The organism is Dyadobacter flavalbus (assembly GCF_006149045.1).
In the GTDB taxonomy this organism is placed as follows: Bacteria; Bacteroidota; Bacteroidia; order Cytophagales; family Spirosomataceae; genus Dyadobacter; species Dyadobacter flavalbus.
In genome coordinates, this window is sequence record NZ_VBSN01000013.1 from 1 (window position 1) to 57,671 (window position 57,671).

Here is a 57,671-nt window from a genome sequence, read left to right on the forward strand (position 1 = left end):
TTGGATAGATATCATTTCAGAGCGCACCAGGGAATAGATCGAAAAAAGCCTGCAGAGCTGTTTGAAATGTGCGCCTAAAACAACTAACAAACCTAAATTAGTGGTCTAACATAATCGAGGTATCATAGTTTGCCATTAGCAGTGCAATAATCCCGTAACACCTGTTCGCTTTCTTGAAGCAGTTCCGCAAGTTCCTGATTTTTCATTTCTACGTAGAATTAAAAGGAAATATTTACCCTCAATAATCGTCCTATTTTGTATGAATTACAATTATACCTCACAGATTTGTCGTCTACCACTATTTCAGAATATCATCCTTATTAAACCCGGCCATTAACAATTCAATTGCATTTAGTTGCTGCTGTACCGAAATAGCATAATTGTAATCATGCTGGATGGACGCGCTTATTCGTCTGAATATTTTACTGTGTGCTTCAAAAATATCCTGCGTGCTCATCCACTTTTTGATTTCCAGCATATCCTTTACCTGGTAAAGCATGGAAAGTGCCAATCGGATTTGAATAGGTATTGGCTTTTTTGGTGCTGCATATACCTGCTTTTTAACTTCTGCCATGATCTTAAATGTTGGATTATATCCATCAAGAAGGAATATATCCATTTATCTACTTTTCTCTTTTCAATAATTATGGCTGAGGCTTCATAATTGGAACAGACATTATTTTATCTTGTACAAATAGGTGCTAATGTATTGTAGTATAAATTGAATTTTCCTATCTTACGAAAGCATTAAAGCAAATCCTTCTCTTTCATATTTAACAAATTAGCAGATGCATACTGTTGACATCATAATTGATCCTATGCGGATCTTTTACCGGCTGCACCATGAAGAAATTTATAACGGCCTTTGCCTCGGAATGACGGTTTTCTTTGCTGTGTTGGCGGCATTGGATAAGCCGGAAGTAGTAGAAAAAGAGGAGCCGTTAAGCTCCCCTCTAAAATCAAGCGATTGGCAGCGGGTTTTCCACACGAGACCATAAACTCGTTTTGCCGTCTTTGCTGACGGTCATGTTTGCGTAATAGATTACAAACGTTTCATTAGCCGGTTGACGGTATGCGCCAAACTTCCAGTAAGGGCCTGTTTCGTCGTTATACCCGATACCTTCGTTTTCAAGGTTAACGACGTTCTGTTTTCCTTTCCAAACTTGTAGCAGCCCTTTTGTCGGGTTGAAACGCACTTTAATCGTGATGTCGATCCATACGCCTCGTTCTACTTCAAATGTGCCGCGGGTAATGGCTTTTGGCTTTACGGTATGGATTCGGTCAGTAGCTGACGCACTGGTAACGGTAACAAAGTATTTGCCGTTTTTGGCAGACAAAAGAAGACCAACTGGAGGTGTGCTGGAAACATCACCTTTATCTTCCGCAGCATGGATTTGACCGATATACATAAATCCGTCCTCGGTCGGTTTCAGCGTGTCGCCGCCTTCAGGAATCATGAATTTATAATTTATCCAGATGTCGGTATCCCGTTTGAAGTTGGAGTTCTTCAAATAAAGCTCTGATCGTTCGCGGTTCTTGTTGTTTAGGTCACCGCTTTTACCATTTGATCCTTTCCAGACTTCACCGGGTCGGATCTCGAAACGCCAGACTTCATCTTTGAAACTGATCACTTGCTGTAAAGAGTGTGGCTTGTCCGGGTTTTGTGGCATGTAGTCGCCGGATTTAAGGCCAACGAGGACATTGTTAATAATTGCCGGGCCGAGTTTAAAAGATGAAACATCCGGCTTTGTCGGCTTGGTGGGTGTCTCCGGCACATCCGGCACGATTTCACAATTGCCATCAGGCAGAGAAACGAGTTTCGTTCCCTTCAGAAAGATTGTTGTCATAAAAAAAATAGTGTGTTAATTGCTGCTTAAAGATATTGAAATTATTGAGCTAAATGGCTGATTAGTATATGTGTATGTAACAAAATGATGCAAATTAATAGAAAGATGAAAACATTTGGCGAAACGGTGTATTAAGCGTTTACTATGTTTATATTTATTTGTTCTCCCATTTGTATTCATCCAATATAACCTCGTTAGTCCAATGAACAATATGCCTTAAAGCCGGAATCATAACTAGACTAAGTAATAATATAAAGTAATTTATATGAAAACTATTAATAAAAAAAGCTCCAATAACTTGAAAAAGAAAAATGCGCCAATTTATATATCTAATTAAAACTAGTGCTTGAAATAATGTTGTTTGAAGTATAAATTTCAATGTTACCTCCTTAACAAATAATCTAAATTCAAGCATACGGGCAACAATATCTATCAAACAAATAAAAAAAATGGATCTAGGGCGAATATTTGCCGAGAAACCATAATAGTATTTATAAATACTTATAGTAAAAATAATTGAATAAGGAATTCGAATCAGATTACCTAATGCATAAATAATAGTATATTGGCTTAATGGGGTAACTTTTTTAAACTTAGTTTGCAGATTATCTAATGCTAATGAAATGAAAAATCCAGATGCGACAGAAGTAACAAATTCATCATATTTAGCATAATTTGAAAGGTATGGTATTTTCCAGTTATAAACTTTTTCTACAGTTAAAAGTATTCCAATTATAGTAATAACTACAAAAACAAAAATCCTGATTTCTTTTGGAAACAACCAAGTTATTAATCTTTCTAATGAGGTTCCAACAAAGCCAAAAAATAAGTTTATGACCCAAGCTTCCATGTACTTAATTTTATTTTGTCAATCATAAAATAGTAATTGAAGTATTTCGGTATAAGACATATTAGTTTTCAAACTAATCATAGAAACAATTTTCTGGTAGTCATAGCTTATAAAGAAACCTTCAAACTATCCAATACGTAATCCAGAATACTGCGGATTATCCCGGATGAAATAAGGAACTGATTTAGCCCGCAATATCCGGGAATTGTTTTCTTTAATCCATTTTAAATAGCCCGGATGAACATTCTTGACTTCGTTGCTGCTCTTGAAATCAGCTGTCGGTTCGTCGTTCAGAAGCTTCAATTCAAGCTCGTTCATTACCTTGTTTGTTGCAAGAATGGAGACGACAAAGCACCGGCAGTTGCTATGCCAGCCAATAAAGCGGAATGTTTTTGGATACTTGCCGGCAAGCGGGCCGCAGACATCGCAGGTTGTTAAATTGTTGCTTCGCTTGACCTCGTACCCGACAACAAAATCAAGCTGCTGAAAGCGTTCGTAATCCGCAGTACGGTAACTCATGTTGATTTCTGTGCGGGTCAGCCTAAGCGCATTCTTGTAAGAACTCCGGTATACGCCCTGACCCGGATTAAAGTTCTTTGCCGCTTTGCTCAGGACCAGATTACCATGCTTGTCACGAACCCGGCGAAACAAGCGGTCAGGATCGATCATGTTTTGTTGTAAGTCCCGGGCGAGCGCAGCAGCTGATTTGCCTTCACCAATACCGATATCCAGACCAAATTCTAATTCGCTCCTGAACTGCTGAGTCTGTTTCCAGATCCGTTCAGATAATCCCATTCCGCCAACCTTCCGGTTTTGAAAAGCGGATAACGCTGAAAGGTTCCGGTTCAAATAACGGCTCAGGACGCTTTCTGATAGTTTTGTAGTGTCCAGTACGGATTTTACAAGATCATCGTTTTTGAGGGCAGAAATCAGCCAAACTTCATTAGTTCCGGCATTGATTGTTTTCAGCATTTCGGTATACATCGCCTGAAACAACAAATCCGCCTGCTGTTTGAGGACCTGATTGGCTTCAAAGGAAAATAGTTGGCCATCTGCAAGCCGGATATTCTGAGAAATCAGAACAGCGTCACGGATCGTTCTAGCATAAATCCGCTTGATCCGTTTGACATACTGCGTGATGGTTTCGAAGTGCTTTCTATCGTATGTAGTGTGGTCGAATGGTCTTTTGGGCATTGTCAGTTACTCTGAAAGAATGCTGAAATAAACATGGTTCTTTGATATTCTAACTTTGCCTCGTAAAGCTCAAGGATGCTCATTTGTACATGCATCGCCACGTCAGTTTTCAATTCAACTGTGATGCAGCCGGGATGATACAGGCTTTCGTATGCATGACTGATTTCACTCAAATCAATGAATGCGTCCTGCAACATCCAATGGTTTCTGGTAAGCGGAAGGCCTGCTTCGTCTCTTTCGATTCCTTCCTCGGTCATTACCCAAATCTTTACAATCTTCATATCCGTTGAGTTTACGTTTTTGGCAAAGTACTAAAAAGCTGTTTCAAAAGTATCATTTGCTGCACGCTCTTTTTCCTCGGCTTGAATCTGTTTCAATTCGGCATCGACATCATCCACCAGGCCAGAAAGTGCAATCGAAGTTTTCTGCGAAACGATCGCTTTATTGCCGTTTGCCATAGTTAAGCGCTCAATCATTGCTTTCTGGTCGTTGATAATAAACGGCTGTATTTCGGGTTCAATCAGCAGTTTGGAAGCAACTGGTTTAAGGGCCAGATTCATCGTTCCCACAAATGCTTTCAGAATGCTAATTCTTCTCTGCAGGTAATCATCAAAGATTTCGCGTTTGTCCTGTACTTTCAAGTGAGCGTCCAGAAAAAGCATTTTCAACGCCTCCCCTGATATTTCACGTAGCCCTTTTACACTATCAAAGGAAATGTCCGGTGTCTGGGTGAATGAGAAGATAAACCGCAGCAATGTTTCAATTTCAAGGCGTACCGATTCCGGGGCCTGATCCCATGAAAGATAATAAGCCTTTGTTCCGGGTTCGCCCTGGATGATTGCGCCTTGCTCACCTTTCTTTGCCCAGCCTGTAATGTTCCCTTCAACAAAAATCTTCGGAGAAGCATGGTAATCGTTTGTTTCGGCAAAGTTTGAAAGCAGCTTTTCCAGACGGTCAATCTTGGACTGAACATCCTCCCATTCAACTTGTTCCTGAGAAGCATATACAATCGGGATTTTCCCTATGGTATTTGGTACCGCAGGCTGTTCGGTCCACACATTACCATCCTGAATCCAAGTGCGCTTTTCCTCTGCGGTGTAGGTTTCAAAATAGGTTTTCTTTTTATCCTCGTCGTCTTCAATGGTGAATTCTCGGCTGAAAGCAATCATGTCCCCGGTTTCATCAAACAAAGGATAAAGCTTGTTTCCGTCAGATGTATTGAAAGAAGTCACCCTGATCTTGAACTGAGTTGGAAAGCCGTAATCTTCATGAGATTCGGACTTGGCAACCGGAAACCAGCATTCAGCAACCTGAGTGGTTTTGAAAAGCTCGCGGGCAATGCGGCGGTCAAATCCGTTTGATTTGTTTTCATGCAGGATGCGCTTCACTGCTTCCAATACTTGTTCTTCCTGGTCTGTTTCAGTTTCACATTGCAAAATTACAGGATTGCCAAAGACAAAGGAAACAGCGCGTTTTACGATCAGCTTTTGAAAAGGCAGAGCAATGCGGTTAACAAGTTCCTTACGATCGTAAACCATATTGCCCTCATCATCTTCTTTCATCACAATGCGGTCCGGCCGCTTAACCGTGTCGTAAATGTCATGCTTTTCAATGTCGTAAAGCGCAGTCAGCTTTTCAGTTTCTTCGCTGATCTTGTTGCGGCCCCGCAGCTTTTTAAGTTTGGTTGTAATATCCTGTTCCTGACCAAGCAACTGTGTTAATTCCTGTAAATTCATAATGTGTGTTATCTGAAATAAGCTGTGAGGTTCTGTGCCTTGTTACTATCCTTACCAAAGTATTCTGTCATTCCGGTTAATGCATCTTCCGCGTCATCATTCGCATTGCCGCCAGCTGCCATATAAGAGCAGACATGCTTTGCAAACTTGGGCCAACGTGCTTTCCAGTCTTCCGGAAAGACGATCAGGTTCTGAACCGATGCGCCGGCCGTAAAGATCCGGGAATACTTGTTCGCTGACTGATGAAACCATTCGATGCGCGTATCCTTGTTTCCGCGTAAACGCGTCTGCTGCTCCACGTTACGGGCGAAGCCGCGGCCACCATTGTTACTTTCAACCCTTGCCAGTTCTGTACCTTGTTCGTGAATCTGTTTTGCCACCATCGGCTCGGTTGTTTCCATGCCGGCCTGTGTGTAAATCACATCGGTAACATACATCGCGGTTTCTGTTTCAATATAAGCAATTGAGCACAGAAAATCAGTTCCAAGGTCAGCGGTATCGGTATATGTTTTCCGCATCCGGAATTTGGTAGCCGGGATGTAATCAATGCCCTGGTATGTTTTCCATGGCCTTCCGTACAGATAACCGCCAGCAGGCTGCGGGTTCTGCATGTACTGACGCTCAAATACCATGCTGTTTTGATCCTGCAAGGCTTTAAGTTCCTGTAAAGAATGCTTGAATGGCCACAGCGCGATTTCATTCCCTTTGTCATCGGTTTGAATACATGGCAGGCTCAGCACTTCCCACTGTCCGGGTTCATTCTGCAACAGATATCCGCATAAATCATTTTCGTGCAGACGCTGCATGATGATTATGATCGGTGTCTTGCGGCTGTTTACCCGGTTCTTGATGGTGGAATCATAACGCTGATTGATACGCTCGCGCCGGGTTTCCGAATCAGCATCTTCGGGCTTGATCGGGTCGTCAATAATCAGCGCGCCGCCGAACTTGGTATGAATGCCGGCATCGACAAGAAAGTCATCCATGGTTCTTTCAAAGTCAGGATCATCTTGTTCTTCGGAATCAACCTGCCCCGCACCAAAACCTGTTACCTGACCGGCTGCCGATGTAGCGTAAACGCCTCCGCCTTTGGTTGTGTACCATTTCTTTTTACTGCGCGAGTCCTTCTTTATCATTACTTCTGGGTAAAGCTCCTGATACGCTTCATGCTCCACAATTGACTTTACACCTTCACTGTTGTCAAGGGCAAGATCATCGGAGTAGCTCAAATGGATATACTTTGATGCCGGGTTTAAAGCAAGGCCATGCGAGATGAAGTTCTTGACGGCAAGTTCGGTTTTACCATACCGCGGAGCGATGTTGATAATGGCCTTGGTAACTTCGCCGGCAAGGATGCGGTTCAGCAGATCACAAATCCTTTCATGATGCTTGTTGATGACAAACTTTCTGCTGTAAAGCTCCCGGAAGAAATAGCATGTGTAATTCATCAGGCTTTTCTGTGTAGCAAGCCTTGATAATGCGATACGCTTATACTCTTGTATTTCCGCCGGTGTCATTTATACTTGTCGTTAAAGAACTTTGAAAACATTTCAATGTCCTGCTCGGTCAGGTCAACACTCACGCGGACATTGCTTTTCTCCTCGGCATTGTATCCCATCACTTTGGAGATACTGTCAAGGGCCCGGATCTTATCGTAAATCTTGACCTTCTTTGTTTCGCCGATCGGAACGCCACCAGTATTCACTTCAAAAGTTTCAACACCGGCCAAAGCAACGGCCTGATCTTCATCCAGAGCACTGATTGACTTTAATAATCCGTCCTCGTCATAGTAACCTCTGATGTCTGAAAATGCAATCTTTGCATACTGTTCAAGGATTCTCTCTTTTGATATAAGATACTTATTTTCCAACTTTTTATCAAGCTTATATTTATGTTCTTTAAGGTATTCCTGCACCTTAACTTCGCTTAACATTTGAGAGGCTTGAACAGCGGCAGTCTTTGCGGAGTACCCGGCCAGAATTGCGGCTTCTTTGCCGTTCTCGCAGACCAGATACTCATCACAAAATCTTTTTTTCTGCGCCGTTAATTTGACCTCCTTTTTCATGGTATTAATTATCAGTTATCATCATGGCCCGCATCACATCAATATTCGCTGATGTTGCGGTTGCTGCGTTGGATGCGGTAATCTGTGGGCTGAGAAGAACGCCTGTTGGTAAGCCGGTCAATGTTCCAGTAGCGATATCACCTGTGTTCAGCCGTTTGATGGTGTAAGACACTGTGGTTCCACCCGGAATGATCGTGAAATTGACATCGTACACGTCAGTCGTAGCTGTATTAACCGGAAAGTTTGCGCCCAGATCAACAGGAGTGCCAAGCGTAGCGCCAGAGCTTACAACCTTCCAAGTCAAGTCTCCGGGGTCAGCGTACATGTGGATTCGGTTAATCAATGTAGAAGGATTGACAGTAGCATCCGAGGTGTTACCCATTCCAATTGTGTAACGGTGCCCGGCATCATAGGTCTGAATTCCGAACACGCCTTTGAAAGAAAACGGAGCTGCTACCTGAAATTGAGGAAGGCCGATAACGCCGGCAACTGCATTGGCGCTGGTCCCGCTTGTATAACCGATCCTGCGTGACCTTCCGTAAAGCGAAGCCGTGTTGACGTTCCGAGTCGTAGCCGTTCCCTGCGCGGTCATTGCAAGACCAAGCGTGTTTATTGTGGTGCTGTTGCCTTGCGGTTCATAGAAAATCTCACGCTTTGCATTAGCAGGAGTTACCGGAGTAACTGCGGCAACTGCGGCATCAACATAAGCCGTTGTTGCCCTAGTTGCCAGTCCAGTGTTAACCGCATTCACGGAAGGGTATTTGGTTGCACTCGCTGTCAGGTCCGTAGAAAGATTGGCAAGTGTCTGGTATGTGGTGCCTGCCGTTGAACCAAGCAGGTAACCGGAATCATTTGTCCACTGGCTGATCGCGCCTGATTTATTGGTGAATGTGCTCGTGCTCGACGGTGTGACATAACCGGCACTTGCGTGGTTGCTCCAGCCAAACGCCGTATTCCAGTTGGTTACATTCGTAGAAGTGATTGCCTTAGCTGCTGCTGAAACAGTCGGGTCTGTCTCGGTATAGCTGCCGAGCTTTGCATCTAACTGCGTTTGAAGCGAGGAGGTAACACCATCCAGATAACCGAGTTCAGTACTTGACACATTGCCAAAACTGGTTGTGGATGGAAATATTTGAGTGCCAGTGAACGTGTTTCCTCCTGCAAGATTGGCCTTCAATCCAAGTCCTGTATTGACAGCGTTAACAGACGGATACTTTGTTGTACTCGCCGTTAAATCGGTTGACAAGTTGGATAATAGCTGATACGTACTTGCAGCAGTAGAGGAAAGCAGGTAAGCAGGAACACCCGTAATATTGGCGAAAGCTAATGAGCTGCCCGACGTCAGATATCCGGCCCCGGCATGATTGCCCCATCCGAAAGCAGTGTTCCAGTTTGAAATGTTGGTTGTTGTAATCGCTTTTACAGCACTTGGCACTGTCGGATCTGTTTCCGGGTTTTGTCCTGCCTGTAATCCTGCAATTTGTGACAATGCCGTTGCTGCATCCGTAGCCGCTTTACCGGCCAGCTCGTTCACAGCAGTAACAGATGTCCTTATGTTAACGGTCCGAAGTGGATTGACCAGATTTGAATTGATCGTTGTCTGAACAGAGCTTTGTGTTTGAGCAAAGGCGTAATTAATGCACAGAAGAAATAAGAGTATCTTTTTCATTGGAAAATGTCAGTTGCTTTGGTGATTAATTGAAGAGCTTTGACCACGTTTAAGACCTTGTATCGCCGACCTCCTGAGCCGACGATTACCGTTGTTCCATTGTCTGCGCTGTTTATGTCTGAGCTGTCGTAAATGGCCAGATTGTCGCCTGCAATGTTGTTAATCATGAATACGGTTGGATCGGTTGACGTGAATGTTCTGGCAGTAGCCAGCGTCACGCCTGCACCCATGCCGAGCATGCGAAGTATTGGATCAAGGCCGTTTACGCTGGATAGCGCAACGGAGCCGGGAGCCGCTACATTACTGCTTCCGAAAGGCTTTATTTCGATGCCATCAAACCAAAACGGCACATCCTCGGCGCCACCGTTTGTTTCGTCGATGTCAACGACATAAATCTTTGGAGTCGCCGAGCTGCGCAGTGAATCAGCCACCATGTCGGCATAACTTGGTACTCTGAGCGTGCGGACCGGGTTATTCCTGCCGTACAACTGTTGTTTTTGAAATCCTACTGGATCTGCCATGATATTGAGAGTATTACATGAGAAGTAGATTATTATACATTTGCTGGCCCTTAAACTCGGAGGCATTAGCATCATAGTGCAGTCCATCAAGGAATGTCTGTCGCGAGGACATATCAATTGCTTTCAAGAATGGATCGAGAGAATCCACCTGGTTGATAGCAGTATTGATTGCGTTGTAATTCGTGTTTCCTGATACAATTGTCCCGTGAAATATGGGAAGTGCAGGAGCCTGAAACAATCCACGAAAAAAGCTGAACAGATTGGCTAAGTTGACCGGATAATCTGCCACTGCACCATCGCCTGCTCTATCGGCATCACCTTCGCCTTGATCGAAAAGAACAGCCAAAGGATAAAGCCGCAGGCGAGTATTGGTGCAGAATTGTTTAACCGCCGCAATCTTGGCCACCAATTCATTTGTCATTGATAATTGGCCTGATACGATCAGTTCTGTTTTAGGCTGCCACCTGTAATTGTTATTGCCGGTATTAACCCCTTTCTCGCTGATTGGGACACCGCCAGCTGATTGCCTTATGGCATATAACTTCTTGCCGGGATTGGCATCCAGCCATGCCTTTGCAAAATAAATGTCAAAGGCGAATGTAGTTGCCGTGTTGTTGAGTGCGCCGGTATTCACTCCAAGCTGATAAGACTGAAATGCATTTGTGGTCCTGTTCCACATCATGTAATTGTCAATCTTGTTGTTATTGGATGTAAGCCATGCAGGAGCATTTGCAACAGGGATTCTGCCATCTGCTCCCGATTGTCCTGCCACAATGATCATTGGCTGAACGTCTGAACCGATAGCTGCTTGTTTTGCTCCTCTTCTGAATAGCTTGTCTGATTCCGGCGATAAGCTTGCAAACGGATTTGTGTAGTTGTTATACAATCCCTCGGCAACATTCAAGGCAGATTCAACAAAAGCAGTTTGGCCGTCCTTTGTGGCCTGATCAACCGTTTTTGAATATATTTTAAGGTTGAAATTCTTATGCGAGGAAAAAACAACATGGGTTGCATTTGCCGGAGGAGTTAAAATAAATCCGGTTAACTGTTGTCCAGCTGCCGGGTTGCTGCCTCCGACAGTTGTTATTTCAGACGAAGAAATATAATTGCCAGTTGCAATGCTTGTTGAGGTGTAATAAGCAATCGGAGCAATCGAGCCGCCAAATGTTCCAATGTCAATTTTGATGACGCTGCCGAGATTGCTTAATGGGATTGGCGCTGTTCTTCTGTAATCTACGCTGCCGCCAGTTAATCCGGTTGACTTGGTGATAAAAGAATTATCAACCAACGTAGGAGTGTATTCGGCAAAGCCTGAAAGCTCCTGAAATTTAGCAGGAGTTGATTCAACAATAGCTTTGAAAGCGGTTGTGAAATCTTCCTTTGACAGCCCTTTACCATCTGTATCTTTTGCCCTTAATTTTTGATCTAATGCACCCATTATAAAAGTAAGATTTCTTGAAGTGTAGTCGTATTCCAGTAGTACAAAGCCTTCGCGCCGTTCTGTGTTTCGTCAGCAGCAACAGGAATAAGCTTTTCACCGGGCAATGTACTTGTGAGGGCAACAGCGGCCGCATAGGTTGGAGCATTGACGAACGGGATGCTTCCAGTTGTTGCTATTGGTGTAAGCGCTATTCCATCCCACCAGTAAAGCACGTCCTGAGCATTGCCGTTTTCCTCGTCAATATCAATCACATAGAATTTCGGATTGCCCGAGTTCCGCAGGCTGTCTGCTACCATTTCAGCATGTGTTTGTGTCCTGAGCGTTGTAACTTTATTGTTGCGGCCGTAAAGCTGCTCCTTTTGATAGCCGAATGGATCTCCCATAGTGTGTGTTATGGTGTTATTGGATCAGGTGAAGTAATCTTGTTGTTTGGTGCGGCTGTTAAGTTGGTTGTTGTAACCCGGATATTGGCGTATTGAACAGCTAAATTAACCCTCGGAGCAGTAGTTGACGGAACGCCCGGTGATGTATCTGGACTACCAGCCGTGCGATAAATTCCAGACTTCCAATAACCTTTGTTGGTTTGAGTTACAAAACCTCCAGAGCCATCTGGCTTTAATAGTGACCCTAAATCTAAACCGGTAAGGTTATCTTGTATTTGTTCATTAACCCACCAAGTAAATTCACCATTCTTTGTTGCTGTGGAACTCGTATTATACTTTACGCGTATAACCATACTATTCCATTGGCCGCGTGGTTTAAGGGTTGCTTTTGTCTTAAATTGAGTGGCTGTATTAGTAAACTCCCTTATTTGTAGTTGCAATTTATCCTGACCACTGAAATTAAACGCAAATGGAACCGGCCCTTTGTCTGAATCTGAATTGTGCCATTGACCTAAATAGCAGAAATAATCTGGATTGGAATAGTAAACATCAGGCCCAGGCTCAACCATAAAGGAGTAACTTATGTAATAATAAGTACCCCCTACACTTGGGAAATCTTTTGTATATCCCTCCGATCTTTCTTTGACTTGGTATTCTCCTTCCTCGTCTCGATCAGGGTTAGTTGCGTCATATTTCGGGTTCTGAGAGTTCTTTGAAGTTACGTCACTAAGAAAATTATCCCCAGGCTGAAGCTCAACCCGAAACATGGGCCTGTTCCTGTTTGTGACAAAGTTTAGGCTATATGGCTGGTTTGGCGTTTGTGTTCTCCATACCACTTCACCTATATTATCAGCGTAGTCAAAAGGAACGTCTTTACCGCTTGAAGTGTAAAGGTCATATTCAGGAAAGTCGCTCACTGGCTTAACAGCATGAAGCATGCCTTGCGAATTCATATAAACATCCCCTGCAATAAGAGGAGGTGTCCCAGCCATTGCCTCGGCATCTGTCTCGTAAGTAGGAACAGTTACGTTCATAATGTCCGTAATCTTCACCTTTCCTCTTACATGCAGCCTGTAAATAGAATCTACCGGCGTTGCTCCATTTGGGAATAAGTGAAGGTTTCCGGTATTAGCGCGAAATGCACCTACATTAGCCCCAGATGCCCCCATTTGAAATGTCAAATCAGCATTACCCGTAGACGGCCCAATAACAACGCTTCCGTTTCTACCAAAGTAGCGGCTATAAATATCCGAAGCTGCGGCACTTGGCGCACCAACTTTACGAGTGAGATTGCCCGAAAATAATATATCGCCGGATAGATTCGCCCCAGCAATTGTAGGAGGCGCATTAAATGCCCAAGTACCAGTCGTCGTTTTATTACCTGCAATACCAGACTGGTCGCCAGTTGTGGTCAGAAAGTTGGTAGAAGACGGTATTGTTGGCGCGCCTGTCAGAACACTGTAAGGAATGCTTGTAAATGTATTAGTTTCATCAAACGTTTTGCCTGATACAACCGCCGCCCCTGTTGCGCGAAGCACATTCGCCGGAATTCTTGCATCATCGAAAACACCGGAAAGAATACTATTCGCGCTTGTTGTGGCAAGCGACAATGTACCACCAGCCGTTACACTCACGCCATTGATAACCAACGGCGTAAAAGTTGGCATTTTGCCCGCCAAAGTAGTGGCGAGCGTTGGCATGGCTGATTCAGCAAGGTCTTTTATTGTATTTGTTAAACCCGAAATCGTTTTGTTGGTAATTGTTGCCGTTCCGGTGTTTCTTGTGATGTTTGAGCCGATCCGAGCGTCTGCAAAAACACCTGATGTTATTGAAGAAGCATCAGGCGTTGCAAGGCTTATGTTGCCACCACTCTCAATATTAACCAAGTTAATAGTCGCAAGGCTATTTCGGTTTATTTTGAGCGCCAAGGCATCAGCCTGCGGATAACTGACCGGCTTTTGCAAGTCGGGCGTATTATCGACCAACTCAATACCTATGACTTTGTTCCGCGCGATTGACTTTACGACTACCGGATTATCAATTGGAACATTCGGGTTAAGTGGCATATAACCCAATGCCGTTGCAATCCTTGTCGAGGTTAATGGTGCGCCTGTGCTATCGCCGCCTCCGCCACCCTGAAAAATAACTACTCCCCTGCGGCCCCCGCCAATCAGCTGTGCCTCTGCCGTCCACGACAAAAGCACCAATAATGATAATAGTATACTTCTCATGGCTTACAGTCCGTCTATGTCCTGCCCGAAACCGACATAGACGTTGTAGTACACGAATAAAGTAGGATTGTCAAGGCTCAGCTCGATCAATGCAACCGAGTTCCAGGCATTGACCGAAACAGGAATATTCTGAACCGTATCGCCCTGGTACAGCTTGCCTTTCACCATGAAAATTTCGGTATAATTATCCGAAGACTTCGGCACAATCATAATGCTGAATGGCGCGCCTTTCCCTTTTGTGTAGGGCAGGTTCGACTGAACCACTTCCTGCATGTCCACGATGCGGGCGGCGTTCATAAGCTGTGTAACATTGCCCTTAAAGCTGACCTGTGCTTCGGCGGTCCAGCCTGCTATTGCCAGCAAGGCGGCTAAAAACATTTTTTTCATTACAGTGTGTGTTGTGTGTGTACTAACTTCTAAACTAACTATGCACTAAACTATTGAAACGGTTACATTTCCGGTTGGCAAATCAATTGCCGCTGCTGTTGGATTCTTCACTACAAACTTGACGGTGTCCGGCGCTGAAACGTATGCTTGCACAGGATCAAGTCCTGCCAGATCAATATCCATGGCTACCTGTACCAACTGACCCATTTTAGCACCTGTAATTGTGCTGCCCGAACTCACGTAAGTTGCGCCAGCGGCTACACTTGGTATGTTGAATGGAATTTTGGTTTTGATCGGAAGATTTATTCCAGTGTTAACAAGCGGTGTTGTGATTCCATTGAAAGTATTGTCTTCAATTACCAGATTCACCTTTGGTCCGTCCATTGTAAACTTCACACCGGTTGTGTTGGTAGCGGCATCCACAATGTCAAAAACATTGCCTCTCACAGTGAGGTTTTGAGCAGTGAACTGATTTGAATCATTGACGCTGACACCACTTTTTCCGGAAGCAAGTTTTATGAAGTTGTCCAGAATAGCACACTTGAAGGATGAAATAGCCGGATTGTCGAAGTAAATACCGTCTCCATTCAGATTGTTATTCCGAACAACCAGATTGTTGTACGCCTTCATGAAAATGCGGCCATTGATCATATTGCCGGTAACCTCACCGCCTATACGCTGCCTTCCTGTTGGCGTAGACAGTTCCAGCGAATTCAGAAATACATTGTTCCGTATATACATCACATTGTCTTCTGTTGCGGTCAGTCCATCCTTAGGCGTTAATGACTTGACATTCTTGTTGTCTTCTATGTAAAGGCATTTATCCGGATAGTTGTAATTCCTCAGATCGATGCCGGTCCCGTCAAAGTCGTTACCTTTCACAATGTTCAGTTCGGATGCATAAGGCGTTGCGTTTGGCCTCGTCTTATTGGCTACCTTGATCACATTGTTGGTGAAGATATACTTCTTGATCCACGGAATACCGGCGCCATCCGTTGCGGTACTGTCGTAAGCAAAAGCGGAAACAGTAGGATTGTCAAATGTGTTTGTGAAGTTATTGCCATCGTACACCAGCTGTTCCAAATGCCGTATACCGTCAGGATTGTTCACATTCGAGTGATAAGCACAAGCAAAGAATTTACCGTGCGCCCAGTTGTTTTTTACAATAACCGATCCGCTGTTGTTGATGGTGTTGTAGCCAACCAGCGTATTTTTGTTGTAGTTGGCCGAGAACACGCTATTGTTTTGAATCGTGAAGTCGCAATTCAATCTTTTGGTAACGGCACAAACAACCGCGTAACCTGCAAGCGTTTCACTTACCGCCCGGTTGATGTACCGCATGGTGTTATTATTGATATTTGCACTGTGCGCGTTTTCAATCCAGATTGATGCTTGTGGATTGGAGCATCTGAGCCGCAAATGATCGTGTTCTATGATGTTATCGCTCCCCAGCAAGTAGGTATTCACGGCAAGATCTTTGGTGTCAGCGCAAATTGAAATCCGGTTGATGTTCAGAAAGTAATTTCCTATCACTTGCATGGTCGGGCCTAAATGGTACACACCATCACCGATATCGGTAAACCATACCTTGCCGCTTGGATCGTTGTCAAACTTGTACTTTACGCCATCAACATAGAATTCTGGTTTCAGGATGCCGATGTTGGTAATCCTGTTGCCCATTGTGATCAGGGTTTTAGTATTGCTTGTTGTCTCGATAGCCGTACGGGAAATATCGTCTATGTCGCAGTTGTAAACCCTGAGCATTGCGGCACCATCTGCGAAAATAGCGCGTCCGTGAAGCTTCTTTACTTCTGAGGCGTAAACCGTAACCGTATTGAACCCCTTTATTTGCAGGCCGAAGCAGTTGTTTACCGTTCTTGCACTGTTTGGAACATAGATATTGTTAGGGATTTGCTCGTAATCGTCAGTTTCGGTATCGCGGCTTCCCAAAATACGAACGCCGTTGAATGTGATGTCGCAATCTGCATTTCCTTCGACTCTGAATGCAGACAAGTCATTTCTAACAATGCTTCCATTGGCAGCAATTCCCTTTTTGGTTTTAAGGATGGCGCCCATACCGGTTACCGTCACCCTTTTGATGCCGTCAGCTATCTTTATGGCCGGACTTGCAACGCCGTTGGTGTATGTGGTAGGCATGTTAACAACATAGGAGCTGTTGCCAAGCGACAGATCACCACCGGCTGTTGCCCAGTAAGAAACGGCTTTCATGAAATTGGTGGTATCGTCTGTAACACCGTCACCTTTGCAACCCCACCATTTGACATTGATCTGATTGTCAATTTGCCTTTTGTACCTTTTGTTGTTCTTTACCAGAACCATTACGCCATCCTGAACACTGGTAGTGTCCGAAGGATCATAAACGAAAAGCCCTTGCCGGTTTTTCTCGGTCAGATAAAAGCTATCGATGGCAGTATCAAACTTACTTGCAAAATCGGTGATAGTGCCTCTTTGCTCATTTGCCGCAACTGCTATATCCCGCGCTTCTTTGGCTTGATCAACCAATTCCTGAAGACCAAGGTCTCCAACTGCTATGAATATTCCCATTATAGTGTGTGTTGTGTATTAATTATGCCGCCTTGCTGATCGCCATGACAAGGCGTTCATAATCTTCTTTGGCTGTTTTTTTCATGTCGAGACGAGACTCCGGAGTAAATTCAAGAACGCCTCGGCCGCCTTTGTAGTAAATCATGGTGATCGGCGTGTACTTTTTGCCTGTTGCCTGCTCTCCTACTTCCTTGATAAAGTTGTTGACCAGTTCCACCTCAGAGATATCGCCCAGCATCATTTCATTCATGCCGGCATAGGCAGCTGCTCCAACGTAATCGAAGATATCCAGCAGATCTTCCAGTGGTGTCATTTCCTTTGGATTGCAGCCAAGTCCGACCGCTTGATTTGCTTCTCCCAAAACCATGGAGTCAAAAGCCTGTTTAAGTGGAAACCCGTCACGAATGCCGCCATCGAAAACGCATTTGAGTACACGATCTTTGGTACGCAGGTCAGTGATGGGCCCACAAAGGCCGGGTATATTGCAAGATGCAGCAATGCCGCGGGCAAGCTGATGTCTGTCGTCAAAGTCATCCGGAGTTAAGCGAATCCTTGCACCTGTATGAAGATCGACAACATTAAATCCAAACTTGTATTTCCATTCAGGAAAGTCGGTCAGTATTTGCTCGATTGTCTCAACAAGCGGATCGATTGACATCATGCCTTTCAAGCCTTTCCTGTTAAAAATGAGCTTGGGTATCAGCTTTAACTTATTGATCTTGAATTTGCCATTTTTAATGTGTCCGTCACCCGGTTTAAAAATCTGCTTGGCATTGTTGGCGAATACCTGTTCAAACAGCTTGTCCAGATAAGCATAAGGAATATCCAGAGCTGCGGCCATGGCAGTCAGAGAGCCTGTTGAAGTGCCAGTGAATCCAACAATGTGAAATAGGTGCTTGATCAAATGGTATAAGTCCCATTGCCAACACCCTCGGGCGCCGCCACCGGAAAACACGAACCAAGTATTGGTTTTTTGTTTGGGGATTGGGTTTTCTATGAACATTAAAAGTGTGTGTTTGTATTACCTAAAGTTAATCAAAATGCCGATATTAACAAACTATTATTCAAGCATTTAAGCTAATAAAATCTTACTATATTTCTCATTCACATCAGCCAAACCGATCAATCCTCCGTTCACAGCTTTACGCGCTCCGATTACATCGGAGGTGTCTGCATATCGGTTTAAACGGTTCCTCTTCCAAAAGGCGGCGGCCGACATAATTGCCCAGTAAGGTTCTAAAAGCATATCGGGATTGGTGACAATGGCCCCATCCATTTGAAACTCGAAATCAAGTGCTTCGTAGTTATCCTTGAAGGTTGTCATCATGTAGCCACGTCCTCTATACTTCCAGCCATCGCCGCTTTCATAATCACCGTTACCATACCGGTTTGCATACGTCATGTTTGCAATCTTCTCAGGCTGCCAGGCAATCTGTAAAGCTGTTTTGTTCGGGTATTTTCTGATAGCATTCGGATTAACAGCATAACGTGTAGGCCAAGTTTTAGCCAGGCCATTAGCGGAGTAATTCAGATTTTCAACAAGCCGCGTAAACCCTTGCGATTCGTGCCCGATCTGAGCCAGAAACATGGCGATTCTTTTCTGTGTGATCAGTTCGGCATAATTGCAAACCTCATCCCAATATGGAATAATGGCTTTACTCTTCGGAAATAGTGTGTGTAATTTGCTGGTGTTCATTTCTTATTGAACGGGTTTATCTTCTGCCAGAAACTTTGCTTCTCAGGTAAAGGAGCATGAATCATGGGCAGATTAAAGTTTTTTTTTAAAGTGTCTTGCAAGGTGGCAGGGTCCTGATATTGCACATCGTATTTTAGTACGCTGTCCTGCGGAAAACGTTTAAGAATGTAAACCAGACGATTGATGATCTTCTTCTGCGTTTCATTTGCCTCTTTGAACTGATTGAGATTGTACTGCAGATTAGCCAGGTTCTTATCTCTTTCATTCAGCAGGCTGTCACTCTTGGAAATCTTCTCAGCCAAAAGCTTTCGCGCGCTATTCAACTCTTCCTCAAACTTGGCAGGAAACGGATCATCCTTAATCTTTAAAGGCTCAACCTTTAAGTTATGATCATCCTGCTCGACATTCTGAAATGCAAAGCCTGTGCTTAAGATAGCTATGGTCAATGCCACAGCGAGTTGAATACTTCCCTTTTTCATGGTACTAAGTTTTTTGAAACAGAATCAAGTTGTTTGCTGTTTTGTTTGGCTTTCACGGCCTCTTTATTGATTGCCTTAATTACTTTTTTGCCCTCCTGATCAAGATGTTCAGACCTTTGCTGATTACGCTCCAGCTTTACCATGACTTCATCTTTAAAGTCGTTGAACTGCTGGTTCAGGTTATCATACTTAATGTCCTTTGCAGCAATGGTACTGTCCAGCCTTTTCTGATCCTCTTTCCTCTGCTCCTTGAGTTCTTTTGCACACTCTGCACGTACCGCGTCCGTTTTGTCACTCTGATTACCAATTTTGACCCATAGGGTCGGTACTGCAAATACTATTATTACAATTAAAATCAGAAACGAAGCAGCGGCATAATTTCCCTTTTTTACGTCGGCTCGTATGTCATCCAAGAACTCCTTCATTTCATAGTGGGCTATGTATTACATCGAAAAAAGCATACCAAAAAGCATTAACTGATTGATTTATTGCAAGTTAAATTTCACTTGTTTATTGAGTGACCCGCCAGCTGCTTGCCACTGATACCTGTATGGCTGCAGGCCTGTATAATTTGTTACTGAATAGTTAAATGGTGCTCCCTGCTCAATGCCTGTCATGCCGGATGAGCTATCAAGAAACTGCGTTTTAATCTTCCAGAGCGCTTCCGCCAGCTGACCAATTTTTGAAGGATGAAACGACATAGCGAAGTGTACGATTTTCCCACCTCTTCGGAAAAAGGATGCAGAGTAATCATACAGGATATTGCCGTTCAGATCAGTTCCATAGGATGGATTCGGAATTTGAGATAACGAAATATCATCAGGATCGAATTCAATAGCTGCATCGGAGCCGGTGAAGGTTCCGATATTTAAGTCAGTTGCCATCAACTTGTCGCTTTGATAATTCGCGTCACCGGCACTTGAATAGATAATGTCGGGCTGATCAGAAGTTGCGGCGCTGAACACCGTATTCAGTTTATTCGTAAAACGCCAGGCATCCAGTGGTGCGCCAGTTGCTGCATACATTGCACAGGCCCTTGCTCCTCCTCCTTCTCTAACTCCTTGTACAAAAGCTGCATGAAATCCTCTGAGTGCTTCCGTTTGGAACTCGTACCAGAGCCGACCTTTCGGAGTAAGTAGCATTTGCTCGACTGCATTCGTTCCTGTTCCTGCCGGATAAGGAGGCGTTTGATTTCCTGAGTATATTGCCCATGCATCTTTGTCGGCACTTGCGTAACCTGCGATGATAACCGGGCTCTCATTGTAAGTGACATAATACTCCTCTGTTTGGCCGGTTGTTGTAGAAATGTAATCGACTGACTTTGGATAAGCCTTCAATACCTGGGATAAGTGACGAGCGCAGTTTTTGAACTTTGTCCTGCCAACATCCGAACTCATAGAAGGCATATAGACCCGGTTTGTGGAGGTAGGTATTTCATACCAGACATTATCATTGGCCAGTGTTGCCTTGTGGCCGTCCGGAATAACATTGTCCCCTTCCCTTCTCCACGGCACAAGACAAATGCTCAGTTTAATATTTCTGGCAATGCACCAGTTGACTGCTGCCAGTATTTTATCATCGCGGAAATTTCCTTCTGACGGTTCGTACTCGTACCATTTTACATTTACGCGGATACCGTCAATTCCCTTAAATGATTGACCTTGATAGCTGAGGTTCAGAAATGCCTCTGCCCTTTCTCTCCATTCCGGCGCAAGCCCGGTAGCCTGCGTTACATCAAACCCATATCCGGTAAAGTTCATGTACACGTGCCGACCCGAAGTTTCAGGCGTTGGCGTGGTATTGAAAACAGTAAAGCTGACACCTGCCGAGACAGTCGGGCAAGTCAGACCGACAATTTGCAGCTCGTAAGTTCCGTAGGGAATTGCGGTATATGTAACAGAAACCGTTTGTGCTGCGCTGCTTGCCGATCCGGTCCTGATTACAGTTCCGTTCTGCTTTACATTCCAGACGAGTGAAGGAACATTAACGCCTGTCCAGTTGAAAGTAAGTCCGGTTGTCGATTTGTCCAGAACCGCGTTCAATACGGGCCCGCCCTGACATACAGGTGTGGTTGTGGTTGTATCCGGTTTGGCAGGAAGTCTCTGCAGCCATTGATCCAGATACACCTTTACCCATTCCTGAGTTGCAGCATCACCCGCATTCGGGAAATGAACATCCACCTGAGCAGTGCAGGTAAATGAGAAAATCAGTAATAATAGTGTGTGTGAGAATTTCATTCTAATCTTGGTTTTCCTTCTTTGGCCTTTTCGGGTCGCGCTGCCGGGCACATTTTAACTTGCATGCTTGGCATGGCTTATTACATTGCTTTTTAGCGTTCTTCATAAATCCGGCTTTGTTGATTTTGATAAGCTCCGTAGCATAGCGCCAGTGTTCCGGCTGTGATCAGGCATAGCATGCCGAGCAGGATTGCTTTTTGAATTCTGGTCATAGCTGATGTAGTTTAACAGATGCCATTATACTTGAAGCACTCATTGTATATGTCTGCCCGTTGTATTGATATTCTACTTCGTGAACAGAGCCGTCAGCATACGGATTGAGATACATAACTGCCAGTTTGCCGTTTTTAACTTGTCCATAGCAAATGCCTCTTTTATCGTAATAGGCATCGATTACATCATTGATATTTATATTGGATACCTCCTGCCAGCTTCCACCATCAATGCGGAACCTGAGAAATGAGCCTGTGCCGCCTGAAACTTGCATGAAGGATTGGTGATACTTCTGCATGCCAAGTGCAATGAAATCTTCAAAGCCGGATGTTGCAAAGGCTTCTATTTGCCCTGGTTGTTTCCAGTAAGGAAAAGTGTCATTTGATTGTGGAGACGTGGCACCATTTGGAATCCATAGGCTGTTGTTCCAGTATTGACGGTCATACCTGAAATTGCCGTCTGTTTTTGATGCGGAACTGAATGGAATAAAACCGTCCATAAACACGCGGCTTATCAATGCATAGTTCACGCACTGAGCCGGAGAGTGAGGCATCTTGACATACTTGTAAAACTTGCCCTCTGGAAATGTAGTCTCTTGCAGATTATTGGGATTCCATTCATAGAATGTCTGCATAAAAGCAAATAGTGACTTATTTACTTTATGCGCCAAATATGCCGAATAGATCATCCGGTATGGATTGTTCGGCGTGTCCTGAATGCTATTAAAATAAAGCCCATAACAAGCAGAATTTACGTCTTCCATGTTCTGTCCCGGTAAGATGGAAGATGGCGGCCAGTCGCTTAAAGGGGCATTCAGGAAGTTCTTGGCCTGCAACCGGTTCATGTAGCCTAGTATTGCAGGGTTGTAACCGTAAGCCGCTACTTTATTGTTGAATTCAGGACTAGCCGGATACTGGCTGACAGGACCTGTAAAATAGTTGTGTGCAATCTTGCCTCTACCGGAGAAACGGGCTTGATGTCTGCTATTCAGATTAGAGTAATACGGCTTCCAGAAAGGCCATTGTCCGCCAATCGCATGATCTTGCTCGCTATTCTCGAATACAATAATTCTGTGAGTGACCGGGTATTGATTTCCTTTATCAAATCCTTGCTGAGTTGTTAAAGGCTCGGTTTGTCCGGGTGTATAATCAAAAAACCTTGTATTCCACCATAATGGATAGCCAACTCCTTCAGGTTTCCACTGACCCGAACCACGATCAGGAAGGCTTAATTGCTGTGGTGTCTGTGGAACCTCATCATATGTTTTACCTGCATCGGCTAACGCTTTTTGTTCGGCAGCACTTAATGATCCAATTTCGTACTTGGAAAAAGTTGTTGCACCTTTCGCCTCTAATTGCTGAATTGTAGAAAGTGAACCTTTGGGAACTACCCAGACCTTGCCATCCGTCGAAGGCATATCCGGCATGTAATCCATCCATTGAACTACCTGCTTGGAAGGATTAAAGCCAGAGGCTTCATCATCAAAAAGGAATGTGGCAAAAGCGCAGGTTGTATTATAGCTGAATGTGCGTCCGGCATTGGGATCTTTCCACCCTTCATCAAATCCCCAAATCAGTATGTCCGTTACATCGGGCCTGATTTGCATCTTATATATAGCCAACGGGACATCAGAAGGCCATGGGTAATTTGTTAATCTGGTGGTGCGTTTTTCTACTTTATCATTGATAAAGTACCTGAATTCATAGCCATCAGGTGGCGTAATGGTAGCAAGGTCATTGATTACTTTATTCGCTCCAGTTCCGGTGATCTGGATATTCATGTGTTCAGGGTAGCCGCTTACTACTTTCTTAGCAACTACATTACCAGATGGTGCAGGTGGATCAGTACCGCCCGCACTACCTGAATAAGTAAATGCCATTGTACTGAAACCGGTACAGGAAACACCATCAAGCCGAAGCGTGTAATTACCCGGTGCAATTTCAGAACTGAAGCCAATGTTAAGAATGCTTGAACTTGGCGCGATCTGGCCGGTTCTGATCGATTCTCCTGAGGAGTTAAGCACCTTATAGGAAAGCAACTTTACACCATTGCCGTGGAACTGTGTTGTTAAACCGGATGCCGATACATTGTAGATGGACTGGATTAACGGGCCTGCCGCGCAAGCCGGTGTAGTTGTTGGCGGTTCCGGGTCCGGGTTTTGGCTGCCATCAACAGGATAGCCAAACGAGTAATAACATGAAGGCCGCAGTACCGCCCTGACCGTTACCCTTGCTGAATCGGTATCAGGAACATTTTCAAGCCTCAGCCTTTCACCAGCAGAATACGGAATGTCGTTCCAATATTGAACCTGATCACCTTTTGTAATCCTGACTGAGTAATTGTTGATGCCGGGTAGAATACCAGTTAAAGCAAATTCAAGCGCACCGTCTTCATAGACAACGTTTACAGCTTTCAGTTCACAGTCTGAAACATTGTACTTTTCAAGCTGCGTAAAAATGTACTCCTTCACCCACTCTTCTGTTGCCACAACGCCGGAGGAAGGCACTGTAATAACTGACTGGCTGAGTGCAGGAAGTGAAAGAAGAAGGAATAATAAATTAAAAAGCCTTTTCATAGTGTGTTACTTGACCTTGAAAGATTGTGTGCTGGTTCCTGAGCATTTCGTGCCACTTATTGAGAGCGCATATTCTCCTTTTGGTAGCTGCTGAAAACTGATTTTAACAAGATTGGACTTTGGCTCTACGGTTCCTGCTGTTGATGCGGCAATTCCATTTATTACCCAGTAAAGCTCCTCAACACCTTTGCCGTGAAACTTGAAAGTGAGGTAATCTTTGGTGATGTTGGTAATGTCAAGAATCGTTGGACCTTCCGCGCAGGGAGGTAAGGAAACAACCGGAGCAGTCGCAGATTTCAGGCTGTCCATCTTCTGCTTGACATAGGTTTCAACCCACTGCTTTGTCGCAACATCCTGTGGAATTGTAATCGAGAATGTTGTCTGACATATTGCTGGATTGAGCCAGAATACAGCAATGATGAACATTAACTTTTGCAACATATATAGTGTGTAAAATTTTCTATACAAATATAATAAAGTGTATTGTATTTGTATACAGTATGATTATATTTGTCTCAGTATATTTTTACACTGTACACACACTAATGAAAGAAAAGATTATTGCACGACTGAGGGCATTGTACCCAGGCGTGAATCTCTCCAAAGCGAGGTTAGACGAATTTGCAAATCCGGATAAACTCAAAATCACCGACGAAACTACGGAGACTGAAATTGATGAGAAGCTGAACTATCTCAATGCGATTTTGCCGTTTGCAGAAGTGGCAAAACAAGATGACCGCCTTCGGACGCTTGAAGCAAAAGAGAAAAAACCAGCTGATCCAAAGCCGCAGGATCCACCAAAGCCCGAAGATACTCCAAACGACTTGCAAAAGGCTATTGCCGAAGCTGTGCAAGCTGCTGTTGCTCCATTGGTTCAGAAAATCTCTGGCCTTGAAAACGGGAAAACAGCGGAGTCTCGAAAATCACAACTTGAAGCGAAACTTAAAGACGCTCCTGAACAGTACAAACAGACTATTCTGAAAAACTTTTCCAGAATCAACTTTGAATCTGACGAAGCTTTCAACGAATACCTGACTGAGACAGAAACGGATTTAACGGCTTTCACCCAGGACTTGAGCAATCAATCCCTTGCAAACAATGGAAAGCCTTTCAAGGTAACAACCCCCGGCAACAACAAAGAGGCTTCCAAGGAGGAAGTCGCTGAATTGTCTAAAAACCTCAAAATCTAATGGCCGGAGTAACAGCTAATTTGAATGATGATGGTTATGTTATTGATACCACAAACGATAGTATTGTAATCGTTGAAAGGGTAATGCAAAAGATTGGTGGTACCACTCTTGACGTTACCAATTTCGGCCCTTCAATCATCAAATCGGGTCACGTAATCATTAAAGAAACTGCGACAGGGAATTACAAACCCATGCCGCTTGCCACAAATGACACAGTGTACGGATCACTTCCTGCTGGTCATACCTATGCAGGTATTTTGACAGCTACAATTCTGACAAAAGCACCATTCGCCTCGATTCTTGAAGCAGGTAAAGTAAACATTGTTGCAATGCCTTATCCAGTAGCTCCAATACTTACTGCCTTGAAAGCCGCCCTTCCTTTAATCATCTTTACGCAAGACTAAGCCATGGAACAATCATATTTTAAAGACTGGATTGCAAAGTACTTCCCCGGCTTAGTAACGCAGGTTGTTGAGTCGATTAACGGGACACTGAATACACCATCGCCATATTTCCACATCCGGATGCTCACAAAAGAGTTTTCCGTAACAGGCAAATGGGAGTCGATCAATGCCAATTACACAAATGTAATGGCGGATGTTGTTGCGCTGGATTCTCCACTGCCATTGAAAAAGCGTGATTCAATCGGAGGAGCTTCCGGTAAAATCCCTAAAATGGGTGGAAAGCTTCAGTTGAACGAGGAGCAACTTACTGACCTTGACACAACCATTGCTGTTGGTGGAACCAAAGCGCAGATTTTTGCCAAGATTTTCGAAGACACCCCGCGTGCAATTAAACTTGTTCCTGAAAGATGTGAGCAGATTTTTCTGGAAGGATTGTCAACCGGACTTGCCATTATTGATGACAGTGAAAACGTTGGAGTCGGTATTCGTGTAGACTACAAATACCCAACTGGAAACAAATTCGGTGTTGCAACATTGTGGTCAAATGCTTCTTCAGCTACACCAATTGACGACATTGAACGAGTTCTTGCCAAAGCTTCTGCTGATGGAAACAGGCCTGTGACCGTCATGATGGACAAAACAGCTTTGAACAATTTGCTTAAAACTGCACAGATTAAAGAGCAATATGCATGGACGCAGAGCTTTGTCGGTGACAGAATACCAAATCTGAGCGAAGATCAGCTTAAAACGCTGTTCCAAAGCAAATTCAGGTTAAATATCGAAATCGTTGATGTCGTTCTTCGCTTTGAAAAAGACGGAGTTCGCAGCACGGTGAGGCCTTGGGCAGATGGTGCCGTTGTGTTCATCTCTGATCCTACAGTTGGTTCATTGATGTGGTCAAAAGTTGCCGAAATGAATCACCCTGTTGCAGGCGTGGCTTATCAAATTGCTGATGAATCCACACTTGTATCGAAATACAGAAAGAACGATCCTGTTGGAGAATTTACTTCTGCACAGGCAAGGATTCTTCCTGTGATCGGCAACGTAAACAGCATTTACTTACTGGATTCCAAAACTCAACAAGTGTAATGGCGAAGAAAAAAGAAACGGGATCTGAGGGCGGATATGTTGTATTATCCGCCTTCCGGTCCATCGACAACTGGGATGAGGCTTATGAACCAGGCGATGATGTGTCTCATCTTTCAGATGAACGTCTTGAAAAGCTTGTTGACTTGAAGGTAGTTGGCCTCAAAACCGAAACTCCAAAACAGGACGCATAATGGCAACAGTTCGGGAATACATTGCAGCAAAGCTTAAACGATACTATATCGACATCACTGACGCTGAGTTGGACGGTATGTTAGCAGACTCCGGCTTGAACGGGGACGACACTTATGCCACTATTCTCAGTAAACCTGTAAAACAAGCTCTTGTCTCCTTTATTCCCGAACTGTTTCTTGCTCCTGAATCAATCTCGCAAGGCGACTTTACCATTAAAAGAAGCCAAGCCGGATTGAAGGAGTATTATGCTATTCTGTGCGCTGATCTTGGCATTGGCACTGTAAGCAAGTCCACTCCTAAAATTGTTGACAAAAGCTATAAATGGTAGCGGGCCTGTATCCATATGATCTGAAAAAGAGCGATCCCGATGGCGGCTTTGTCAATTCAAGAGGCAATGTATTTGCTGGTTCAGAGTCTTGGAAAACGCTTTGTAAATGTCGTGACGAACAATCCGGTGAACGCGAAGTGCAAGGTGCTGACGGTGTATACTACACTTATTCTGCCATTGTCTACGCGCCAAAATCTTGTCCTGATCTTAAAAAAGGCGACAGGGTCCAGGTTGTAAGCGAAGGCAAAGTACGGGTTGAAGAAACGGTCAAGAATTTCAGCAGGGACTTTTTTCATTGCAGGATATGGCTATAAAAGCAACGTTTGACCAGAACAGCATTGCAGCCTACATCCAGAGCAAGGTTGACAAGATCGATCAGGCCATTTTGAACCGGCTGAAATATTTGGGTGAGCAGCTTGTGAATCATGCGCGCGAGTTCGGTTCCTATATGGATCAAACCGGAAACCTCCGCAACTCGATTGGTTACGTGATCCTGAAAGACGGTAAAATGGTTGTTCAGAATTTTCAAAAGACTTCACAAAAGCCAGGTGCAAAAGGTGTCAGAGAAGGTCAGCAGCTTGCCAACTCGTTGAAAGTTGAATTCCCGAAAGGATACGCTTTGATTGTGGTTGCCGGGATGAACTATGCCGCTTCTGTTGAATCTCGTGGTCGCAATGTTCTGGACAGTGCCGAGCAGCTTGCTAAAACCGAAATGCCGCGCATGATCTCGGAATTAAAGCTGAATATTAACAAGATGAAATGAGAACAACCGCGGAAGCAGAAACCATAGTTTACCAGTTCATCAAGGCAAGCGCATTGGATGAAGCCGTAACCGGTGGCGTGTTCAAGTGGAAACGGCCAAATGATTCAAAGCTGGAAGACATTGTCATCAATTCGCTTCCGGTCACAGTCAACAGCATTCAACGTATGACTGTAAACGTGAACATTTATGTCGCTGATGTTCCTTATCCCGGCTTAAACTTCACAACGCAGGATTCGGGACGTATTGAAGAACTTGCCGGTATTGCAATGAATCTTTTTGAAGAAGTACAAGGCCAGTATTACGATTTCAGGGTTGAAACGCAAAGCATATTCGAAGAGCCGGACATTGACCAGCATTACATCAACTTCCGGCTTCAGTTCCAGTTTTACGAAACAGATTAAGAATTTTTAAACACACACTATAATGGGATTAACAAGAGGTACAAGTGATGTCCAAATCGGTGACATTTCCGAAGATGGCGATGTAGCAACAGAATGGACTACAATAGGCAAGATCTACGCCGATAGTACGGCTCAGTTGCTTGATGGTGACGACACAACAAAAGATTTTAACTCCATTCAGGATGATCAGCCGGTTGACAGGGATGTAACTCCGGGCCCAACAAACATTACGCTTTCTTTAATGGACCTGACTGCTGCAAATCTTCAACTGTTTTTTGGAGGTACTGTGACCGGCACAACAGAGGCTAACAAAGTTTGGACAGCTCCGAGACAAAAGCCGGTTATTTATAAATCGCTCAAGATCATTCCGAAAAAAGGAAAGATAATCACCATTGTAAAAGCCCAAATTTCTGCCAAGAAGAACTTCAACCTTCAAAAAGACGGCTTGTTTTTAGGTGATTTGAACATTGCAGTATTAACACCGGACAAGCCAGAAATCGGACCATACACAATCGGACCGGAAGTATAAGTCATTACACACTTGATGAACATAAAAGCCTCCAATGCGAGGCTTTTTTTGAATACACACTATGGAAGAACAAGATTTTGACCAAGTTGAGGCTGAGAAAAGAGAACTTGACATACTCAACAGTAAGGGAGTGGCCTTTGAAGTTGGTAAGCGGTGGACTGGCTGGCTGAGTAAAAACAAAACCCGCACTTTCACTATTAAGCCGCATTATCTGGGAGTAATGGACCGGCTCAGTGCTGAATTTATTCATCTTGATCTTGATGAAGAATTGATCAAGGCGGATACACTGCTTGAAGCGCGCAAGCTTACCGGAAGACATGCGAGAAGATGCGCCAAGATTGTCGCTATTTCCGTCCTGAATAACAATCCGTTTTACTTCCTGCTTGTCGGGTTTCTCACCGGATATTTCATGTGGCGTATTGATTCGCGGATGCTGTTTCAATTAACAGTTATCATAAACGGAATGAATAACTACAAGGATTTTATCGACTCTATCAGATACCTGTCGATCGCGAGGACGACGAAACCGCAGCTGATGGAGAATCAGATCAACGAGGATTAAAAAGTCCTCATGGATCCCGCGGTTCTATTTGTGCTCATTTCGGATGGTCACTGAAATACCTGTTGTGGGGTGAGCCATGGATTGTCATACAACGCATGCTGATCGATGCCCCTTCTTACAAGAAAAAGAAAACCGATTCCGATGGAAACCGGAAAGGAAAGGCCATGAGCCATGATCAATTAGCTGACTTCCTTCAGGCAAAAATCAACACACTACCTCGATGAACAATAACAACGGCGCCTTATCATTTGATGCTACCATAGCCAATTCGCAGTTTCAAAAGAGCATTACCGAAATGCAAAACAGCATCCGGGGCTTGGCAACCAATGTTCAAAACGAGACAAAGGGCATTGATTCCGCTTTTCAGAACCTTGGAAGGATCGCGGCCGGTGCATTTGCCTTCAATGAACTCAGGCAGCTTCCCGGCAAACTGATTGAGGTACGCGGCGAGTTTCAGCAACTTGAAATTGCGTTCAATACCATGCTTGGCAGCAAAACAAAGGCTGACAAGTTGTTTGCTGATGTGGTTAAGCTGGCCGCAACAACTCCGTTCGACTTAAAAGGTGTTGCTAGTGGTGCGAAACAATTGCTTGCTTACGGTGTAGCCAGTCAGGATGTGACGGCAACACTTACAAAGCTGGGCGATATTGCTGCCGGTTTATCCATTCCGCTTGGTGATCTCACCTACTTATATGGTACAACCCGGACACAAGGAAGATTGTTTGCTGCTGACTTAAATCAGTTCGTTGGTAGAGGTATTCCGTTAATCGCACTGCTTGCTGAACAGTTCAAAGTTACCGAAGGCGAAGTAAAGGGGCTTGTTGAACAAGGTAAAGTAGGCTTTCCGGAAGTTGAAAAAGCCATCAATAAACTAACAAGCTCAGGCGGAATGTTTGCCGGCCTGATGGCGGAACAATCTAAATCGCTGACTGGTCTTTATGCAAACTTTCAGGACGCGGTCGAGCAAGCATTCAACCAGGTTGGCAAAAGTCAGGAAGGTATTTTAGGTGATTCGTTAAAGTTCGGCACTGCCGTTGTTCAGAATTACCAGCCAATTCTGGATGTGCTGACTGTTCTTGTTGCAACATACGGAACATACCGGGCTGCAATCATTGCGACTTCCGCTATTCAATCGCTTGCCGCTTCGCAAGGTGCAATCAAATCATTCTTTGCGCTTGCAGGTTCAATCCGGTCCGCTGCAGATGCACAGGCACTTTTCAATCTGGTAACAAAAGCCAATCCGTATGTAATTGCCGCCACTGCGCTGGTGAGTTTGATTACTGCCGTTGCATTGTTCAGAGATACAGCCACAGAAGCGCAGAAAGCACAAGAGCGCCTGAATGGTGAGATTGAAAAAGCGGACAAAATCGACATTGAAAGAAAAATCAAGGTTGATCAGCTGCGTAAATCCATTCAGGATGAAAACCTGAGCCAGGAAGAACGCAAAAGGAAATTGCAGGAATTAATCGCACTTTCTCCTTCCCATTTAAGCGCGATCAATGCCGAGAATATTGCCACTGCTGAAAGCACCAAAGCAATTGAGGATTACATTACCGCAGCCAAGGAGCGCATGAACCAGCAGGCTCTTTTTGATGAAAAAGAAAAAACGCGGGCCCGGATCAAAGAACTGAAATCCGGCAAGGCAGATGATGAGTACACGCCTACCTTATTTGAAGGATTGGGTCTTGCCATGGGTCAAAAGTACGGCAAAGTGGACCTTGCAAAAGAAGGCGCCATCATCACCCGTAAAAACCGGGATCAGGCAGTTAAGGAACTTGAAGATTACGAGAAAACACTTGTTGCAAAATCCCGTGAAGGCATCGAGAAAAGAAGGGCCCAGAGAGCAGCAGCAATATCTGACGAAAAAGCGGATGCTGATAAAACGGTCAAATTCTACGATGAGCAGATAAAGAAACTGGAAGAAAGCCAGGCTGACGCAACATCCGCATCCGGTTTCAATTCCCTTCAAAAACAGATTGACCAACTGGATGCCAAGCGCAGGAAAATAACCGGCGAACTGACCAAAGAACAGCAGAAGTACGCCAAGGATGCCGAGAAAGTAGGTCCGTACGGCTCACTTTCCTACTGGGATAACATTGCCAGAAAAGCGCAGGAAATCATTGATAAAACGCCCGGCAAGAACACGGCTGTCCTTTCCGCTCAAACCAAGATCAAAGCCGATGCCGAGAAAAAAGCCGAGGACATCCGCAAGGCATACGCCATCAAGAACTTTGACGATGAATTGACCCAAAAACGTCAGCAGTACGAACTTTATCAACGCTGGGTCGATGCATACGGCAAAGAAGCAGCAGACAAGCAGTTCAGTAACCTTGTTGCCGGCAATCAATCCTATCTTGATTATTTGAATGGCGAGATCCGCAAACTGGAAAGCACAGCCGGATATACCAAGCTGAACGATACAGATGCCGGGAATCTGGCTAAACTCAATGCTGAACGTGACGCCATTCTCGGCAAAGACACCGCGCTGGAAGTCTTCAACCAGAAATTGCAGGACACTGAAGACAATGCAGAATCGCTGACTGATGCAATTGTTCAACTGCGCAATATTCAATCACAGCTTGGCGAGGCAAAAACCGGTGATGATTTTGAGCAGCGCAAGGCACTGGCTGAAAGGATTCTGAATCTTGAAAAGCAGCGAAAAGATCAGCTCAGGTCTTTTTTATCCGAAGTTGCAGGTTCAGAAGAACGCCGCTTTGAGATAGAGAAGTACTACAATAATCTCAGGATTGAGCTTGATGAACAATTCTCAGACAAATCTTCCGAGGGCTATAAAAAGCGAGCAGAAGAGATCGAGAGAAAACGTAATGAGGCTTTGCGTGGAGAGAAAGAGCATCTTTTAGAGGAATCTCAGGCATACCGTGAACTTGAAAAAGTTATCATGGAAACCGGAGTGAAAGCCCTTGAAATCAAGATCAAGCGCACTCAGGCTGCCGCTGAAACAGCAAAAACCAAATTAGGAGAAGAAAGTGAGGAATATAAAAGGCAGGCCAAGGAGCTGCAAGGGCTTAATGCTCAATTATCGGATGCAAAACTAAATAAGCTGTCAGAGTACGCAAGTCTTGTCGGTGCACTCGGTGATGCTCTGGAAAGTATTGGCGGCACTGCTGGAGAAATAGGTGGTGCATTAACTGGACTGACTTCTCAATTTGGCTCTCTTGCTCAAGCCATGAAAACCTCGGATGATGGCAGTGTAAGCATGAACCAGTATGCGGCAGCCATTCAAAGTGTTATCACAATGGTTTCGGCGCTTATCTCGGCTTCCAAGCGTAGACATGAGGCAGAACGTCAGTTTGCACTTGAAAGACTTGCGTTTGAGCAGGATTACCAATTAGCTTTAAACCAGAGCCTTGGCGAAACCTACAAGGACACCGGCAACATGTACCTCAATGATATTGAGGCTAAGATCAAATCGGGTGTTGAGCAATACCAGGATGCGCAGAAGAAGTATCAGGAGGCCATTGATAAACTGGAAGATGCCAAGGTCAAGAAAGATCAGAAGAACGTAGTTGATGGAAAATCTGTCGGGCAATTAGCCGGAGCGGGAGCCGCTGCCGGCGCAGTAATCGGAGGTATTGTCGGAGCTGGTGTTTTCAGTGCGGCCACTGCTGCAGTTGGTGCGGTAATCGGCGCAGGTGTCGGAGCAATTACAGGGTTATTCGCTAAAAAGAAGAAAGATGTTTACGGTGGCCTGCTTGAAGAATATCCTGAATTAATTCAGCAAGGAGAAGATGGCTGGCGCTCAATCAATGTTGAATTGGCAAAAGCATTGCTTGCCAACAATCAACTTAATGGTGAATCAAAAGAATGGCTTGAAAATACCATTGCTTACGGCGAAGAGCTTGAAAAATCACGCGAGCAAATCAAAGGAGGCATTATGGAAATGACAGGCCAAATCGGAAATACTTTGCAAAATGCATTAGTTGAAGCGTTCAAAAGTGGAGAAGATGCTGCACAGGCTTTTGGTGATACTGTCGGCGAAATCATTGCCAATATGGTTCAGGGTTTGCTTTTCACTGAATTGATGAAACCGGCAATGGATAGATTCGTAGAGGAGGCTCTGGCGTCTTTTTCAGGTGGTGATATGACCATTATTGATGATCTTGACCGCTTCAAAGATTACGGAACAGAAGGAGCCGAAGCCTATTTCAAAAGCCTTGAAATGATGGATCAATGGTTTAAAGAAAACGGCTACGATAATCCATTTGGGAAAACCACAGGAGCAGGCGGCAAAGCTCCGCAGCAGGGCGCTATTACCGGCGCAAGTCAAGAAGCGATTAATATCCTGAATGGTCAGATAACCGCTACTCGTATCATTGCGGCGGACCACCTGCTTGTTGCTCGTAGCCAATTGCTTGAACTGTCTGGTATTAATCGGAATACGCAAGAGCTTTATGCCATGCGAAGGGATCAAGCTGAGATATTGTCACTGCTGAAAACCGACTTTTTGCGCGCGATCGGCGGATAGCTTTCTTAATATCGGAAGTAGGTGTTTGTCTGAGATAACTTGCATGATTTTAGGGCCTGCCTGAAATCCATTGTAAAGACTTGGACTTTTACCTACTTCCTTTGTTCTTGCAACCTCTTTATCAGTCTTTGAATCATTGATCCTAATATACCCCTTAAACATACTTCCTAGCTTCCAAGCATTGTAATGGCCATCGAGTAGGCACTGAACGGTATAGTCCGATTCAGCTTTGGTTTCGGTAAGTATATAATTTTCGTACCGCATTTTCTCAATTACCGGAACCTCGTAGCCCTTTTCGGTTGGCTCAACGTAGAATTTCTGGCCGAAGGATAAGAATGACACAAAAATAAAAACGAAAGTGCACAGCGTAATTCTCATTGCTAATGGTCGAATTTTATAGTTGACATAAATTTTTCGTACTCTTCCTTCTTTTTCAATTTATTACTTACAATTCTGAATCTATTCATGTCGTGAGAATAACTGTTAATTTGAAGGTAGGGGCTATTATGGGCAAAAGTTATCAAAACCTTATAAGCCTCAAATGCCTCATTGAGCATCTTGTCTTTCTCAAATGTGTGGGCATTATACTTTAGTTGCGTAAGTTTTGCCAAGTCATTGTCGAAGCCATTCCGTTGCTTAAGTCGCGCTTCTAACAAATCCAACCTTTCTTGGCTGATGTAAATATATTTACCTCCATTTATTATAGCCATATCTAAGTCAGTGCTCATAGCAGGATCGCTAATGCCTTTCAAATAATACTTCTCTGCATCTTTAACACTGATTCTTATATTTTTTCCCGGCAAATTGGAAGTCTCGGGTTGCTTGATAATAATGGACTTTGCCAGTTTCTTAGGATTATTCCACAAAACCAACGCAATAATTATTACAAATACGAGGGCAACAATTACAAACGCCACCATAAAAGAAAAGGTTACTACCAGTAATAGTAACCTTTTCTACAAATGTGAACAATAAAAACTTATTTAACGGTAATTACCCGCCAGTCGCTATTGATAATACATTCTGATTAGCAGCACTCCAAGAAAGATTCGGGTTGAAAACCGAATGAAGGAAAACGCGGCCATATTCAGTCCACACCATTAAATGTTCAGTGTAGATTTTGCCGTCTGTCTTGCTGACTCGGTCATGGGTACGAACTTGCGTGTAACCCTTCCCTTGATACTTTGCCAGAAGAACGTAACGGCCATCATGTGACCGCTGAATTCCTTTTTCACAAAGCAATCTGTTTAGCTTTATCGCAGACATTCCAAGTTCGTCAGCAATTTCCGTAGTTGTGAAGTTATTGGATGCTTGCAGCACTTTATCAACATATTCAACCTTGGGAGTCATCACCTTGATTTCAGATTTCAGCTTCAGGTTTTCTTCTTCGGCCTCGACTGCAATTCTGAGAATCTCCATTCGGGAAAGTTCTTTTGGTTGGCTAAGCTGCTTGATTTGCTCTTCCATCCTGTCAAACTCCTCAATGTATTCGATCTTAAAGGCAAGTGCTTTATCTCCAGTGAAGCCCATCGCAAGAAGAGTGAAACCTTTTCGACTCATTATAAAGTACTCCTGAGTGATGCCCTTAGAATCAACATATTCAGACTGAATAAAGTACAAGGCGCTCAATTTTGAGCCGCTTACAAATTGTTCTGTTGCTAGGATTGCCCGTATGTCTCGAAGAACATTTTTATGTTGCTTATTGAATTTGATAGCAACCTTCAAGCTGTCGGTTGTTGGCATTCCATTGTGGTTTGAAACTAATTCTGTCATTGTAATAGTGTGTTAAAAGAGTAAATAATGATTGAATTATCGGTTGGCCTTGCATCCTGCATAAAATTTCCTTTCAGACTTGAAAGTTTCGGGTGCTTTGACTTCGGGATTCTTGATTTTGCTTCTATCCGGTTTTTCATAGCTCAGTTCTTTTCAAGGTCAGATGAGTTGAATTTAACTGGCTCGATTGCTTCAAGAAGCTCTTTCAATCTTCTGAAAAGAAAAAGCTGTTCGGCATTCTGCTCTGCTTCGGTGGGTAATTCTGGATTTGTAAGACTTCCTTGAAGCATATCCCAAAGGGTGGCTTCAATTTTCTTTGCAGTGCCGCAGTAGTTGAAGAATTCGGCAATTACTTCTGCACTTGGTTTGAACTCGTTGTAGTCTGCAGCTACTTTTGTTGCTTTTTGTAACATGGTGATTTTGAGCGTTTAATGTTAAGAAAAAGTGAACATTTAAAAACGCGCAACAAAAAAAACGGTGTCGCGCTCTTCCGTGTGCTCAACCTTCACCAGGCAATGGTGTTCAAACCATTCACGAATAGCTACGACACCGTTTCCGGTATCTGTAGGAAATATAAGGCACAAAAAAATGCCGATAGTATGTAACGGCAGCATGCACTGCCTAGTGAAAATTGAGCACTTCAAAGGTATACAACAATTTTGTATTTCCAAATGGATGCCCATAAAAAAATAAAAAAGCCCACATCATCGCAGAAATGTGGGCAGGTGAAACATGTCGAGTGTTTCGGGCAATGAGTTAATAAGCTGCGATACTCACTAAGTCATTACTATGATGTCACAAATGTAATAAAGTCGTATACAAATACAATACACTTTTATTAAATTTATTTTTGATAGCAATGTACTATTCTGTAGCAGCGCTTGTAATCAACCCACAGTGTCCGCTATTAGTTGTATAGCATCGGATTCACACATACCAGGCTCTGAACGACACTTGCCATCTGAGAAGTACCAACAGTCATTTTCTCCGCGAAACATACCTTCTTTCTCTTCAACAATTTCAATTTCTGTACTCTGGCCTTTGGCAATGGCCATTTCTGGGTCAGTAACTTTGTACTTTTTACCTACTTCTAACATTTCAATTGCGGTTTTAGTTAATTGATTACTCTGTCAAAATTAGTGCAAAATATAAAAACCGTACTACTTTGTTTTCCGCTCTTTAAATTCTTGGCGATTGCATTGTGAGTAATTTATGCCTGACTCAACTAACTGGCAAATGCAATTATTCCTCAGAACTTAATTTAATTAACAACGAGAAGTGTATACAAATACAATGCACTTCACAACAATTATAGATCATGTACTTAACTGGTACAGTTTTTGTAATGCGGTGCAAACAAATTTCAAAATGGATATAGCTTACTTAGATGACAAAATCGCACTTGCAACAAAATACCAGGATGATAAGTTTGCATTGAAAATAAGGCACATAGTAGATGACCTTGAGAGCGAAAAGAATAGTGACAATGCAGCACAGAAAGCAAAAAAGATGCTTCAGCATGCTTATGAAAAACTCGCCCTCTTGCAAGAATATATAGCAAATTACCAGCTTCTTCTTGATAAATATGGCGTATAAAAAAATAGCAGATACAACCTGCTATTTTTTATAACAACCACATGTAAATCCTAAACTAATAATACTTCTATTGAAGTACAGAAATAATTCGTAAAATAATTATACCACAAAAAAAAGAACAGGCAATGCCTGCTCTCATTTAAAATTACTTTCACGATATCGACGTAAAGTCTGCTAAACGTAGATAAATTAATTGACAGTTAACCTATTATAAGACAAATACTTTCCTTAAATGGTGTGTATACGAAAAAGAGAACAGGCATAGCCCACTCTCTTTATAGAATTTACCTAAAATTATACTTTGTACCACTAAAGTAAAAAAAGATCCGGTAAAATACCAGATCCTTTCTCTTAACTAAATCCGCAATGGTAAAATCTATTTATTATCCAGCCAGTCGATTATCTGCTTCCTGAATATCCAAACCGAAAAAATCACGAATGCACCGATGGCTAATATTATATGCATACTTCTGAAAAGTTAAAAACGAGGCGAGCAGAACCCGCCTCGTTAGTGTTCACACTTTATTATGAAACCATTGAATATCAAAAGTTCTGACCACTAATATACAAAATTCGTATTGTATTTGTATACATTAAAAGCTAAATTTGTGTGAAACACACACTTAAATGGCCGAAATTCTCTATATTCCTTTTGATGAACCATACGAATCAGATATTGCTTATGATTATGCTCCCGGCGCACATCATGCAGATGTTTATGAAGGCCGGTTCATAGAAGGCAGGGAAGGAAACTGTGTTTACTTCCCGGGCAATGGCTATGCAGAAATCAAACCAAAGCTCTTTGACCTAACCCAAACTTATACGGTCATGTTCTGGGTAATGGCTGAATCTCATGGTCTGGGCTCAGCAGAAAGTTACTTCCTCATCAAGTTTCCCGGCCTGAATAACTTCCTGAAAGTAAACCTGTATTCTACCTTAAGTGTGTGGTCGCATGTTGCTTTGACGCATGAGAACGGCATATACACTGCCTACGTCAACGGCAAAGCAAAAGACACCAAATCAGCACTGGCGGGCACTCCGACAGGATTCTGTCTGCTGAATGTTAATGGATTCAATGATGCCGGCCGCTGTTACCTTGACGACTTCAAGATACTTACCGGAGGAGCATATACTTCTTCCGATTTAACACCAATCATTTCAAACGCCACACTAACCGTGAAATTCTCTATAAACGGTGTTGACTTCAAATCCTTAGGGATCACGGTTGGCCCAAATCCAAAAGGGATTGTTGACATGCTTCCCAAAAAGTCGAATGACGAATACGACTGGAAAGATCAGCATGGAAAATTCGAAGACGTGGAAGCTGTCAGGTATGATGTGCGCGATATTGAATTAGACTGCTGGTTCTTCGCTGAGAATGCAGATGCTATGATGGAAACCATTATAAATATCAAGGATCAGTTTCAGCGAAATGGCACGCAGCGGCTCATGGTGGAAATTAATGCGAGATTGACATTGCCCTTTGAAGTCACGCATAAAGCCGGAATTGATTTTTCAGAAATGAAGTGGCGAAATTATCGCACTCCCTGCTCTTTCAAATTGAGAATGACCGAAAAACAGCCGGTCAAGCGTATTCTGAGGTACATCAAAGTTGATAACAACACACCCAATGTACAAATTACCTTGACTTGTCCAGACCTCTTGAACATCTATTGGGGTGATGGCCAGTTTACACCAAACGTATTCGGAACAGCAGTCACAGCTACCCATCAATACGATGCTCCGGGTACATATTATATAGTCATTGCAGGTGTCATTGAAAACATCACTGCATTCACACACAACGCGGTTATGGTATGGAGCAAATTACAATAATACAACCGGACGGAACACTGTATCCGGTCAAACGGCTCTATCCTTTAACGACAATCACCAAAGCGGTTCAGTCCTGTGATCTGCTTGGTCAGGATGTGGTGGATGTTGACTTTGAGTCTACCGAGCATCTTGAAATGGTGCTTGGAATGAAGATTGAAGTTTTCGGCAATTACTACACTTTGAACGTCCTGCCGGAAGAACAGAAAACCGGAAGCCGGAAGTACTTATATAAATGCCGGTTTGAAGGTGTACAGTACGAACTTCTCAGCAGCCAGTACTTTGATGCCGATGCCACAGGTACATATAGAGGAAGTGAATTCTCGCTGACCGGCAATCTGGATATGTTCATCAGTGTGCTGATCTACAACTGCAACAGAACATTCGGGCCCGGCAAATGGCTGAAAGGTGATATACTGGAAACTGATGTTAAGACACTGACCTTCTCAACAGCCAACTGCCTTGAAGCGCTTCAACAGACGATCTGTAAAGAGTTTGAAGTAGAATTCGAGATTCTGCAGAACGGGAACGTTAAAACAATCAATGTAGGAAGAGCCGGCCAGATTCTTACCGACGTTTACGAATACGGGCAAGGCCGCGGACTTTATACGCTTACCAGAAGATCAGTCAAAGAATCCACTATTGTAACAAGGCTGTATCCGTCTGGTTCCTCAGACAATTTAAAGCCGGGTTATCGTAACTTCTCAACCCGTTTAAAGATTGGTGAGCCCGGCAGCGGTACCGATTACATCGAAGATACAGCTGCTATTGCCGCATTCGGATTAATTGAAGGCTCAAAGACTTTTGATGAAGTAAAGCCGCAGCGCATCGGTGTCGTTACGCAGGTAGGCCTTGATGCCGAAATGTTCTTTGATAGCACCATGAACTTTGACTTGAACGAATCAGACGAAAACGGAACCAAATACCTGATCGCTGGCAAGTCGGCAAAGATTCATTTCAACACAGGAAATCTGGCAGGTTATGAATTTGAGCTTGCAGACGGTGGCTACACGCCAGAAGTAAAAGCTTTTGTGCTGGTTCCTTTCAAAGATGAACAAGGCGTCAAGTTTCCGGGCCCGGCTCCATTCAATATTAATGTAGGTGATCAGTATGTGATTCTGGATATTACCATGCCGGAAATTTACGTTACAACCGCAGAAGCAGAACTCAGGACCAAAGCGAGGCTGTACCTCGACGCAAACAAATCGCCGCTGGTTCAGTACTCGCTTGACATTGATCCTCAGTTCCTGAGAAACAAAACGGCTCCCGGCACAGTACCAAACTTTTTTAGCCTGGGCGATTTCATCCAGATTAAGGATGCTGACCTGAACATCAATAAGGCTTCACGTGTGATCCGATTTACACGTGACGTACTCAGCCCTTTCAAGTATACTATTGAAATAGCGGACTCTTACCAGATTTCCACAATTTCCCGCGTGCTTTCCGATGTCAAGCAGCTAAATAACATTGTTACCCTCAACGATCTTCGCAACCCGGTAACTGCAAAACAAAACTGGAAGTCTGCGCGGGAGCTGATCAATGAAAGCTTTGATCCGGATGGATACCTGAAAGATGGGAAAATCAAAGCAGAAACGCTGGAAGCCGCCATTGCACTGTTCGGAACAGAAGGGCAGCAGTTCCAGATCATCAATGCTGTTTTCATGCCTAACTTTCAAGGCAACAAGAACGTGCTCAGGTATACGGCCGGGCAGCTGGTCCACTTGACCATTGAAAAAGACAACATCAGGACTTGGAATTTCAACGCTCAGACCGTCACGTTCGGAGACAACAACTTCAAGTTTGTCTATGCAAAATGTTCTGTTGAGAAAAATACTGCTACCATATTATTCAGTGACCAGCAGATAAAGACGAAGCAGGACCCGGTTCACTATCATTTCCTGATGGGGATGCTCAACAGTGTGGATACTGTCACCAATACAAGACAGATTTCATTGACATACGGATTCACTCTGATATCTGGCCGCTGGATTACAACAGGACAAATCAAATCCTCCGACGGAAGTACATATTTTGATCTGGATACCGGGGAAATTGGCGGCAACATCACATTCCGCGGAACAGACGGAAAGAACAAATCCATCAAGCAGTTGGAAACCGAATTGTTGGCACAGATTGATGCTGTCACGGAACAGACCGATGGAAAGGTTGATAACTGGTTTTTGAACGGAACACCCACGCTCAGCAACGAACCCGCTATCAATTGGAATACATTGGAGCTTAAAACCGAACACGTAGGCGACAATTACTTTGATAACGTTTCAAAGAAGTCATACCGGTTCCGGGTTGAAAACAATGTGTTTTCATGGGAGGAAGTTTCTGATGATAGAATTACCCAGGCTCTGCTTCTGGCAAGTCAGGCCAAAGAATCGGCAGACGGCAAAAGCACAATCTTTATTTCCTCGGCAGCACATCCTACACCGTTCCCGCCATACTCAGAAGGTGATCTCTGGACCAACGGAGTTGATTTGTTCCGCTGTATTACCGAAAGGCTGACCGGATCTTATAATCAGCTCGATTGGGAATTGGCAACGGTTTACGATAGCACTGTTGCTACCATTATAAAAGGGATCATAACTGCCGGCACCATCCAGCTTGCAGGAGAAGGTGGAAGCGTACTGGCCGGTATTACCGGAAATGGAACAGCAGCCGACAGTGTTCGTTTCTGGGCAGGAGCCGGATTTGCAAACAGAGCCTTGGCGCCATTCAGGGTTTTGCAGTCCGGCGAAGGATTTCTTCGCAAGCGGCTGGAAATGATGAATGAAAACAATATTGGGCAGGCCGGCATTGCAGGCTCAAACAATGCGCTTGATGGATTGGTGCGTTTATGGGCCGGTGCTCCTTACGCAAACCGGAATAATGCACCATGGCGCGCGCTGGCAGACGGAAGCATGTTTGCAGAAAAAGGCATGATCGGCAAGTGGACTATACAGGGCGGCGGTATCATCAATGACTCAGGTGATGCATACATTATCATGCGCTCCACAGATGCCACTGAAAAAACCGAGGTCATGATCGGCTCAAATGTTTTTCCGGGAACATACGGCGGAAAAGGAGCAGCACTGTTTAGAGCAACGGAGCCTAACAGTGTAGGCGATAATTACGGAGCCGTGTTTTATGCCAAAAATGCCATAGCCGGATTCTTAAATTGGGCTATTTACGCATTTGATGGTATTTCATTCTTAGGACAAAGCCTGATTAATGGCAAGAAATCATTAAGAATAGATATGAACAACCAGAATCTCACCTTTGATCCAAGTCTGTACGATATGGTCTATGTCAATCCAACGGGCGAAAGAGTATGTATACTTATACTTCGCACGACTGGGAACCGGTTTGTATTGGGCGATGGAAAAACAATAACAATCATCAACCGGAATAACGCTTTTAATAACTTATTTCTTCCCACTGGCACCATGGCTGTAAATGATTCCCCATTCTTAATACAGGGAGGTATGGCCGTTACTTTGAGTTTTGATATAGAATTGCAGAAATGGTGGGCCGTTTCACTATTCGACAACAATTAGAAAACCTTAATCTTCGCTGACCATCATCGAGCCGGTACCGATCAGCAGCCAGGTAGCGGAAACATTGTAGGTTTTAACGATCCGGACCAGCTGATCCACTTTGACAGAATGTGTTTCCGGCGTATTCCGCATATTGTAATAGTAGCCTGTGTTCATTTCGAACTTTCGGCAGAAATCCCGGACACCATCAAACTCCTTTTCTTTGATCAAATGATCAACAGCCTGAAAAAACCGCTTTGTAACTTCTATTGATTCGCTTGTTTTCATAATAAAAGCCGTGAGCATCATAACTCACGGCCATTTTTGTTCTCAATTGTTGATGTATAATACTGAATTATGCAACATCTACTTTATCTGACCATTCTTTTAGAATCCTTTTTTCTTTGATAGATCCGTAATGTTTTATCTGTCTGGTAGATGTGTGCCCGAGCATGGTTGACACCACTTCATCGCTGAAACCGTATTCGTTCAGGCAAATGTCGGTGAATGTCTTCCGGGCAATTTTATTGGTCAGGTTCTTGGTAATGCCTACCGCCTCGGCAATGACCTTTAAATAATCATTGGATTTCTGGCCGGAAATCTTCGGCATCTTGTCACAGCCGCCGTACTTATTGATTAGACTGACCGCGAAGTTATCCAGTGGAAAGATCGCCTCAACGCCGGTCTTGATTCTTTTCACTTTCATAAACTGCTTTTCATTGTATGTATAGCACGAATCCTCCCCTATTTCGATGTAATCGCCAATGTGCAGCCCTGTATGACACATAAACAAAAAGCTATCCACTACCCTTTGCAGCTTGTCACTCCATGGATAATTTTCAAGCAGCCCGAGTTCTTCTTTTGATAAGCAGGTTGTGTCCAGCTCTTTCTTCCATTCCAGACTCACACCGGCAAAAGGACTTCTTTCAACGTATCCCTCTCGCATCCCAAACCGGAACAACCCGATGCATGCCTGCACAATCTTGTTGCAATAATCGTTGTGATACCCCTTTTCTTTCAGCCAACGCCAAAACCCGCTTACATGCCTTTTTTCCAGACTGGCCACATTCATGTCCTTGCCCAGATACTGATTCAGGTACAGGAAACATCTTTTGTAACGGTTTACTGTAACGATGGACCTGTTCTTAATTTTTAGCTCCTCCAGATAAAGCGTTGTCATTTTGACAAAGGAGCAAGCCAGTTCTTTTTTGCCCGTGTAGATGTCCTTGATCTCATTGGCTGATAATCTTAATCCCCGCGACCTTGCTGAAAGATATACACCTTCCAATTCCGTTTTGATAATGTCAATTCTTCGGTTTAGGTCGATAGCCGCCTGTGATGCCCCCTTTACTTTTTGAAATTTACTGTCCCATTTTTTGGGGTCTACTGCTGCGCCCGTTGCAAACTCAGTAGCCTTTTGGCCGTCGATGGTGATTCTACAATTGAGCGGACATACGCCGGCTGAATTGGTTCTTACTTTCCGGATTACGAATCTGATCCGCATTCTGATGGAGTGGTTCACTGAAGAAATAAACATACTTTAACGAGTTAGGTTGTGATAGAGTCAGAAAAGACTACCACTCGAAACTAGTTACCATTATGGTGGTCTTCAGTTTTGGTTAAACTTATTTAACGGTAATGGCCTAAAATAGAAAAAGCAGAGTAGTTAGCTCTGCTTCAACGTCATAGTTTGGGATCTTGTGGAGATGCGGGGAGTCGAACCCCGGTCCAGAACAGGGAAACCCTGCGCCTTCTACATGCTTATCCGTGATTAGATTTTCGAGCCTGACAAGGTACACGGCGGACCCGCGTCATGGCCTTAGATACTGGTGTCTCGTTGAATTTACGCATCAATAGTTCAACCAGCGCTGCGTTTCGACACCTCTGGACCCACCCGGCAGCACGTAGGGTGGAGAGATGATGGCATTTGGTTAATCCTCCGGATTAAGCAGCCATGGCGTAAGTATTTTCGCCATTTATTGTTTGAGAATATTATTTCCGGGAGGTACTCTCAACTCCCGACATGCTTACACACAGAACCTCAGCCCGCTGTCAATTCCAGTCACCCCCAATTTGATACAACTGCATTTGCAAACAGCATTCAACCGCCTATGCAAATCCGGTTGCATGTAAATTTACAAATTTCGATGCAGTAAAGTTCTCTTTGTTCCGAGAAAATTGCCAAAAGGCAGTTTTCTCCGTATTACATGTTTGAACGTGAGAAGCTTATATTTTTTAAAATCTTCCAACGCATTTTACTTTCATAACCAATTCAAAGTTCAAAGCTTCCAAAAGCAACCTGTCCCGAAATCCATTCAAAATAGCATGATGTACATTCCGCTTTACATTCCTGAGCAGTCTTGATGATCAGTTTTTACAATCTGGTTTTGATGCAATTTGAATTTATCAACCGGTTTAAGCATTCAGCTGCGGGCTACGGGATAACAGTTGAAAGTCAGCAGCTTTTTAGTATGACCACTTCTTTCGCTAACACCAACCTTGATGTCAAAATCCTGAAATTTACCGTCTGAACGAGAATTATAGTAATTTTGAACTCTTATGATGACAGACAAAATGAAAGTTGAAGATATAGAACTGAATTTCAAAAATTTACAGGATCAGATTTGCAAGGCCATTGAAGCGGAAGACGGCACGGGAAAATTCCGGGAAGATCTATGGGAACATCATTCCGGCGGCGGCGGAAGAACCAGACTGATCCAGAACGGCAGTGTAATTGAAAAAGGCGGTGTCAATTTTTCGAGTGTGCGCGGTGAGGTACATCCACGCCTCAGGCAACAAATGAATCTGGGCGAAAAGGATGATTTTCACTTTGCGGCAACCGGCGTTTCCATCGTCATGCATCCGCAGAATCCGCGTGTACCGATTATTCACATGAATGTCCGCTACTTTGAACTGAGCAACGGAATCTGCTGGTTTGGCGGAGGAATTGACCTTACACCGCATTACGTCGTTGAAAATGATGCACGGTTTTTTCATAACTGTCTTAAGAATGCCTGTGACAAACATCATCTGCAGTTTTATCCTGATTTCAAAAGCTGGGCTGACGAATACTTTTACATTCCACACCGCCAGGAAACGCGCGGCATAGGCGGCATTTTCTTTGATTATCTCAAACCTGACCTGCCGGGAAAAGGACAAGGTCTTTCGAAAGAAGCACTTTTTGATTTTGTCATGGAAATCGGAAACAGCTTTGCTCCGGTTTATACGCACTTTATGGCACTGCACCGAAATGATGCTTTTACAGAAAAAGAAAAACAATGGCAATATCTGAGACGCGGCCGCTATGTAGAATTCAATCTGGTCTGGGATCGCGGCACGAAATTCGGACTGGAAACGAACGGCAGAACGGAATCGATTTTGATGAGCCTGCCGCCTCAGGCCAACTGGGAATACAGCTTTGAACCGGAAGAAGGTTCTGAGGAACAGAAAACGCTGAACTGGCTACGCAAGGATGTTGACTGGGCAAACAGCTGATCTCAGAAATTCATATTTGTCTGAACATGTTCAGCCGATTACAGGCAGTTCCCAGCCGGTATTTCTGTCGTAATATAAATGGCCGCTTCTGACGCTCAACGGGGACGGGAAATTGTTGGTATAAAGCTGGCCGGTTCCCAAACCCTGCGGAAGTGTGTTCTGGAAGGAAGCGGTAAACTGTGCAATGGCATTCAGGCCGATGTTGGATTCCAGCGCCGATGTAATCCACCATTGAATTTCCAGCCGGTTGGCAATTTCAATCCATTCCTTCGTCTGCTGAAAACCGCCCAGCAGCGTTGGTTTCAGAATGATAAAGGGCGGCATCAGTTTTTTGAGCAGGGAAAATTTGTCCCGGTAATTGAAAATGCCGATCAGCTCTTCGTCCAGTGCAACCGGCACGGGTGACGTCCGGCATAATTCGCCCATCAGTTCATGCTGGCCGGCTTTTACAGGCTGTTCAATGGAATGCAGGTCAAATCCGGATAAAGTTCGAAGCCGCTCATTGACATTCCCTGCATCAAAAGCGCCGTTGGCATCCACTCTCAACGTTATACGCTGTTTGTCAAACCTATTGCGTATGGATTCCAGTATGCGGCATTCTTTTTCAAATTCAATGGCGCCTACTTTCATTTTCAGGGTTGTAAATCCCTGGTCCAGCTTTTCCTCCACTTGTTCGGCCATTTGATCGTGTGAACCCATCCAAATCAGTCCGTTCATCAATATGCCGTTTTCACCGTCTGAAAAGGAGTTTTTAAACAAAACCCGCTGTCCTTCATTCATGATGTCTAGCAAAGCCGTTTCAATCCCGAAACGGACAGAAGGCAAATGCTGCGGTACAAGCTGATCCAGTATGATGCCGAGATTAAAAGGAAATACTTCGAGATCCAGTTCATTGAACAGGCTGCAAACGGATGCAAGCTGCGGCTCGAAATCCGGCAGATCGTCCACGCTCAAACCGGGAAGCGGACCGCATTCACCATAACCCGCAATGCCGGGTTTTTCATGATCTGTAACCATCAGAATCCACGAAGTTTTTTGTGTAAGTACACCTCGGGAAGTGCCCGCTTTTCTGCGAAACTGAAGCAAATGCGGCTTATACACAATTTTTAACGACATGGTTTGAGGAATCAGTTTTTTTTCAGGGGCACAATATTAGATAAAAATTACGTAATTATGCATCAGGTATGAAAGAACAAATTTGGTTAAAAACTGCTTTAACACCTTTTTCCCGGGTTTACGGATTCATAACATGGCTGCGGAATATGGGTTACCGCTATGCCGTTTTCACTTCTGAAAAAGCACCTCAGTTCGTCATTTCCATCGGCAACCTGACCGTAGGCGGAACGGGTAAAACGCCTCTTGTTGAGTACCTTGCCAAAATACTTTCATCCCAGATCCCGACTGCAATCCTGAGCCGGGGTTACGGCCGCAAAACAAAGGGTTTCAGGCTGGCCTCGTCAAGCAGCGATGCTTCTGAAATCGGCGACGAGCCCATGCAGTATTTTACCAAGTTTTATCCCGGAATTGTGGTAGCCGTTTGCGAAGACCGGTTATCTGGCGCCGCCCGCATCGCGGAGCAGTTTCCTCAAACCAAATTGCTTTTGCTTGATGACGCCTATCAGCATCAGCGCATTGTCCGCGATGTCAATTTGCTTTTGTGTGATTACAACAGGCCCTTTTATGATGATCTGCCTTTTCCCGGCGGAAGGCTCCGGGAAGGAAGAAACGGTGCCAAAAGAGCCGACGCGATTATTGTTACCAAATGCCCTCCTGCCCTTTCCGAAGATGAAAAAGCATTAATCCGCAGCAAGATCCTGGTTTACGGAAAGCCAGAAAGCCCCGTTTTCTTTGCCTTTACGGATTATGCGGCGCCGTTGAGCTATACCGGCGGGGAAGTGGCGTTAAAGAAAGTTAAAATGGTTGCAGGAATTGCTAATCCGAAACCGTTCCATGCATATCTTGACAGTCATTTCAACGTTATAGATCAAGTGGTTTTCCCCGACCATTACAATTATGGTCCAAGGGATGTGGAAGAGATTATTAAGTACTTAAAAAACGATACTTTTGTGGTTACGACTGAAAAAGATATGGTGAAATTAAAGCCGTTGGCCGAACAGTCAGGACATGCGTCGCGCTTTGCCTACATTCCTGTTACGGTCAATTTCGGGAATGATACGGCTCTGTTTAACCATTGGATTACACAAAAGACTGCCGGATTAATTGAACCGGCTGAATGATAATGCCTCTATGAGAATTGCTTTATATCTGTTAATCTGTGTTGTATGCAGCTTTTTCCTTTTTACACCTCATGCCAGTGCACAGGTTAGATTACCCGGCGGAATGCAGATGCCCAGTGGCGGTGGTGGTGGTTCCGGTGGCGGCGGGCAGGGCGGTGGCGCCATTCTGGACGACAGTACCAAAAACATTTACGGGCCTGCGACAACGCTTCATTTTTATGAAAACGACATCCTGAATAACCGGGATTCGGTACGGTACCGCGTGGATACCAGCCTCACCAACTTTCACCGCTGGACGCCGCTGGACCGTTCATGGGGAAAACTGGTGGATCTCGGCAACACGGTCACGGCTACACGGAATCTTTTTTTTGAGCCTCGTTCAGATATCGGCACGCAGCTTGGCTTTCGCGCTTACGATGCTTATGCCATCAAACAGGATGAAGTGCAGTATGTGGATACGCGCTCGCAGCATACCGAGCTGAACTTTATTTCGGGTGGCAAAAAAACGTCACTCGGCAGTTTTGCCTATACCCAGAACGTGCACTCCCGTTTCAATTTCGGCCTGCGTGTACAGCGGCTTACTTCCAACAAACAGTACGGATTTGTCAATACGCTGAATTCAGGTGCTTTTCTGGGGCAAAACTGGACGCTGCTTTTGCACACCAGCTTTTTTTCCAAGGATAAAAAATACCTAATCCTTGCGCATTACCGCCATATGAACCAGAAAGTGCGTGAACAGGGCGGTGTCATTCCGAATGTCGGTGCAGACGGGGTTGTTGAGGATTTCTCCTACGACGGCGCAGCCCGGACGAGCGATGATGCCAATTCGTGGGAAAGACGCCATGTTTTCCACATTTACCAGCAGTACCGGCTTGCAAACGGATTTCAGCTTTTTCAGCAGGCCGATTATCAAAGTGTGATCAACCGGTTTACGGATCTGGACATTTCGCGCGGGGTTGAAAAACTGGTCTATCCGGTATCCAGGTTTACTTCCGACAGCACAAGACAGGATATTTATTACAAACTGGTCGATAACAAGGTCGGTATCAAAGGATATTATTCCGGTTTCAATTACCGCGCTTTCGTACGCCAGCGACTGTACGGCATGCGAGCGGCCAGTCAGCTGGCAAATGAAACCGGAAAACCGACTGCGACTTACCGGACGGGACTAAGATTTGATAACATCATCGGTGCATGGGCGGGGTATTATCTCAAAGATTCCCTGCAATACCTCACGGCAGAAGCAGAGCTCAATCTGGCCAAGAATGTGGAATACAGGCTGAAAGGCGAATTGAACACCCGCTGGGGAAAGGCAGGTTTCCAGAGCATACAAACTGCACCGGATCTGCTTGTACAGCGTTATTTCGGCAATCATTTTGCGTGGAGAACCAATTTAGACCCGACCAAAGTACAGACGGTTTATGCTTCACTGCCTTTAAAAACCAGCAAGATCAACTTTGTTCCTGAAATTCAGATTCATCAGGTTAATGATTATATTTACTATGATACTTCGGCGGTACCGAAACAGCTGAACTCCGGTTTCAGGTTACTGAGAATCGGTTTCAACTCCGGCATTCATTTGAAAAGATGGAACTTTACAACCATGGGCTATCTCACGCTGAATGACAACAGCGATGTGCTGCGAATCCCGACGTATTTTGCCAGCGGAGAAGTTACATTTGATTTTACATACGCCAAAGTACTTTTTATTCAGCTCGGACTTGCTGCCCGTTACCGTTCTGCTTATTTTGCTGATGCGTATATGCCTGTAACACAGCAATTTCACTTACAGAACGAAACGCGGCTGGAACAGAACGTAGTTATTGACGGTTTTGCCAATGTGCGGATCAAGCGTGTGCGGCTGTTTTTTAAAATGTCTTACCTGAATCAGGGCGGTCAGTTCGGGGTATTTCCGAAAGGGTATTATGTAACGCCGGGATACCTCGGACTTGCGCGTGCGTTTTCTTTCGGCGTCAACTGGCCGATGTTTGATTAACTGCTAATTTCCAAAGTCATGCAAGTGCCACTCACCACGTTAGGTCTGGAATTGCCTACCGATCCGCGCTGGACCAATATTGCAGCCATGCAGATCGGTGATATTCTGATCGATCATGCTTATTGTGAGCAGAAAGCGGCTTCCAGCTGCATAACGCTCATTGTTCATTATCCCGAAAAAGCAAAAATGGTGGAAGTGCTTACACCGATTGTAGCGGAAGAATGGGGTCATTTCCAGCGCGTTTTAAAAGAACTGAAAAAGAGAAATATCCCGCTCGGGCGCCAGCGAAAGGATGTATATGTCGGTGAACTGCTGAAACTGGTCCGGAACAAAGGCGATTATGAGGCTGCTTTTTTGGACAAGCTGCTGATTTGCGGCCTGATCGAAGCCAGAAGCTGCGAACGTTTCAAGCTGCTTTCGGAATCACTCGAAGAAGAAAGTTTACAGAAATTTTACCGCGAACTGATGATTTCAGAAGCGGGCCATTACCGTACGTTTATTGAACTGGCTGAAACGTACATACCCGCTGCGGATGTGAGAAAACGCTGGAAAGAGCTGCTTCATGCAGAAGCAGAAATTATAAAATCCATGACACCGAGAGGTGACCGGATACATTAACAAACTATAAATTAAAGAATGCAATCCTTTCTTAATCTCGTTGCAAGACGTATTCTGGACAACCATCAATCGCTGGAAAGGGTCAGCATCGTTGTGCCTACGCGCAGAGCGGCGTTTTTTCTGATGCAGGAACTGGCCAAGGAAACCAGGGAAGCCGCCATCAGCCCGCATATCCAGGCGGTCGATGATTTTGTGGAAAGCATCTGTACGCTGGAAATTGAAGATCCTGTCCACCTGCTTTTTGACTTGTACGAAACTTTCAGGGAAATTGATCCGGAAGTACAGTTCGACCGTTTTATGGGCTGGGCTTCGGTATTGCTGAATGACCTCGACAGAATTGACCAGTATCTTGTCAAAGCCGATTATTTATTTGATTATTTATCCGAAGCGAATGCTATTGCGCGCTGGCAGGCCACTTTGCCGGAAGGAAAAACCTTGCAGAGCGAAGGCGGGTCCAAACAGTATTTCTCGCTTTTTGAAAATATAAAACTTGTCTATCATTCATTCCGCAACCGCTTACTGGAAAAAGGAAAAGCTTACCGCGGCATGGCTTACCGCGAACTTGCCGAGGACGTCAACACGCTGCTGCTGGAAAGACCTGAATTTGACAAACTGTATTTTGCCGGTTTCAATGCATTTACCGAATCGGAAAGGAGCATTGTAAGTTCGTTGGTAAAAGTCGGCAAAGCGGAGGTTTTCTGGGATTCTGACCAGTATTATATGACTGTAAATCCGGGCGTAGAAGCAGGAAAAAGCCTACGCGATTATCAGAAAAGCCGGTTGTTTGGCGAATGGAACTGGACAACGGATCATTTGCTGAGTTCGCAGAAAAACATTACGGTTTACGGCGTCCCGAATGCCACTTTACAGACCAAAGTTGCCGGCCAGCTTTATCAGCAGATGAAAGCATGGGACGATCCGGAAAATCCGGTCCCTACGGCAATCGTGCTGGCGGATGAAAACCTGCTGCTTCCGATGCTGTACTCGCTGGATGAAACGGTTGTGGACCTGAATGTGACGATGGGACTTTCCATGCGCAATTCGCTGCTTTATACATTGGTTGACAGTATTTTCGAATTGCAGCAGAATGCCGTCGAGTTCCGGGGAAAAAGCGGCAAGATGGTCCGGATACCCAAATTCGGCCATAAATCCATCAACAAGGTTCTGAACCACCCGTTTATCCGGCATTATGAACACGTGATGCTGCTTCCGGCAAGTACCGGCCCGACAATTATCCAGAAAACGCTTTGGGCCATTACAAGGGAAAATCAGGTTTTTCTGAGTTCGGAAGAACTAATGGATCTAAGTGAAAATCATCCTTTGTTCCGGATTTTATTTACAAACTGGCAGAAAAACAATTCCAGGCAGGTTATCAGCACATTTTATCAGCTGATTGAGTTGCTGCGCGATGTTTATAAAGATTACAAAAATGCGCTGGAAACGGAATATCTGTACCTTTTTTACACTTTGCTGAAACAGTTCGAGCAGACGATTGAGGAAAAAACGGAGCTGATTACATTAAGGACTTTGCGGTCTTTCATGTTTGAACTGATCCGGCAGACGAAAATTCCGTTCAGCGGAGAGCCTGTCAGTAACCTTCAGATTATGGGAATGCTGGAAACCCGGGCGCTTGACTTTGAACGGATTATTATTCTTTCGTTGAACGAAGGCATGCTTCCGCAAGCAAAAAGGCAGAATTCATTAATCCCGTACGATGCGGCACAGACCGTGGGTCTGCCGACGCACCAGCATCAGGAAGCGGTTATGTCGTACCATTTTTACCGATTGCTGCAGCGCGCCAGTGAAGTGCATATTCTTTACACCAGTACCAACGATGCGCCTGGCGGAGGTGAAAAAAGCCGCTTTATCCAGCAGGTTGAATACGAACTGACGCAGTATAATCCGTTGATACAGATCGAGAACAAAGTGGTTGTACTGGAAAGCAGCCAGCAACAGGAACTCGAGGAAGTTGTCAGGAAAGATGATGCATTGCTGGCGATCATCCGGGAATATCTTGCTAACAAAGGATTATACCCGACGCACCTGAATGAATTCATCCGCTGTTCCATGCAATTTTATCTGAAGCATATTGTCGGGGTCAGGGAGAAGGAAGAAGTGGAAGAAGAACTTGGAATGGACAAGATCGGAACGTGGCTGCATGCGTCACTGGAACGGCTGGATCAGGAATATTTCCTGCTGGAAAAAGATCCGTCGGAAGAGGAGATCAAAGCCGTGATGAAAGATGAATTCGACCGTCTTTTCAAAGGCTATGTGACGGATCTTGGCCTTAACCGGATTTATTTCCAGATCGGCGAACATCAGATTCTTGCTTTTTTGAAAAACCAGATGGCGCAGGTTCCGAGAAGGAAAATTCTGGCAGCCGAACAGCCGCTGAACGTCAACATCAGTCTTTTACTTCAGGGTATCGATACGCCGGTCAGAATAGGCGGAAAAATAGACCGCATCGAGCAAAGTCCTGAAGGTATACTGTACGTGATGGATTATAAAACGGGAAGCGTGGAGCTGACTGGCCGCCAAAAACTGACCGACCCGATGAAGCGCGAAGAAGTGATCCGCAAAGATCCGGACCGTAAAATGGGCTACGTCCGGCAGCTCTGGATGTACGAATACCTGATGTACAGAAAAATGCGCGATGAACAGGGCCTGGATCTGCGCGAAACAAAATACAGCTTTGGAGATTTTGCCGTAAAATCCGGTTTTTATTCATTCAGAGATCCGAAAAACCTGATTTCCAATCCGCTTGAACTGACAGAAGGATTGGCACCTCAGCATTTTATTGAAAAGTCGGAACTGATTCTTACGGATATACTTAACGTTATGCTGGACCCGAATGTACCGTTCCGGAAAACAGACGATCTCGGAACCTGCAAGTATTGTGACTTTGCAGGCATATGTGGAAGATAATATAATTTTTCTAAAAATAAGCACATACTTTGCTTGCTAATAAGGAAAAATTGCTATTTTGTAAAAAAAAACTTACAACATGATCATTCTAGCTAAACTAACCCTTTTTACCTTATGGATCGTGACTTTCGTGATTACTTGTCTGGTCATGGGTATTGTTTTTCCTTTCGTTACGCTTTTCGACAACCTTGAAAATGTTTTTGCGGGTTCTTCTGTTCAGTAGAATGCCAGCTTATCCATAAAAAAAGCGACTGAAAAATCAGTCGCTTTTTTTATGATTTTGAATGGCTGTTAGCTGTTAGCTAAAAGCTACTGGCTGTTTGTGAAATGCATTTAATAGCAAACCGCTGTTTCAGCTATATAGAGATATCTATTTATTTCTTTTTGAATTCGAGGTATTCTTCGGAAGATGCGCCGGTTTCGGAATCGGTCAGTTTAAGCGTAATATTGATTTGCGGAATGCCACTGGCATTGATGACTTTTGTACTGACGCCTTCTACTTTCTGCTTTAAAGGCTTTCCGTTGCTTTGCTCCACATCCACCACTTCGTTGATCGTAAAGGAATCGTAGCCAGTCGTTTGCACATTTACAAGATTGTAATTCTGAACAAGCGTCAGGGTTGTTCCCGCTGCTTTTACCTCAATATTCTTGGTGTAAATAATCCTCAGCTGATTCTTGGCCGGACTCGTAACTTCCCATTCCTGCCGCGTAGAAGCGGGCCCATCAATCGTGTTTGTCCAGTAATTACCTATGAATTCCGACGTATAATCACTTTCTGGTGTTACCTCTTCCTTGTTATCCTTGCATGAACCCAAAAAAACGACTAAACAGAGAAAAATCAGCTTTTTCATATTGAAGCATTAAGTAAATGGTAAAATATAATAATAAAATACAATTAATAATTATTTCCAATAACGGATATTACGGCCCGTATACCTACACATTTCTCTGAAAAATTGCAACAGTCGTTAATCTACTTGCCATTCTTACATATTTCAGAAAGGAAGTTTGCCAAGGTCCACGTTTCCGCCTGAAATAATGATCCCGATTTTTTTACCCGCAAACCGGTCTTTATTCCGGATTACCGCTGCCAGCGAAACGGCCCCGGATGGCTCTACAACCAGTTTCATCCGTTCCCATAAATACTGCATGGCGGTAATAATCTCTTCATCAGAAACGGTAAATATGTCTGTAACATGCTGTTTGATAACCGGAAAAGTTTTATCGCCCAAATAAGTCAGCAATCCGTCCGCGATGGTTTTGACATACGGCGCCTTTTCAATTTTATCGCTTCTGAATGACAGGACCGCATCGGCAGCGCCTTCGGGCTCGCCGGCATACACTTTTGTTTCCGGTGAAAAATAATGCGCAGCAAGCGCCGTTCCGCTTAAAAGTCCGCCGCCACCCACAGGCGCAATGATGACGTCCAGCGTGGCATCAACATCTTCAATCAGTTCCTTTGCAACCGTTGCCTGTCCGGCCATGACTTCGTAGTTATTGAACGGATGGATAAATGCTGCTCCGGTTTCATGAACAATTTCCTGAACAGTCCGCTCACGATCTTCGGGTGTATTTTTGCAAAAAGTAATTTCAGCGCCGTAACCTTCCACAGCACGGATTTTGACAGTCGGTGAGTTATCTGGCATGACAATGTACGCCTTCGCTCCTACTTTCTTTGCCGCATATGCAATGGCCTGCGCATGATTCCCGGATGAATGCGTCGCCACGCCGTTTGTGAGCTGTTCCGGCGGCAAGGAAAGCACGGCATGAAGTGCGCCGCGTGCCTTGAACGCACCGATTTTCTGCATGTTCTCACATTTGAAATAAAGTTCTGCACCGCACAGCTCATTCAGGAATCGGGAACTTAAAACCGGTGTGCGATGAACAAAAGGCGCGATCAGCTTGTGGGCTTCTTCAATGGTTGATTGATCTGGAACGGTTTCGGACATATTCTGGGGATTTTCTGCAAAATGCACAAAAGTATTAAAACACGAAAGCCCGCCTTGTCCGGACGGGCTTTCAAAAAATATCAGCAAAATTTTTTACTTGCCGGCATTAGGCGTGTAAAGATTGAAAAACTGATCCAGTTTCGGCGTAATGATGATTTCAGTACGACGGTTCAGGCTGCGGTTTGCCGGAGAATCGTTCGCCACTTTGGGTAGATATTCACCACGGCCGCCCGCGATCATACGAACCGGCTCAACGCCATATTTCTTTTGTAACGTACGTGCAACAGATGTAGCGCGCAATACGCTCAGATCCCAGTTGTCCGAGAATTTTTCAGTAGCAATCGGTACATTGTCCGTATGCCCTTCGATCAGGATTTCGATTTCCTTGTAGTCGTTCAGGATTTTTGCAACTTTTCCAAGAACGGTTTCAGCCTGCGTATTGATTACTGAACTTCCCGAACGGAAAAGCATTTTGTCAGAAAGCGAAACATACACAACACCTTTTTTAACTTCGATCTGGACATCTTCGTCACTGACATCCTGCAGGGAACGTTTCAGGTTCAGTACCAAAGCCATGTTCAGGGAATCCTTGCGCTGGATGCTCTGGTTAAGGTCGCGGATCTGAACGCCTTGTGCATCCATCATGGCCAGCGATTTCTTGATGCTTTCGGAACCTTCCTTGCTGATTACCGAAAGGTCAGACATACGGTCCAGAAGGTTATTGTTGTTTTTCTTAAGAAACTCAATCTGGTCTTCGAGTTCTTTCAATTTGGCATTTTTACTGGCAAGCTCGTCATTTTTGGCTTTCAGATCATTGTTCAAACCAGCAGTTCTGCTGTCGCAATCATTCAGGTCGGCTCTTGCTTTGTCCAGCTGAATCTGGATTTCATTAGCCTGTTTTTGTGCTGTAAGCAACTTCTTTTTACTTGCGCACGAACCGAGTACAAAAAGCATCGCAACAGCTAAAAGCGTTTTTTTCATAATGAAGGGGTTATTAAAAATTAGACTTTAAAAATGATAATGGTACAATTACACTGATATAATAAAATATCAAGCCCAAACCCGTTCGGATATGGACTTGTTTGAAGTCGCAAAGGTATAAAAAAAGCAAAGATCGCGGCTGACAATCCTTTTTTTTCCGTATAAAATTACAAACGCAGCTCTTGTCAATACGGCAGCCCGCCCCAGCCAAACGGATTGCGGTGCGCCTTGATGCTGTCCCGGATGTGCGTGATCATCATTTCCTCATATTTTGCTGTGTTGATCTTTTTTCCCTTCTGCTTTTTGGGCAGATTTACATCTTCAGTCAACGGTTTGAGCTTGATTTCTTTTGCCGTCGTAACAATGTCACCGTCATTGATATCCAGTTCCAGGATCACACCCGGCAGCCCTGAATAAAGCTCCGGGCCGGCGGAAACCGGAATATCGTCGGCAAACCAGGCCGTAATCTTCTGTTTTTTTATCGTATCTTCTGCAATGGCCATCATGCACATATGCCCGGCCACTTCCTTGATCTTGTTCATGACCTTCCAGTTGATTTCCTTAAGGGTATCTTCCACAATGTACGTTTTGCCAAGCATTTCAATTACATCCGTACGTTTGCCATTCTCGAAATCACGGTAAATCTTGTACTCACGGTTCCTTCCGGAGTAGCCGCCGCTTACATCTTCGGTTTTCGGGTAAGTATAGTAA

The 57,671-nt window shown here is 44.3% G+C and carries 54 protein-coding genes and 1 other RNA gene (1 of these 55 running past the window's edge); 20 read left to right on the forward strand and 35 right to left on the reverse strand.

Features of this window, described 5'->3' with window-relative positions:
- Positions 1-298: 298 nt before the first annotated feature.
- The 22 genes from FEM33_RS01525 to FEM33_RS01630 all read right to left on the reverse strand — a co-directional run bounded on the left by FEM33_RS01525 (position 299) and on the right by FEM33_RS01630 (position 24,515).
- Positions 299-574: a hypothetical protein gene (locus FEM33_RS01525; protein WP_139010360.1), complete on the reverse strand. Its 276-nt coding sequence runs from the start codon at positions 572-574 to the stop codon at positions 299-301.
- A 385-nt stretch (positions 575-959) separates the two neighbouring features.
- A complete protein-coding gene (locus tag FEM33_RS01530; protein WP_139010361.1) occupies positions 960-1,847 on the reverse strand; it encodes a heparin lyase I family protein in 888 nt (295 codons plus the stop codon).
- Positions 1,848-2,001: 154 nt separating this feature from the next.
- The gene (locus FEM33_RS01535; RefSeq protein ID WP_139010362.1) at positions 2,002-2,697 is read right to left on the reverse strand and encodes a hypothetical protein; all 696 of its coding nucleotides are present in this window, start codon (positions 2,695-2,697) and stop codon (positions 2,002-2,004) included.
- A 126-nt stretch (positions 2,698-2,823) separates the two neighbouring features.
- A complete protein-coding gene (locus tag FEM33_RS01540) occupies positions 2,824-3,891 on the reverse strand; it encodes a putative phage head morphogenesis protein (RefSeq protein WP_139010363.1) in 1,068 nt (355 codons plus the stop codon).
- A gap of 2 nt (positions 3,892-3,893) precedes the next feature.
- Complete coding sequence (locus FEM33_RS01545) at positions 3,894-4,172, reverse strand: hypothetical protein (protein WP_139010364.1); 279 nt, start codon at positions 4,170-4,172, stop codon at positions 3,894-3,896.
- A 30-nt stretch (positions 4,173-4,202) separates the two neighbouring features.
- Positions 4,203-5,627 carry a phage portal protein gene (locus tag FEM33_RS01550; RefSeq protein WP_139010365.1) on the reverse strand — a complete coding sequence of 475 codons (1,425 nt, stop codon included), beginning with the start codon at positions 5,625-5,627 and terminating at the stop codon, positions 4,203-4,205.
- 8 nt (positions 5,628-5,635) lie between these two features.
- Complete coding sequence (gene terL, locus FEM33_RS01555; RefSeq protein WP_229214033.1) at positions 5,636-7,075, reverse strand: phage terminase large subunit; 1,440 nt, start codon at positions 7,073-7,075, stop codon at positions 5,636-5,638.
- Between the two features lie 65 nt (positions 7,076-7,140).
- Entirely contained in the window at positions 7,141-7,692 is a 552-nt protein-coding gene (locus tag FEM33_RS01560; protein ID WP_139010367.1) for a terminase small subunit, read from the reverse strand.
- Positions 7,693-7,696: 4 nt separating this feature from the next.
- Positions 7,697-9,361, reverse strand: a complete 1,665-nt coding sequence (locus tag FEM33_RS01565) for a hypothetical protein (protein WP_139010368.1) — start codon at positions 9,359-9,361, stop codon at positions 7,697-7,699.
- Positions 9,358-9,882, reverse strand: a complete 525-nt coding sequence (locus FEM33_RS01570; protein WP_139010369.1) for a hypothetical protein — start codon at positions 9,880-9,882, stop codon at positions 9,358-9,360. The genes FEM33_RS01565 and FEM33_RS01570 overlap by 4 nt, the downstream gene beginning before the upstream one ends.
- 13 nt (positions 9,883-9,895) lie before the next feature.
- The gene (locus FEM33_RS01575; protein WP_139010370.1) at positions 9,896-11,320 is read right to left on the reverse strand and encodes a sialate O-acetylesterase; all 1,425 of its coding nucleotides are present in this window, start codon (positions 11,318-11,320) and stop codon (positions 9,896-9,898) included.
- Complete coding sequence (locus tag FEM33_RS01580) at positions 11,320-11,706, reverse strand: hypothetical protein (protein WP_139010371.1); 387 nt, start codon at positions 11,704-11,706, stop codon at positions 11,320-11,322. Before FEM33_RS01580 ends, FEM33_RS01575 begins: the two co-directional genes overlap by 1 nt.
- A gap of 8 nt (positions 11,707-11,714) precedes the next feature.
- Positions 11,715-13,937, reverse strand: a complete 2,223-nt coding sequence (locus FEM33_RS01585) for a heparin lyase I family protein (RefSeq protein ID WP_139010372.1) — start codon at positions 13,935-13,937, stop codon at positions 11,715-11,717.
- Positions 13,938-13,940: 3 nt separating this feature from the next.
- Positions 13,941-14,324: a hypothetical protein gene (locus FEM33_RS01590; protein ID WP_139010373.1), complete on the reverse strand. Its 384-nt coding sequence runs from the start codon at positions 14,322-14,324 to the stop codon at positions 13,941-13,943.
- 45 nt (positions 14,325-14,369) lie between these two features.
- The gene (locus FEM33_RS01595; protein WP_139010374.1) at positions 14,370-16,889 is read right to left on the reverse strand and encodes a putative phage tail protein; all 2,520 of its coding nucleotides are present in this window, start codon (positions 16,887-16,889) and stop codon (positions 14,370-14,372) included.
- A gap of 22 nt (positions 16,890-16,911) precedes the next feature.
- A complete protein-coding gene (locus tag FEM33_RS01600; protein WP_139010375.1) occupies positions 16,912-17,892 on the reverse strand; it encodes a patatin-like phospholipase family protein in 981 nt (326 codons plus the stop codon).
- Positions 17,893-17,961: 69 nt separating this feature from the next.
- Complete coding sequence (locus FEM33_RS01605) at positions 17,962-18,585, reverse strand: glycoside hydrolase family 19 protein (protein WP_139010376.1); 624 nt, start codon at positions 18,583-18,585, stop codon at positions 17,962-17,964.
- A complete protein-coding gene (locus tag FEM33_RS01610) occupies positions 18,582-19,064 on the reverse strand; it encodes a hypothetical protein (RefSeq protein WP_139010377.1) in 483 nt (160 codons plus the stop codon). Before FEM33_RS01610 ends, FEM33_RS01605 begins: the two co-directional genes overlap by 4 nt.
- Positions 19,061-19,489, reverse strand: coding sequence for a hypothetical protein (locus FEM33_RS01615; RefSeq protein ID WP_139010378.1), 429 nt, complete (start codon positions 19,487-19,489; stop codon positions 19,061-19,063). Before FEM33_RS01615 ends, FEM33_RS01610 begins: the two co-directional genes overlap by 4 nt.
- Before the next feature lie 60 nt (positions 19,490-19,549).
- Positions 19,550-21,301 (reverse strand): hypothetical protein, encoded by a 1,752-nt coding sequence (locus tag FEM33_RS01620; protein ID WP_139010379.1) that lies wholly within the window; start codon positions 21,299-21,301, stop codon positions 19,550-19,552.
- 208 nt (positions 21,302-21,509) lie between these two features.
- A complete protein-coding gene (locus tag FEM33_RS01625) occupies positions 21,510-24,089 on the reverse strand; it encodes a hypothetical protein (protein ID WP_139010380.1) in 2,580 nt (859 codons plus the stop codon).
- Positions 24,090-24,095: 6 nt separating this feature from the next.
- Positions 24,096-24,515 carry a hypothetical protein gene (locus tag FEM33_RS01630; RefSeq protein WP_229214035.1) on the reverse strand — a complete coding sequence of 140 codons (420 nt, stop codon included), beginning with the start codon at positions 24,513-24,515 and terminating at the stop codon, positions 24,096-24,098.
- Between the two features lie 119 nt (positions 24,516-24,634).
- On the opposite strand from FEM33_RS01630, the gene FEM33_RS01635 reads away from it, so the two are divergent.
- The 11 genes from FEM33_RS01635 to FEM33_RS01685 all read left to right on the forward strand — a co-directional run bounded on the left by FEM33_RS01635 (position 24,635) and on the right by FEM33_RS01685 (position 34,033).
- Positions 24,635-25,279: a hypothetical protein gene (locus tag FEM33_RS01635; RefSeq protein WP_139010382.1), complete on the forward strand. Its 645-nt coding sequence runs from the start codon at positions 24,635-24,637 to the stop codon at positions 25,277-25,279.
- A complete protein-coding gene (locus tag FEM33_RS01640; RefSeq protein ID WP_139010383.1) occupies positions 25,279-25,683 on the forward strand; it encodes a hypothetical protein in 405 nt (134 codons plus the stop codon). The genes FEM33_RS01635 and FEM33_RS01640 overlap by 1 nt, the downstream gene beginning before the upstream one ends.
- Before the next feature lie 3 nt (positions 25,684-25,686).
- Complete coding sequence (locus FEM33_RS01645; protein WP_139010384.1) at positions 25,687-26,772, forward strand: major capsid protein; 1,086 nt, start codon at positions 25,687-25,689, stop codon at positions 26,770-26,772.
- A complete protein-coding gene (locus FEM33_RS01650; protein WP_139010385.1) occupies positions 26,772-26,963 on the forward strand; it encodes a hypothetical protein in 192 nt (63 codons plus the stop codon). The genes FEM33_RS01645 and FEM33_RS01650 overlap by 1 nt, the downstream gene beginning before the upstream one ends.
- On the forward strand, positions 26,963-27,292 hold the full coding sequence (locus FEM33_RS01655) for a DUF6706 family protein (RefSeq protein ID WP_139010386.1): 330 nt from the start codon (positions 26,963-26,965) through the stop codon (positions 27,290-27,292). The genes FEM33_RS01650 and FEM33_RS01655 overlap by 1 nt, the downstream gene beginning before the upstream one ends.
- On the forward strand, positions 27,286-27,606 hold the full coding sequence (locus tag FEM33_RS01660; RefSeq protein WP_139010387.1) for a hypothetical protein: 321 nt from the start codon (positions 27,286-27,288) through the stop codon (positions 27,604-27,606). Before FEM33_RS01655 ends, FEM33_RS01660 begins: the two co-directional genes overlap by 7 nt.
- Positions 27,597-28,055, forward strand: a complete 459-nt coding sequence (locus FEM33_RS01665; RefSeq protein ID WP_139010388.1) for a hypothetical protein — start codon at positions 27,597-27,599, stop codon at positions 28,053-28,055. Before FEM33_RS01660 ends, FEM33_RS01665 begins: the two co-directional genes overlap by 10 nt.
- A complete protein-coding gene (locus tag FEM33_RS01670; RefSeq protein WP_139010389.1) occupies positions 28,052-28,456 on the forward strand; it encodes a hypothetical protein in 405 nt (134 codons plus the stop codon). The genes FEM33_RS01665 and FEM33_RS01670 overlap by 4 nt, the downstream gene beginning before the upstream one ends.
- A gap of 22 nt (positions 28,457-28,478) precedes the next feature.
- Positions 28,479-28,985: a hypothetical protein gene (locus FEM33_RS01675; protein WP_139010390.1), complete on the forward strand. Its 507-nt coding sequence runs from the start codon at positions 28,479-28,481 to the stop codon at positions 28,983-28,985.
- A gap of 61 nt (positions 28,986-29,046) precedes the next feature.
- Positions 29,047-29,547: a hypothetical protein gene (locus tag FEM33_RS01680; RefSeq protein WP_139010391.1), complete on the forward strand. Its 501-nt coding sequence runs from the start codon at positions 29,047-29,049 to the stop codon at positions 29,545-29,547.
- Positions 29,548-29,767: 220 nt separating this feature from the next.
- Positions 29,768-34,033, forward strand: a complete 4,266-nt coding sequence (locus FEM33_RS01685) for a tape measure protein (RefSeq protein ID WP_139010392.1) — start codon at positions 29,768-29,770, stop codon at positions 34,031-34,033.
- Here FEM33_RS01685 and FEM33_RS01690 read toward each other — a convergent pair.
- From FEM33_RS01690 to FEM33_RS01710, 5 genes are all read right to left on the reverse strand, one after another.
- Positions 33,992-34,411 (reverse strand): hypothetical protein, encoded by a 420-nt coding sequence (locus FEM33_RS01690; protein WP_139010393.1) that lies wholly within the window; start codon positions 34,409-34,411, stop codon positions 33,992-33,994. The genes FEM33_RS01685 and FEM33_RS01690 overlap by 42 nt on opposite strands.
- A 2-nt stretch (positions 34,412-34,413) precedes the next feature.
- Complete coding sequence (locus FEM33_RS01695) at positions 34,414-34,953, reverse strand: hypothetical protein (protein WP_139010394.1); 540 nt, start codon at positions 34,951-34,953, stop codon at positions 34,414-34,416.
- A 73-nt stretch (positions 34,954-35,026) separates the two neighbouring features.
- The gene (locus tag FEM33_RS01700) at positions 35,027-35,806 is read right to left on the reverse strand and encodes a Rha family transcriptional regulator (protein ID WP_139010395.1); all 780 of its coding nucleotides are present in this window, start codon (positions 35,804-35,806) and stop codon (positions 35,027-35,029) included.
- Positions 35,807-35,949: 143 nt separating this feature from the next.
- A complete protein-coding gene (locus tag FEM33_RS01705) occupies positions 35,950-36,219 on the reverse strand; it encodes a hypothetical protein (RefSeq protein WP_139010396.1) in 270 nt (89 codons plus the stop codon).
- Positions 36,220-36,693: 474 nt separating this feature from the next.
- Positions 36,694-36,903 (reverse strand): hypothetical protein, encoded by a 210-nt coding sequence (locus FEM33_RS01710; RefSeq protein ID WP_139010397.1) that lies wholly within the window; start codon positions 36,901-36,903, stop codon positions 36,694-36,696.
- Positions 36,904-37,174: 271 nt separating this feature from the next.
- Between FEM33_RS01710 and FEM33_RS01715 the strand changes: the two genes are divergently transcribed.
- The 3 genes from FEM33_RS01715 (at position 37,175) to FEM33_RS01725 (ending at position 42,780) form a co-directional block, all read left to right on the forward strand.
- Positions 37,175-37,402 carry a hypothetical protein gene (locus tag FEM33_RS01715; protein WP_139010398.1) on the forward strand — a complete coding sequence of 76 codons (228 nt, stop codon included), beginning with the start codon at positions 37,175-37,177 and terminating at the stop codon, positions 37,400-37,402.
- Between the two features lie 627 nt (positions 37,403-38,029).
- The gene (locus FEM33_RS01720) at positions 38,030-39,238 is read left to right on the forward strand and encodes a LamG-like jellyroll fold domain-containing protein (RefSeq protein WP_139010399.1); all 1,209 of its coding nucleotides are present in this window, start codon (positions 38,030-38,032) and stop codon (positions 39,236-39,238) included.
- Positions 39,220-42,780, forward strand: coding sequence for a phage tail family protein (locus FEM33_RS01725; RefSeq protein ID WP_139010400.1), 3,561 nt, complete (start codon positions 39,220-39,222; stop codon positions 42,778-42,780). The genes FEM33_RS01720 and FEM33_RS01725 overlap by 19 nt, the downstream gene beginning before the upstream one ends.
- A 6-nt stretch (positions 42,781-42,786) precedes the next feature.
- On the opposite strand, the gene FEM33_RS01730 is transcribed toward FEM33_RS01725, so the two are convergent.
- From FEM33_RS01730 to ssrA, 3 genes are all read right to left on the reverse strand, one after another.
- Positions 42,787-43,047 (reverse strand): hypothetical protein, encoded by a 261-nt coding sequence (locus tag FEM33_RS01730; RefSeq protein ID WP_139010401.1) that lies wholly within the window; start codon positions 43,045-43,047, stop codon positions 42,787-42,789.
- Between the two features lie 67 nt (positions 43,048-43,114).
- Complete coding sequence (locus FEM33_RS01735) at positions 43,115-44,263, reverse strand: phage integrase SAM-like domain-containing protein (RefSeq protein WP_161597048.1); 1,149 nt, start codon at positions 44,261-44,263, stop codon at positions 43,115-43,117.
- A gap of 194 nt (positions 44,264-44,457) precedes the next feature.
- Positions 44,458-44,829: a transfer-messenger RNA gene (ssrA, locus tag FEM33_RS01740) on the reverse strand.
- Between the two features lie 489 nt (positions 44,830-45,318).
- Between ssrA and hemF the strand changes: the two genes are divergently transcribed.
- Positions 45,319-46,254, forward strand: coding sequence for an oxygen-dependent coproporphyrinogen oxidase (hemF, locus tag FEM33_RS01745; RefSeq protein ID WP_229214036.1), 936 nt, complete (start codon positions 45,319-45,321; stop codon positions 46,252-46,254).
- A 30-nt stretch (positions 46,255-46,284) separates the two neighbouring features.
- Here the strand turns inward: hemF and FEM33_RS01750 are convergent, their stop codons facing one another.
- A complete protein-coding gene (locus tag FEM33_RS01750) occupies positions 46,285-47,370 on the reverse strand; it encodes an o-succinylbenzoate synthase (protein WP_139010403.1) in 1,086 nt (361 codons plus the stop codon).
- Positions 47,371-47,438: 68 nt separating this feature from the next.
- Here FEM33_RS01750 and lpxK point away from each other — a divergent pair, with 68 nt between their 5' ends.
- From lpxK to FEM33_RS26250, 5 genes are all read left to right on the forward strand, one after another.
- A complete protein-coding gene (gene lpxK / locus FEM33_RS01755) occupies positions 47,439-48,491 on the forward strand; it encodes a tetraacyldisaccharide 4'-kinase (RefSeq protein WP_139010404.1) in 1,053 nt (350 codons plus the stop codon).
- Between the two features lie 103 nt (positions 48,492-48,594).
- Positions 48,595-50,487: a putative porin gene (locus tag FEM33_RS01760; protein WP_229214037.1), complete on the forward strand. Its 1,893-nt coding sequence runs from the start codon at positions 48,595-48,597 to the stop codon at positions 50,485-50,487.
- A gap of 18 nt (positions 50,488-50,505) precedes the next feature.
- Positions 50,506-51,105: a MiaE family protein gene (locus FEM33_RS01765; RefSeq protein WP_139010406.1), complete on the forward strand. Its 600-nt coding sequence runs from the start codon at positions 50,506-50,508 to the stop codon at positions 51,103-51,105.
- A gap of 18 nt (positions 51,106-51,123) precedes the next feature.
- Positions 51,124-54,030 (forward strand): PD-(D/E)XK nuclease family protein, encoded by a 2,907-nt coding sequence (locus FEM33_RS01770; protein WP_139010407.1) that lies wholly within the window; start codon positions 51,124-51,126, stop codon positions 54,028-54,030.
- 79 nt (positions 54,031-54,109) lie between these two features.
- Complete coding sequence (locus FEM33_RS26250) at positions 54,110-54,253, forward strand: hypothetical protein (protein ID WP_161597049.1); 144 nt, start codon at positions 54,110-54,112, stop codon at positions 54,251-54,253.
- Positions 54,254-54,404: 151 nt separating this feature from the next.
- Here FEM33_RS26250 and FEM33_RS01775 read toward each other — a convergent pair whose 3' ends face one another.
- The 4 genes from FEM33_RS01775 to FEM33_RS01790 all read right to left on the reverse strand — a co-directional run.
- Complete coding sequence (locus tag FEM33_RS01775; RefSeq protein WP_139010408.1) at positions 54,405-54,881, reverse strand: hypothetical protein; 477 nt, start codon at positions 54,879-54,881, stop codon at positions 54,405-54,407.
- Positions 54,882-55,025: 144 nt separating this feature from the next.
- Positions 55,026-55,979, reverse strand: coding sequence for a threonine ammonia-lyase (locus FEM33_RS01780; protein WP_139010472.1), 954 nt, complete (start codon positions 55,977-55,979; stop codon positions 55,026-55,028).
- A 93-nt stretch (positions 55,980-56,072) separates the two neighbouring features.
- Positions 56,073-56,960: an OmpA family protein gene (locus FEM33_RS01785; RefSeq protein ID WP_139010409.1), complete on the reverse strand. Its 888-nt coding sequence runs from the start codon at positions 56,958-56,960 to the stop codon at positions 56,073-56,075.
- A gap of 185 nt (positions 56,961-57,145) precedes the next feature.
- Positions 57,146-57,671: the 3' portion of a GLPGLI family protein gene (locus tag FEM33_RS01790; RefSeq protein ID WP_201747682.1), read on the reverse strand. The gene runs 224 nt beyond the window's last position; the window shows 526 of its 750 coding nt (coding positions 225-750); its start codon lies beyond the right edge, outside the window; it ends in the stop codon at positions 57,146-57,148.

Bases quoted from the DNA above. Each gene is read 5' to 3' on its own strand.
- FEM33_RS01525 (WP_139010360.1), bottom strand. From the start codon at position 574: ATGGCAGAAGTTAAAAAGCAGGTATATGCAGCACCAAAAAAGCCAATA.
- FEM33_RS01530 (WP_139010361.1), bottom strand. From the start codon at position 1,847: ATGACAACAATCTTTCTGAAGGGAACGAAACTCGTTTCTCTGCCTGAT.
- FEM33_RS01535 (WP_139010362.1), bottom strand. From the start codon at position 2,697: ATGGAAGCTTGGGTCATAAACTTATTTTTTGGCTTTGTTGGAACCTCA.
- FEM33_RS01540 (WP_139010363.1), bottom strand. From the start codon at position 3,891: ATGCCCAAAAGACCATTCGACCACACTACATACGATAGAAAGCACTTC.
- FEM33_RS01545 (WP_139010364.1), bottom strand. From the start codon at position 4,172: ATGAAGATTGTAAAGATTTGGGTAATGACCGAGGAAGGAATCGAAAGA.
- FEM33_RS01550 (WP_139010365.1), bottom strand. From the start codon at position 5,627: ATGAATTTACAGGAATTAACACAGTTGCTTGGTCAGGAACAGGATATT.
- terL (WP_229214033.1), bottom strand. From the start codon at position 7,075: ATGAATTACACATGCTATTTCTTCCGGGAGCTTTACAGCAGAAAGTTT.
- FEM33_RS01560 (WP_139010367.1), bottom strand. From the start codon at position 7,692: ATGAAAAAGGAGGTCAAATTAACGGCGCAGAAAAAAAGATTTTGTGAT.
- FEM33_RS01565 (WP_139010368.1), bottom strand. From the start codon at position 9,361: ATGAAAAAGATACTCTTATTTCTTCTGTGCATTAATTACGCCTTTGCT.
- FEM33_RS01570 (WP_139010369.1), bottom strand. From the start codon at position 9,882: ATGGCAGATCCAGTAGGATTTCAAAAACAACAGTTGTACGGCAGGAAT.
- FEM33_RS01575 (WP_139010370.1), bottom strand. From the start codon at position 11,320: ATGGGTGCATTAGATCAAAAATTAAGGGCAAAAGATACAGATGGTAAA.
- FEM33_RS01580 (WP_139010371.1), bottom strand. From the start codon at position 11,706: ATGGGAGATCCATTCGGCTATCAAAAGGAGCAGCTTTACGGCCGCAAC.
- FEM33_RS01585 (WP_139010372.1), bottom strand. From the start codon at position 13,937: ATGAGAAGTATACTATTATCATTATTGGTGCTTTTGTCGTGGACGGCA.
- FEM33_RS01590 (WP_139010373.1), bottom strand. From the start codon at position 14,324: ATGAAAAAAATGTTTTTAGCCGCCTTGCTGGCAATAGCAGGCTGGACC.
- FEM33_RS01595 (WP_139010374.1), bottom strand. From the start codon at position 16,889: ATGGGAATATTCATAGCAGTTGGAGACCTTGGTCTTCAGGAATTGGTT.
- FEM33_RS01600 (WP_139010375.1), bottom strand. From the start codon at position 17,892: ATGTTCATAGAAAACCCAATCCCCAAACAAAAAACCAATACTTGGTTC.
- FEM33_RS01605 (WP_139010376.1), bottom strand. From the start codon at position 18,585: ATGAACACCAGCAAATTACACACACTATTTCCGAAGAGTAAAGCCATT.
- FEM33_RS01610 (WP_139010377.1), bottom strand. From the start codon at position 19,064: ATGAAAAAGGGAAGTATTCAACTCGCTGTGGCATTGACCATAGCTATC.
- FEM33_RS01615 (WP_139010378.1), bottom strand. From the start codon at position 19,489: ATGAAGGAGTTCTTGGATGACATACGAGCCGACGTAAAAAAGGGAAAT.
- FEM33_RS01620 (WP_139010379.1), bottom strand. From the start codon at position 21,301: ATGAAATTCTCACACACACTATTATTACTGATTTTCTCATTTACCTGC.
- FEM33_RS01625 (WP_139010380.1), bottom strand. From the start codon at position 24,089: ATGAAAAGGCTTTTTAATTTATTATTCCTTCTTCTTTCACTTCCTGCA.
- FEM33_RS01630 (WP_229214035.1), bottom strand. From the start codon at position 24,515: ATGTTCATCATTGCTGTATTCTGGCTCAATCCAGCAATATGTCAGACA.
- FEM33_RS01635 (WP_139010382.1), top strand. From the start codon at position 24,635: ATGAAAGAAAAGATTATTGCACGACTGAGGGCATTGTACCCAGGCGTG.
- FEM33_RS01640 (WP_139010383.1), top strand. From the start codon at position 25,279: ATGGCCGGAGTAACAGCTAATTTGAATGATGATGGTTATGTTATTGAT.
- FEM33_RS01645 (WP_139010384.1), top strand. From the start codon at position 25,687: ATGGAACAATCATATTTTAAAGACTGGATTGCAAAGTACTTCCCCGGC.
- FEM33_RS01650 (WP_139010385.1), top strand. From the start codon at position 26,772: ATGGCGAAGAAAAAAGAAACGGGATCTGAGGGCGGATATGTTGTATTA.
- FEM33_RS01655 (WP_139010386.1), top strand. From the start codon at position 26,963: ATGGCAACAGTTCGGGAATACATTGCAGCAAAGCTTAAACGATACTAT.
- FEM33_RS01660 (WP_139010387.1), top strand. From the start codon at position 27,286: ATGGTAGCGGGCCTGTATCCATATGATCTGAAAAAGAGCGATCCCGAT.
- FEM33_RS01665 (WP_139010388.1), top strand. From the start codon at position 27,597: ATGGCTATAAAAGCAACGTTTGACCAGAACAGCATTGCAGCCTACATC.
- FEM33_RS01670 (WP_139010389.1), top strand. From the start codon at position 28,052: ATGAGAACAACCGCGGAAGCAGAAACCATAGTTTACCAGTTCATCAAG.
- FEM33_RS01675 (WP_139010390.1), top strand. From the start codon at position 28,479: ATGGGATTAACAAGAGGTACAAGTGATGTCCAAATCGGTGACATTTCC.
- FEM33_RS01680 (WP_139010391.1), top strand. From the start codon at position 29,047: ATGGAAGAACAAGATTTTGACCAAGTTGAGGCTGAGAAAAGAGAACTT.
- FEM33_RS01685 (WP_139010392.1), top strand. From the start codon at position 29,768: ATGAACAATAACAACGGCGCCTTATCATTTGATGCTACCATAGCCAAT.
- FEM33_RS01690 (WP_139010393.1), bottom strand. From the start codon at position 34,411: ATGAGAATTACGCTGTGCACTTTCGTTTTTATTTTTGTGTCATTCTTA.
- FEM33_RS01695 (WP_139010394.1), bottom strand. From the start codon at position 34,953: ATGGTGGCGTTTGTAATTGTTGCCCTCGTATTTGTAATAATTATTGCG.
- FEM33_RS01700 (WP_139010395.1), bottom strand. From the start codon at position 35,806: ATGACAGAATTAGTTTCAAACCACAATGGAATGCCAACAACCGACAGC.
- FEM33_RS01705 (WP_139010396.1), bottom strand. From the start codon at position 36,219: ATGTTACAAAAAGCAACAAAAGTAGCTGCAGACTACAACGAGTTCAAA.
- FEM33_RS01710 (WP_139010397.1), bottom strand. From the start codon at position 36,903: ATGTTAGAAGTAGGTAAAAAGTACAAAGTTACTGACCCAGAAATGGCC.
- FEM33_RS01715 (WP_139010398.1), top strand. From the start codon at position 37,175: ATGGATATAGCTTACTTAGATGACAAAATCGCACTTGCAACAAAATAC.
- FEM33_RS01720 (WP_139010399.1), top strand. From the start codon at position 38,030: ATGGCCGAAATTCTCTATATTCCTTTTGATGAACCATACGAATCAGAT.
- FEM33_RS01725 (WP_139010400.1), top strand. From the start codon at position 39,220: ATGGAGCAAATTACAATAATACAACCGGACGGAACACTGTATCCGGTC.
- FEM33_RS01730 (WP_139010401.1), bottom strand. From the start codon at position 43,047: ATGAAAACAAGCGAATCAATAGAAGTTACAAAGCGGTTTTTTCAGGCT.
- FEM33_RS01735 (WP_161597048.1), bottom strand. From the start codon at position 44,263: ATGCGGATCAGATTCGTAATCCGGAAAGTAAGAACCAATTCAGCCGGC.
- hemF (WP_229214036.1), top strand. From the start codon at position 45,319: ATGATGACAGACAAAATGAAAGTTGAAGATATAGAACTGAATTTCAAA.
- FEM33_RS01750 (WP_139010403.1), bottom strand. From the start codon at position 47,370: ATGTCGTTAAAAATTGTGTATAAGCCGCATTTGCTTCAGTTTCGCAGA.
- lpxK (WP_139010404.1), top strand. From the start codon at position 47,439: ATGAAAGAACAAATTTGGTTAAAAACTGCTTTAACACCTTTTTCCCGG.
- FEM33_RS01760 (WP_229214037.1), top strand. From the start codon at position 48,595: ATGCAGATGCCCAGTGGCGGTGGTGGTGGTTCCGGTGGCGGCGGGCAG.
- FEM33_RS01765 (WP_139010406.1), top strand. From the start codon at position 50,506: ATGCAAGTGCCACTCACCACGTTAGGTCTGGAATTGCCTACCGATCCG.
- FEM33_RS01770 (WP_139010407.1), top strand. From the start codon at position 51,124: ATGCAATCCTTTCTTAATCTCGTTGCAAGACGTATTCTGGACAACCAT.
- FEM33_RS26250 (WP_161597049.1), top strand. From the start codon at position 54,110: ATGATCATTCTAGCTAAACTAACCCTTTTTACCTTATGGATCGTGACT.
- FEM33_RS01775 (WP_139010408.1), bottom strand. From the start codon at position 54,881: ATGAAAAAGCTGATTTTTCTCTGTTTAGTCGTTTTTTTGGGTTCATGC.
- FEM33_RS01780 (WP_139010472.1), bottom strand. From the start codon at position 55,979: ATGTCCGAAACCGTTCCAGATCAATCAACCATTGAAGAAGCCCACAAG.
- FEM33_RS01785 (WP_139010409.1), bottom strand. From the start codon at position 56,960: ATGAAAAAAACGCTTTTAGCTGTTGCGATGCTTTTTGTACTCGGTTCG.